Source organism: Tardiphaga robiniae (assembly GCF_013359755.1).
Lineage (GTDB): Bacteria > Pseudomonadota > Alphaproteobacteria > Rhizobiales > Xanthobacteraceae > Tardiphaga > Tardiphaga robiniae.
The window spans coordinates 285,652-342,038 of record NZ_JABMCJ010000094.1 but is presented as its reverse complement, the minus strand read 5'-3'; the positions used below and the strand labels follow the sequence as shown (position 1 = coordinate 342,038).

The 56,387-nt window shown below is 62.3% G+C and carries 57 protein-coding genes and 2 tRNA genes (2 of these 59 only partly in view); 24 read left to right on the top strand and 35 right to left on the bottom strand.

From position 1 onward, the window contains the following. From HP556_RS27900 to tesB, 6 genes are all read right to left on the bottom strand, one after another. Positions 1-385, bottom strand: the 5' portion of a protein-coding gene (locus HP556_RS27900) for a DNA translocase FtsK (protein ID WP_175369333.1). It extends 2,102 nt beyond the left edge of the window; 385 of the gene's 2,487 nt are visible here — the first part of the coding sequence; it begins with the start codon at positions 383-385; its stop codon lies off the left edge, out of view. A 38-nt stretch (positions 386-423) separates the two neighbouring features. Then, positions 424-1,653, bottom strand: coding sequence for an aminotransferase class I/II-fold pyridoxal phosphate-dependent enzyme (locus HP556_RS27895; protein ID WP_175369332.1), 1,230 nt, complete (start codon positions 1,651-1,653; stop codon positions 424-426). Between the two features lie 295 nt (positions 1,654-1,948). Next, the gene (locus HP556_RS27890; RefSeq protein WP_089263149.1) at positions 1,949-3,388 is read right to left on the bottom strand and encodes an ammonium transporter; all 1,440 of its coding nucleotides are present in this window, start codon (positions 3,386-3,388) and stop codon (positions 1,949-1,951) included. A gap of 54 nt (positions 3,389-3,442) precedes the next feature. Then, positions 3,443-3,781, bottom strand: coding sequence for a P-II family nitrogen regulator (locus tag HP556_RS27885; RefSeq protein WP_068730208.1), 339 nt, complete (start codon positions 3,779-3,781; stop codon positions 3,443-3,445). A gap of 468 nt (positions 3,782-4,249) precedes the next feature. Beyond that, the gene (locus HP556_RS27880) at positions 4,250-4,588 is read right to left on the bottom strand and encodes a P-II family nitrogen regulator (RefSeq protein WP_089263151.1); all 339 of its coding nucleotides are present in this window, start codon (positions 4,586-4,588) and stop codon (positions 4,250-4,252) included. Between the two features lie 170 nt (positions 4,589-4,758). Further along, complete coding sequence (gene tesB / locus HP556_RS27875) at positions 4,759-5,634, bottom strand: acyl-CoA thioesterase II (protein ID WP_089263153.1); 876 nt, start codon at positions 5,632-5,634, stop codon at positions 4,759-4,761. Between the two features lie 142 nt (positions 5,635-5,776). On the opposite strand from tesB, the gene HP556_RS27870 reads away from it, so the two are divergent. Further along, the gene (locus HP556_RS27870; protein ID WP_175369331.1) at positions 5,777-6,997 is read left to right on the top strand and encodes a ubiquinone biosynthesis hydroxylase; all 1,221 of its coding nucleotides are present in this window, start codon (positions 5,777-5,779) and stop codon (positions 6,995-6,997) included. Between the two features lie 138 nt (positions 6,998-7,135). Here the strand turns inward: HP556_RS27870 and HP556_RS27865 are convergent, their stop codons facing one another. Genes HP556_RS27865 through trxA form a run of 3 tightly spaced genes read right to left on the bottom strand, consistent with a single transcriptional unit; the run spans position 7,136 to position 9,027 of the window. Beyond that, positions 7,136-7,336 carry a Trm112 family protein gene (locus tag HP556_RS27865; RefSeq protein WP_068730204.1) on the bottom strand — a complete coding sequence of 67 codons (201 nt, stop codon included), beginning with the start codon at positions 7,334-7,336 and terminating at the stop codon, positions 7,136-7,138. A 47-nt stretch (positions 7,337-7,383) separates the two neighbouring features. Further along, positions 7,384-8,058, bottom strand: coding sequence for an LON peptidase substrate-binding domain-containing protein (locus HP556_RS27860; RefSeq protein WP_068730203.1), 675 nt, complete (start codon positions 8,056-8,058; stop codon positions 7,384-7,386). A 30-nt stretch (positions 8,059-8,088) separates the two neighbouring features. Then, on the bottom strand, positions 8,089-9,027 hold the full coding sequence (gene trxA, locus HP556_RS27855; protein ID WP_414716828.1) for a thioredoxin: 939 nt from the start codon (positions 9,025-9,027) through the stop codon (positions 8,089-8,091). A 298-nt stretch (positions 9,028-9,325) separates the two neighbouring features. Here trxA and HP556_RS27850 point away from each other — a divergent pair. The 4 genes from HP556_RS27850 to HP556_RS27835 all read left to right on the top strand — a co-directional run bounded on the left by HP556_RS27850 (position 9,326) and on the right by HP556_RS27835 (position 12,206). Then, a tRNA-Gly gene (locus HP556_RS27850) sits at positions 9,326-9,400 on the top strand. A 160-nt stretch (positions 9,401-9,560) separates the two neighbouring features. Beyond that, positions 9,561-10,010 (top strand): hypothetical protein, encoded by a 450-nt coding sequence (locus HP556_RS27845; protein WP_175369330.1) that lies wholly within the window; start codon positions 9,561-9,563, stop codon positions 10,008-10,010. Between the two features lie 260 nt (positions 10,011-10,270). Beyond that, positions 10,271-11,539 (top strand): PQQ-dependent sugar dehydrogenase, encoded by a 1,269-nt coding sequence (locus tag HP556_RS27840; protein WP_175369329.1) that lies wholly within the window; start codon positions 10,271-10,273, stop codon positions 11,537-11,539. A 76-nt stretch (positions 11,540-11,615) separates the two neighbouring features. Next, positions 11,616-12,206 carry a c-type cytochrome gene (locus HP556_RS27835; protein ID WP_175369328.1) on the top strand — a complete coding sequence of 197 codons (591 nt, stop codon included), beginning with the start codon at positions 11,616-11,618 and terminating at the stop codon, positions 12,204-12,206. Positions 12,207-12,261: 55 nt separating this feature from the next. On the opposite strand, the gene panE is transcribed toward HP556_RS27835, so the two are convergent. The 5 genes from panE to HP556_RS27810 form a co-directional block, all read right to left on the bottom strand. Then, on the bottom strand, positions 12,262-13,185 hold the full coding sequence (gene panE / locus HP556_RS27830; protein WP_175369327.1) for a 2-dehydropantoate 2-reductase: 924 nt from the start codon (positions 13,183-13,185) through the stop codon (positions 12,262-12,264). A gap of 151 nt (positions 13,186-13,336) precedes the next feature. Then, positions 13,337-14,074 carry an SDR family oxidoreductase gene (locus tag HP556_RS27825; protein ID WP_120287656.1) on the bottom strand — a complete coding sequence of 246 codons (738 nt, stop codon included), beginning with the start codon at positions 14,072-14,074 and terminating at the stop codon, positions 13,337-13,339. A 13-nt stretch (positions 14,075-14,087) separates the two neighbouring features. Beyond that, the gene (locus HP556_RS27820; RefSeq protein WP_175369326.1) at positions 14,088-14,702 is read right to left on the bottom strand and encodes a 2-hydroxychromene-2-carboxylate isomerase; all 615 of its coding nucleotides are present in this window, start codon (positions 14,700-14,702) and stop codon (positions 14,088-14,090) included. Positions 14,703-14,803: 101 nt separating this feature from the next. Next, a complete protein-coding gene (locus tag HP556_RS27815; protein ID WP_175369325.1) occupies positions 14,804-16,159 on the bottom strand; it encodes an MATE family efflux transporter in 1,356 nt (451 codons plus the stop codon). A 26-nt stretch (positions 16,160-16,185) separates the two neighbouring features. After that, entirely contained in the window at positions 16,186-16,791 is a 606-nt protein-coding gene (locus HP556_RS27810) for a DUF2239 family protein (protein ID WP_420878719.1), read from the bottom strand. A 108-nt stretch (positions 16,792-16,899) separates the two neighbouring features. Here HP556_RS27810 and HP556_RS27805 point away from each other — a divergent pair, with 108 nt between their 5' ends. Then, a complete protein-coding gene (locus HP556_RS27805) occupies positions 16,900-17,565 on the top strand; it encodes a glutathione S-transferase family protein (protein ID WP_175369324.1) in 666 nt (221 codons plus the stop codon). Here HP556_RS27805 and HP556_RS27800 read toward each other — a convergent pair. From HP556_RS27800 to ggt, 3 genes are all read right to left on the bottom strand, one after another. Further along, positions 17,562-18,461, bottom strand: a complete 900-nt coding sequence (locus HP556_RS27800) for an amidohydrolase family protein (protein ID WP_175369323.1) — start codon at positions 18,459-18,461, stop codon at positions 17,562-17,564. The genes HP556_RS27805 and HP556_RS27800 overlap by 4 nt on opposite strands. Continuing rightward, entirely contained in the window at positions 18,448-19,752 is a 1,305-nt protein-coding gene (locus HP556_RS27795; RefSeq protein ID WP_175369322.1) for an MFS transporter, read from the bottom strand. The genes HP556_RS27800 and HP556_RS27795 overlap by 14 nt, the downstream gene beginning before the upstream one ends. Before the next feature lie 79 nt (positions 19,753-19,831). Next, complete coding sequence (gene ggt / locus HP556_RS27790; RefSeq protein ID WP_175369321.1) at positions 19,832-21,577, bottom strand: gamma-glutamyltransferase; 1,746 nt, start codon at positions 21,575-21,577, stop codon at positions 19,832-19,834. A 106-nt stretch (positions 21,578-21,683) separates the two neighbouring features. Between ggt and HP556_RS27785 the strand changes: the two genes are divergently transcribed. After that, positions 21,684-23,075 carry an MFS transporter gene (locus tag HP556_RS27785; RefSeq protein ID WP_175369320.1) on the top strand — a complete coding sequence of 464 codons (1,392 nt, stop codon included), beginning with the start codon at positions 21,684-21,686 and terminating at the stop codon, positions 23,073-23,075. Here the strand turns inward: HP556_RS27785 and HP556_RS27780 are convergent. Continuing rightward, the gene (locus tag HP556_RS27780; protein ID WP_175369319.1) at positions 23,072-23,992 is read right to left on the bottom strand and encodes a LysR family transcriptional regulator; all 921 of its coding nucleotides are present in this window, start codon (positions 23,990-23,992) and stop codon (positions 23,072-23,074) included. The genes HP556_RS27785 and HP556_RS27780 overlap by 4 nt on opposite strands. A gap of 116 nt (positions 23,993-24,108) precedes the next feature. On the opposite strand from HP556_RS27780, the gene HP556_RS27775 reads away from it, so the two are divergent. The 3 genes from HP556_RS27775 to HP556_RS27765 all read left to right on the top strand — a co-directional run bounded on the left by HP556_RS27775 (position 24,109) and on the right by HP556_RS27765 (position 26,119). Continuing rightward, positions 24,109-24,753, top strand: coding sequence for a DsbA family protein (locus tag HP556_RS27775; RefSeq protein ID WP_175369318.1), 645 nt, complete (start codon positions 24,109-24,111; stop codon positions 24,751-24,753). A 72-nt stretch (positions 24,754-24,825) separates the two neighbouring features. Further along, positions 24,826-25,722 (top strand): MBL fold metallo-hydrolase, encoded by an 897-nt coding sequence (locus HP556_RS27770; protein WP_175369317.1) that lies wholly within the window; start codon positions 24,826-24,828, stop codon positions 25,720-25,722. Position 25,723: 1 nt separating this feature from the next. Beyond that, entirely contained in the window at positions 25,724-26,119 is a 396-nt protein-coding gene (locus tag HP556_RS27765; RefSeq protein WP_175369316.1) for a nuclear transport factor 2 family protein, read from the top strand. A 103-nt stretch (positions 26,120-26,222) separates the two neighbouring features. Here HP556_RS27765 and purH read toward each other — a convergent pair whose 3' ends face one another. From purH to HP556_RS27750, 3 genes are all read right to left on the bottom strand, one after another. Beyond that, on the bottom strand, positions 26,223-27,815 hold the full coding sequence (gene purH / locus HP556_RS27760; protein ID WP_175369315.1) for a bifunctional phosphoribosylaminoimidazolecarboxamide formyltransferase/IMP cyclohydrolase: 1,593 nt from the start codon (positions 27,813-27,815) through the stop codon (positions 26,223-26,225). Positions 27,816-27,915: 100 nt separating this feature from the next. Beyond that, a complete protein-coding gene (locus tag HP556_RS27755; RefSeq protein ID WP_175369314.1) occupies positions 27,916-29,607 on the bottom strand; it encodes a heparinase II/III family protein in 1,692 nt (563 codons plus the stop codon). Positions 29,608-29,790: 183 nt separating this feature from the next. Then, positions 29,791-31,131, bottom strand: coding sequence for an RsmB/NOP family class I SAM-dependent RNA methyltransferase (locus HP556_RS27750; protein ID WP_175369313.1), 1,341 nt, complete (start codon positions 31,129-31,131; stop codon positions 29,791-29,793). A 195-nt stretch (positions 31,132-31,326) separates the two neighbouring features. On the opposite strand from HP556_RS27750, the gene HP556_RS27745 reads away from it, so the two are divergent. Both HP556_RS27745 and HP556_RS27740 read left to right on the top strand, forming a co-directional pair. After that, positions 31,327-31,557: a DUF1674 domain-containing protein gene (locus HP556_RS27745; RefSeq protein WP_115033144.1), complete on the top strand. Its 231-nt coding sequence runs from the start codon at positions 31,327-31,329 to the stop codon at positions 31,555-31,557. Between the two features lie 111 nt (positions 31,558-31,668). Continuing rightward, positions 31,669-32,184: a thermonuclease family protein gene (locus HP556_RS27740; RefSeq protein WP_246297925.1), complete on the top strand. Its 516-nt coding sequence runs from the start codon at positions 31,669-31,671 to the stop codon at positions 32,182-32,184. Positions 32,185-32,247: 63 nt separating this feature from the next. On the opposite strand, the gene HP556_RS27735 is transcribed toward HP556_RS27740, so the two are convergent. The 3 genes from HP556_RS27735 to acs all read right to left on the bottom strand — a co-directional run bounded on the left by HP556_RS27735 (position 32,248) and on the right by acs (position 36,146). Then, positions 32,248-32,763 carry a L,D-transpeptidase gene (locus HP556_RS27735; RefSeq protein ID WP_175369311.1) on the bottom strand — a complete coding sequence of 172 codons (516 nt, stop codon included), beginning with the start codon at positions 32,761-32,763 and terminating at the stop codon, positions 32,248-32,250. 273 nt (positions 32,764-33,036) lie between these two features. Continuing rightward, positions 33,037-34,158, bottom strand: coding sequence for a Kelch repeat-containing protein (locus HP556_RS27730; protein ID WP_175369310.1), 1,122 nt, complete (start codon positions 34,156-34,158; stop codon positions 33,037-33,039). A gap of 38 nt (positions 34,159-34,196) precedes the next feature. Continuing rightward, complete coding sequence (acs, locus tag HP556_RS27725) at positions 34,197-36,146, bottom strand: acetate--CoA ligase (RefSeq protein WP_175369309.1); 1,950 nt, start codon at positions 36,144-36,146, stop codon at positions 34,197-34,199. 351 nt (positions 36,147-36,497) lie between these two features. Between acs and HP556_RS27720 the strand changes: the two genes are divergently transcribed. Continuing rightward, entirely contained in the window at positions 36,498-37,604 is a 1,107-nt protein-coding gene (locus HP556_RS27720) for a DNA topoisomerase IB (protein WP_175369308.1), read from the top strand. On the opposite strand, the gene HP556_RS27715 is transcribed toward HP556_RS27720, so the two are convergent. The 5 genes from HP556_RS27715 to tsaD form a co-directional block, all read right to left on the bottom strand. After that, on the bottom strand, positions 37,605-38,312 hold the full coding sequence (locus HP556_RS27715; RefSeq protein WP_175369307.1) for a class I SAM-dependent methyltransferase: 708 nt from the start codon (positions 38,310-38,312) through the stop codon (positions 37,605-37,607). Continuing rightward, positions 38,279-38,695 (bottom strand): EVE domain-containing protein, encoded by a 417-nt coding sequence (locus HP556_RS27710; protein WP_115033147.1) that lies wholly within the window; start codon positions 38,693-38,695, stop codon positions 38,279-38,281. Before HP556_RS27710 ends, HP556_RS27715 begins: the two co-directional genes overlap by 34 nt. A gap of 90 nt (positions 38,696-38,785) precedes the next feature. Beyond that, a complete protein-coding gene (locus HP556_RS27705) occupies positions 38,786-39,259 on the bottom strand; it encodes a L,D-transpeptidase family protein (RefSeq protein WP_309941653.1) in 474 nt (157 codons plus the stop codon). Then, positions 39,256-40,236, bottom strand: coding sequence for an NAD(P)H-dependent glycerol-3-phosphate dehydrogenase (locus HP556_RS27700; protein WP_175369306.1), 981 nt, complete (start codon positions 40,234-40,236; stop codon positions 39,256-39,258). The genes HP556_RS27705 and HP556_RS27700 overlap by 4 nt, the downstream gene beginning before the upstream one ends. A 10-nt stretch (positions 40,237-40,246) precedes the next feature. Continuing rightward, a complete protein-coding gene (gene tsaD, locus HP556_RS27695; RefSeq protein WP_175369615.1) occupies positions 40,247-41,320 on the bottom strand; it encodes a tRNA (adenosine(37)-N6)-threonylcarbamoyltransferase complex transferase subunit TsaD in 1,074 nt (357 codons plus the stop codon). 145 nt (positions 41,321-41,465) lie between these two features. Between tsaD and HP556_RS27690 the strand changes: the two genes are divergently transcribed. The 4 genes from HP556_RS27690 (at position 41,466) to HP556_RS27675 (ending at position 45,385) form a co-directional block, all read left to right on the top strand. After that, complete coding sequence (locus tag HP556_RS27690; RefSeq protein WP_175369305.1) at positions 41,466-42,212, top strand: uroporphyrinogen-III synthase; 747 nt, start codon at positions 41,466-41,468, stop codon at positions 42,210-42,212. Between the two features lie 56 nt (positions 42,213-42,268). Continuing rightward, positions 42,269-43,432: a COG4223 family protein gene (locus HP556_RS27685; protein ID WP_175369304.1), complete on the top strand. Its 1,164-nt coding sequence runs from the start codon at positions 42,269-42,271 to the stop codon at positions 43,430-43,432. A gap of 7 nt (positions 43,433-43,439) precedes the next feature. Further along, positions 43,440-45,155, top strand: a complete 1,716-nt coding sequence (locus HP556_RS27680) for a heme biosynthesis protein HemY (RefSeq protein WP_175369303.1) — start codon at positions 43,440-43,442, stop codon at positions 45,153-45,155. Positions 45,156-45,309: 154 nt separating this feature from the next. Then, a tRNA-Thr gene (locus tag HP556_RS27675) sits at positions 45,310-45,385 on the top strand. A 56-nt stretch (positions 45,386-45,441) separates the two neighbouring features. Here HP556_RS27675 and HP556_RS27670 read toward each other — a convergent pair. From HP556_RS27670 to HP556_RS27645, 6 genes are read right to left on the bottom strand one after another with little or no spacing between them, the layout of a single operon-like run. Further along, the gene (locus HP556_RS27670; protein ID WP_246297923.1) at positions 45,442-46,260 is read right to left on the bottom strand and encodes an ABC transporter ATP-binding protein; all 819 of its coding nucleotides are present in this window, start codon (positions 46,258-46,260) and stop codon (positions 45,442-45,444) included. Beyond that, positions 46,257-47,057, bottom strand: coding sequence for a pyrimidine utilization protein D (gene rutD, locus HP556_RS27665; RefSeq protein WP_276509765.1), 801 nt, complete (start codon positions 47,055-47,057; stop codon positions 46,257-46,259). The genes HP556_RS27670 and rutD overlap by 4 nt, the downstream gene beginning before the upstream one ends. A 31-nt stretch (positions 47,058-47,088) precedes the next feature. After that, on the bottom strand, positions 47,089-47,880 hold the full coding sequence (locus HP556_RS27660) for an ABC transporter permease (RefSeq protein WP_338117625.1): 792 nt from the start codon (positions 47,878-47,880) through the stop codon (positions 47,089-47,091). Between the two features lies 1 nt (position 47,881). Then, a complete protein-coding gene (gene rutC / locus HP556_RS27655) occupies positions 47,882-48,268 on the bottom strand; it encodes a pyrimidine utilization protein C (RefSeq protein ID WP_175369301.1) in 387 nt (128 codons plus the stop codon). 7 nt (positions 48,269-48,275) lie between these two features. Beyond that, the gene (gene rutB / locus HP556_RS27650) at positions 48,276-49,004 is read right to left on the bottom strand and encodes a pyrimidine utilization protein B (protein WP_089263220.1); all 729 of its coding nucleotides are present in this window, start codon (positions 49,002-49,004) and stop codon (positions 48,276-48,278) included. Then, a complete protein-coding gene (locus tag HP556_RS27645; protein ID WP_120287636.1) occupies positions 49,004-50,017 on the bottom strand; it encodes an ABC transporter substrate-binding protein in 1,014 nt (337 codons plus the stop codon). Before HP556_RS27645 ends, rutB begins: the two co-directional genes overlap by 1 nt. Positions 50,018-50,099: 82 nt before the next feature. Between HP556_RS27645 and HP556_RS27640 the strand changes: the two genes are divergently transcribed. From HP556_RS27640 to HP556_RS27610, 7 genes are all read left to right on the top strand, one after another. Beyond that, complete coding sequence (locus tag HP556_RS27640; RefSeq protein ID WP_175369300.1) at positions 50,100-51,074, top strand: LysR family transcriptional regulator; 975 nt, start codon at positions 50,100-50,102, stop codon at positions 51,072-51,074. A gap of 77 nt (positions 51,075-51,151) precedes the next feature. Further along, complete coding sequence (locus HP556_RS27635; RefSeq protein ID WP_175369299.1) at positions 51,152-52,444, top strand: glutamate-5-semialdehyde dehydrogenase; 1,293 nt, start codon at positions 51,152-51,154, stop codon at positions 52,442-52,444. Between the two features lie 30 nt (positions 52,445-52,474). After that, positions 52,475-53,104: a nicotinate-nucleotide adenylyltransferase gene (locus HP556_RS27630; protein WP_256461223.1), complete on the top strand. Its 630-nt coding sequence runs from the start codon at positions 52,475-52,477 to the stop codon at positions 53,102-53,104. A 360-nt stretch (positions 53,105-53,464) separates the two neighbouring features. Continuing rightward, the gene (gene rsfS / locus HP556_RS30360) at positions 53,465-53,830 is read left to right on the top strand and encodes a ribosome silencing factor (RefSeq protein WP_338117637.1); all 366 of its coding nucleotides are present in this window, start codon (positions 53,465-53,467) and stop codon (positions 53,828-53,830) included. Between the two features lie 24 nt (positions 53,831-53,854). Continuing rightward, a complete protein-coding gene (gene rlmH, locus HP556_RS27620) occupies positions 53,855-54,337 on the top strand; it encodes a 23S rRNA (pseudouridine(1915)-N(3))-methyltransferase RlmH (RefSeq protein ID WP_089263230.1) in 483 nt (160 codons plus the stop codon). 126 nt (positions 54,338-54,463) lie between these two features. Beyond that, positions 54,464-55,768 carry a murein hydrolase activator EnvC family protein gene (locus tag HP556_RS27615; protein WP_420878718.1) on the top strand — a complete coding sequence of 435 codons (1,305 nt, stop codon included), beginning with the start codon at positions 54,464-54,466 and terminating at the stop codon, positions 55,766-55,768. Then, on the top strand, positions 55,765-56,387 hold the start of the coding sequence (locus HP556_RS27610) for a S41 family peptidase (RefSeq protein ID WP_120287632.1). 754 nt of this gene lie beyond the right edge of the window; only the first 623 of its 1,377 coding nucleotides appear in the window; it begins with the start codon at positions 55,765-55,767; the stop codon falls past the right edge of the window. Before HP556_RS27615 ends, HP556_RS27610 begins: the two co-directional genes overlap by 4 nt.

Here is a 56,387-nt window from a genome sequence, read left to right as displayed (position 1 = left end):
TGGCAAAGCCTGATGCGATGATGGTGCAAAGGACCCAGCAACCGATGCGCAGTGCTTCGCGATCGAAATGCCGATGCGTCATCATCCGCCAGCCCCAGACGGCGATGGTGAGAATCATCATGATCGCGCCGAGGCCGAGAATCTGCATCAACAGATCGGCACCGATCGCGCCGGGATAACCGGCGACATTGCGGATCGCACGCGAGGTGGCATGGCTCAGGCTCGGGTCCTGCACGGACCACGTCATCATCGCTGCCGCCGCGACTCCTGCGGCGCAGACCAGGCCAAAGCCCGCCAGTTCACGCAGCCGTCGTCCCAGCATCTCGCGAATCGACGCGGGCAGATGGCCGACGAGAGGAATGACGCGTTCGATCGTGGTGCTCATACCGGAGTGCTCATGCGCCCTGCATCAATCCAGGATCTTCAATTCAAAATCTTCACCAGCCGATGCAAAGCCTCGGCTGTCGTTTCACTGTCCTGCACCATGGCCAAACGAATATAGCCGGCGCCGGGATTGCTGCCGTCGGCCTGCGGGCGCGCCAGATAACTTCCGGGCACCACGCGCACGCCGCCATCGCGATACAGTCTCACGGCTGCCTCTTCGTCGCCGCCATATGCGGAGACATCGAGCCACAGACAGAAGCCGCCAGCCGGGCGCTTGTAGCCGTAGCGATTGCCGAGGATCTGATCCGCAAGATCGAACTTCAGGCGGTAGAGCCTGCGATTCTCTTCCACATGTGCTTCGTCGCTATAGGCGGCAACCGCGACCTGCTGCAGCGGCACCGGGACCTGCGGTGCGGCCACATTGCGCAGTTCGTGAAATGCGCCGAGGAATTTCTTGTCGCCGGCGACGAAGCCGACGCGCATGCCGGGCAGGTTCGAGCGCTTAGACAGCGACTGGAACGCAACGACATTGGCATAGTCGGGTCCGGCTGACGCCAGCATGCTGCCGGGCGCGGCGTGTGTGTAGATTTCCGAATAGCATTCGTCTGATAGCACGATGAAACCGTAGCGCAGCGCGAGGTCGTGCAGCTTCTTGAAGTAAGCGGGCGTCGCGACGGCGCCTTGCGGGTTGGCCGGCGATGCGACGTACATGGCCACCGTGCGCGCCAGCGTGGCCTCATCGAGTGCGTCGAGATCGGGAAGGAAGCCGTTGGCCACTGTGGTCGGCATGAAGATCGGTTCGCAACCCGCGGCACGCGCACCGGCGCCGTAGGCTGGATAGAACGGATTTGGCAGCAGGATCGCCGGCGTGCCTTTACGCGGGCCGACAAAGCGCGCGGCCGTGATCGCGGCGAAGAACAGGCCTTCACGGCTGCCGTTCAGCACCAGCACTTCGGTTTCCGGATCGAGGTCGCGCGGGAGATTGAAGCGCGTACCCATCCACGTCGCGGCGGCGCGGCGGAACGGCTCAATGCCCTTGGCGATCGGATAGCGGCCGAAATCGGCGGTGTGTTTGGCGAGGACCGGTCCGACGAAATCCGGCACGGGGTGCTGCGGTTCGCCCAATGACAGTGTGATCAGCGGTTGGCCCGGCTGATATGGCGCCAGCAATTCCGTCAGTCGCGCAAACGGCGAACGCTCGCCATCGGGCCCAGCCGAGGTCCGGCTGCCAGCGCCTTGCGCCGCGGAAAGAGGAGCGGTGAGTGCCATCAGGAAAACGCCAGTACTTTCAAGGCAGCCGATCGCCCCATGAGATCGGCCGAAACGAGATCAAACCACCATAGATACGGCGAGGTTAAGACGCGATTAACCATCGAGGGGCCGGCCTTGCTATCACGCGTTCAGCGGCCGTCCAGGCCTATGCGGGGATTAGAATGGCACCTCAAAAAGTGAAAGGCCCCAGCTTGCGCTGGAGCCCTTCGACGGTTGGGACATTGCCGGGTAGTGCCCCAACCGATCCCTTTGTGAGCATCCCGGACCGATGATCCGGGATGGCTCGTGACGCTTACATGTTGTAGGCGCGTTCGGTGTGCTCGGTGACGTCGAGGCCTTCGCGCTCAACTTCAACATTGACGCGGAGACCGACGATCACGTCGACGACCTTGAACAGGATCGCCGAACCGACGCCCGACCACACCAGCGTGGTCGCGACAGCCTTACACTGCGCGATCATCTGGGTGACCATGTCGTAGTCGCCGATCTTGCCGGCGACGTAGTCCATGACGCCCGTGCCGCCGAGGGCCGGGTTGACCAGGATGCCGGTGCCAAGCGCGCCGATGATGCCGCCGACGCAATGGACGCCGAACACATCGAGCGAGTCGTCATAGCCGAGCGAGTTCTTCACGACGGTGCAGAAGAACAGGCAGACGACGCCTGCGACCAGACCGAGAACCATCGCGCCCATCGGGCCCGAGAAGCCGCAAGCCGGGGTGACGGCGACGAGGCCGGCAACCGCGCCCGATGCTGCGCCGAGCAGCGACGGGTGACCCTTGGTCATCCACTCCGCGAACATCCAGGCCATCGCCGCAACCGCAGTTGCGAGGAAGGTGTTGGTCATTGCGAGAGCGGCAGTGCCCGAGGCTTCGAGGTTCGAACCGACGTTGAAGCCGAACCAGCCAACCCACAGCAGGGACGCGCCGATCATGGTCATGGTCAGCGAGTGCGGAGCCATCAGCTCCTTGCCGTAGCCGGTGCGCTTGCCGATGATCAGGCAGCCCACGAGGCCAGCAATGCCGGCGTTGATGTGAACGACGGTGCCACCAGCGAAGTCGAGAGCGCCCCACAGGAACACCTGGCCAGCATCGGCCATGACTTCATCAAGCTTGGCCTGAGCCGCAGCCTTCGCATCGGGAGCCGCAGCCGCAACAGCCTTGGCGGCTGCAACGATGGCGTCCGGACCAGCCCAGTACCAGACCATGTGCGCGATCGGGAAGTAGATCAACGTCACCCAGAGCGGGATGAACAGTGCAATCGCGGCGAACTTGGTGCGTTCTGCGAAGGCGCCGACGATCAGACCGGGGGTAATGGCGGCAAAGGTCATCTGGAAGCAGAAGTAGACGAGTTCCGAGATGTTGGCGTCTGCGGTGAACGAAGCAGCCATCGAGTCAGGCGTCACGCCGGCGAGGAACGCCTTCGAGAAACCACCGATATAGGCCGAACCGCCAGTGAACGTGATGCTGTAGCCGTAGAGAGCCCAGATCACCATCACGATGCAAGCGGTGTAGAGGACCTGCATCAACACAGAGAGCATGTTCTTGGAACGAACGAGGCCGCCGTAGAACAGGGCGAGGCCCGGGACGGTCATCAACAGAACCAGCACCGTCGAGGTCATCATCCAGGCGTTATCGCCCTTGTTGACCGTCGGATCGGCGTAAGCCGCAGTTGCGGCGAACAGGCCAACGGCGAGTGCCGCCAATCCCGCGCCAGAGGGACGCTTAAACGTCATTGTGTTTGACTCCTGATTGAAGAATGGGTGAGCGCGAAATCCGAGGAATTCGACTTAGAGGGCTGCAGCATCGGCCTCGCCGGTGCGGATGCGAACCGCGTGGTCGAGGTTGATGACGAAGATCTTGCCGTCGCCAATCTGGCCGGTCTTGGCGGCGGTGGTGATGGCTTCGATGGTCTTGTCGACCTGATCGGAAGCGACAGCCACCTCGATCTTGATCTTGGGCAGGAAGCTCACCGCATATTCAGCGCCGCGATAAATTTCCGTATGGCCCTTCTGCCGGCCATATCCTTTGACTTCCGTCACCGTCAAACCATGAACGCCAATGGCGGTCAGGGCATCACGGACTTCCTCAAGCTTGAATGGCTTGATGATCGCCATAACAATTTTCATGGGTCCTATCCCCGCTTGGGCCCGACCGAAAACCGACCGGGCGATCTCGACTGAGGTTCACCACGCGGAGAAGTTCACTACGCGGGCACAGCCAGACCAGATAGAATCAAATGCCGTGCCAGATCGGCGGAATTCTCTAACGGTTTATGAATCCCCAGCTTTTCGCGTTTCTCACGTGATGAGACAGAGTGCGCTATTCGGTCGCGCCCAAACTCTAGCCAATCCTGCCCAAAATGGAAGCATGACAGGCTCTCGACATATTCCTGCTTAGGCGGCGGGCAGCCCAGAGGTGCCCAAATACGTCAATCCGAGGCAAAAAACTCGAAATTGTCTAATCTGCAGGCCTTCCAACTGGCGCGCGTGGAATTGACAGGGCTCAACCCGGGCAAGGCCGTAGAGCCCTTCGGGCGTATTCGAGCGGACTGAGAGCAGCTCTGGCTGAAAGCCCGTGGGGCGCTGGTGTATTGCCTAAAGCGCGTCGCTGTCGGTCTCGCCGGTGCGGATACGCAGGGCGTGGTCGATCGGGGTCACGAAAATCTTGCCGTCGCCGATCTGGCCGGTCCGGGCTCCGGTGGAGATGACCTCGACCGCCTTGGCCGCGAGGTCGGACGCCACAGCGATTTCGAGGCGCAGTTTGGGCAGGAAGTTCACAATATACTCGGCGCCGCGATACATCTCGGTATGGCCCTTCTGCCGGCCATAGCCCTTCACTTCGGTCACCGTCATGCCGTGGACGCCGATGGCCGTCAGAGCCTGACGCACTTCATCGAGCTTGAAGGGTTTGATGATCGCGACCACGAGCTTCATGCAGGATTCCTCTTCGGGGGGCGGTGTACGACCCTGCTTACGCAATCAGACAGCTTTATGCCATCCCCGTTGGCATGGCGCGTGGAAATTGGGCGGCGACGCTGCCTTCGGGGCGGGCCGTTTGCACGCCAAGATGGCGAAGCGGGATTCATGGCTGGAAGCGGAGCAACTTACGTCGCCGGCTTCTCGCGGCGCTCGCGCACTGAGCCTTCCTGCGCCACGGTCGCCACCAGCGTGCCGTCGGGCTTGAAGATCAGTCCGCGCGCGAGGCCGCGACCGTTCTGGGCGCTCGGCGAATCCTGGCTGTAGAGCAGCCATTCGTCGGCGCGGAACGGGCGGTGAAACCACATGGCGTGATCGAGACTGGCCGCCATCGCCTGACCGTCGAACAAAGTGCGGCCATAGCGGGCCATGATGGAATCGAGCAGCGAAAAGTCCGACGCATAGGCCAGCGCGCACATATGGAGCGCCGGATCGTCGGGCAGCTTCGCGGCGGTACGAATCCAGAAATTAATCCGCCCCTCCGGAATCTTCTCGCCAGCATAACGCTGGAATTCCACCGGACGCAGCTCGATCGGCCGATCGGACTCGTAATAGCGGCGGATGAAATCGGGCATCTTCTCGATGATCGGATGTTTCGAGAGCTCTTCCGCAGTGAGCTTGTCCGGCGGCGGCACGTCCGGCATCGGATCCTGGTGGTTGAACGAGTCCTCCTCCTCGGCGTGGAACGACACCATCATCGAGAAGATCGCATGGCCGTGCTGGATCGCGGTGACACGCCGGGTCGAATAGCTCTTGCCGTCGCGCAGGCGCTCGACCTCGTAGACGATCGGAATCTGCGGGTCGCCGGGCAGAATGAAATAACAATGCAGCGAATGCGGCATGCGGCCTTCGACGGTGCGGCACGAAGCCACCATGGCCTGGCCGATCACCTGGCCGCCGAACACCCGCTGCCAGCGCGTTTTCGGGCTGCGGCCGCGGAACATGTTCACCTCGATGGTCTCGAGATCGAGGATATCGATCAGATCGATCAGGCTCTTGGACATGTCGGCATCTTTCGCTCAGCGGCAATATTAAGGGAGGTTTACCAAGACCTTGGCCGTGCAGGCCCCGGTCCCATTGCCACCCTTGTTTCGCGATCCTGTTTCGCCCAGCTATAAGCGCGTGGCAACAGCGAGAACGGATATCATGGCGGCACAACGAGGCATTGTCATCGGCGGCGGAGCCTTCGCCGGACTGGCGCTGGCTTTGGCGTTGCGCCAGGGGCTTGGCCCCGATCTGCCGATTATTGTAGCCGATCCCGCGCTGGCGAACCGGCCAAGCCGCGATCCGCGTGCCACGGCCATCGTTGCTGCCTGTCGGCGGCTGTTCGATGCTCTCGGTGTCTGGGATGCCGTGGCTGCCGAAAGCCAGCCGATCCTCGACATGGTCGTTACTGATTCCAAGCTGGAAGACGCCACCCGTCCGACCTTCCTGACCTTCGGCGGTCATGTGGAGCCGGGCGAGCCGTTCGCACATATGGTTGAGAATCGCCGGTTGATCGACGAACTCGTGATCCGCGCCGAAGCGGCGGGCGTTGATCTGCGTGCGACCGCGGTGACGACATTCGATTCACGGGCCGACGGTGTCAGCGTCGCGCTCGGAGATGGCAGTGTGATCGAGGCAGCACTTCTTGTCGCTGCCGATGGCGCGCGCTCGAAGCTGCGCGAGCGTGCGGGCATCGCAACCCATGGCTGGGACTATGACCAGTCCGGTATCGTCGTCACCGTCGGCCATGAACGCGATCATGACGGACGTGCCGAAGAGCACTTCCTGCCCGCCGGGCCGTTCGCAATTCTGCCTTTGACTGGCAAGCGTTCGTCGCTGGTGTGGACCGAGAAGCGCGCGGAAGCCGCGCGCATCGTCGCTTTGCCGGATGATGAATTCCATGCCGAGCTCGAGCAGCGGTTCGGCCTGCACCTCGGCGAGGTCAAAGCGCTCGACAAGCCGCGGGCCTTTCCGCTCGGCTACTTCGTCGCGCGCTCCTTCATCGGCGAACGGCTGGCGCTGATCGGCGACGCTGCGCATGTGATCCATCCGATCGCGGGGCAGGGACTCAATATGGGTCTGAAGGATGTCGCGGCATTGGCAGAAACCATCGTTGATGCTGCACGTCTTGGGATGGATTTCGGCCAGATCGATGTGCTGGAGCGCTACCAGCGCTGGCGCCGCTTCGACACCATGACAATGGGTGTCGCCACCAATGTGCTCAACGTCCTGTTCTCGAACGATCTGCCATTCGTGCGCAGCATCCGCGACATCGGTCTCGGCATCGTCGATCGACTGCCGCCGCTGAAGGGTGCTTTCATCAAGCAGGCTGCGGGATTGTCGGGGGAAGTGCCGCGGCTTTTGAAGGGCGAGGCACTGTAGGACTATTCGTCATTCCGAGGCGCGCGCGGCGTCAGCAGCGAGCCAACCCAGAATCTCATTATGATAAACAGATCGAGATTCCGGGCCTGCGCCATTCGGCTTCGCCGTCTGTCGCATCCCGGACCGACGACACATGTCCTAATCGATCTTCCGCGCTTCTTCCGGCAGCATGATCGGAATGCCATCACGGATCGGATAAGCAAGCTTGGCCTGGCGCGAGATCAGCTCCTGGCGGGCGGCATCGAATTCGAGTTGGCCCTTGGTCAGCGGGCACACCAGAATCTCGAGCAGCTTGGCGTCGACGGTGCTTTCGGCGCGCTCGATTGGCGGTGTGGTCATGGGTGCGCTCCGGTGATGCGGTCGTTGATCATGGTTATTTATCAGAATTACTGCAGCGGTGGGTCGCCGCTGGTGCGCTTCTTGGCCAGATCCATTTCAGTGACAGCGATCAGGATCTCAGCGCGGGTCTTGAGATCGGGCGCTTCGAGCATCGCCTGTTTCTCGGGCGGACCATAGGGCGACATCATCGCCAGCGCGTTCACCAGGGCCTCGTTGGGCGCCTTGTCGATACCTTCCCAATCCACTTTCAGGTTGTTGGCCTTGAGGAAGTCGGTGAGCACCGCGAGCAGCGCGGCCCGGTCGACATCATCTTCGCCCTTGCGTGCGGTGAAATCGTCGATGAAGGGGAAGTAGTCGACCTTGCACTGCCGGTACGCCGTCAGCACCGAGAGTTCCTGCACCACTTCGAAACGGGAAACGCCGGTCAGTTCGAGGATGTAGCGGCCGTCGCCGGATTCGGCGAGCTGGGTGATGCGCCCGACACAGCCGACTTTGAACAGTGCCGGCTTGGCCTCATCCGGCGAATGCGCCGCATCGGGCTGGATCATGCCAATCAGCCGGTGCCCGTCGCGAAGCGAATCGTCGATCATCGCGAGGTAGCGCTGCTCGAAAATGTTCAGTGGCATCTGGCCGCGCGGCAGCAGCAGTGCGCCCGGCAGCGGAAAGACCGGGATCACCTCGGGAAGTTCGGCAGGCCCGCGATAGTCGGCATTGATGGGCATGTCCGGTTCCGATTCGTCACACGAGAAGAATTACGAGAACAGGATAGTCGATAACCGCCTGCGGCCGTCAACGGTGGCCTCATCCGTCGGTCCCCAGGCGTCGAAGAACTGGATCAATTGCTTGCGGGCGCCGTCGTCATCCCATTTGCGATCACGCTTGACGATTTCAAGCAGGTGACCCGTGGCTTCACTGCGCTGGTTGGCGCCATTGAGTGCGATCGCAAGGTCGAAGCGGGCCTGATGGTCGAGCGGATTCGCGGCGACCTTCTGTTCCAGCTCGGTGACCGGACCGAGCGCGCTGGCCTGTTCGACCAGATCGATCTTCGCCTGCACGGCCTTAACCGCAGCGTCCTCACGCTTCGCGACTGGGACAAGTTCGAGGGTTTGCTTGGCCTGTTCGATGGCGCCGGTCTCGACGTAACAGCGGGCAAGGCCAGCAATGGCGGCGATATTGCCGGCATCGGCGGCAATCACCTCGCCATAGATCGAAGCGGCGGTGGCCGGATCGCCCTCAGCCAGAATCGCTTCGGCTTCCTGAAGCAATTCGGCAGCCGTCGGCTCGGCGCCGGGCATGCCGGCTGTCAGCTTGTCGATGAACGCATTGACCTGGCTCTCCGGAACCGCACCCATGAAGCCATCGGCCGGCTGGCCGTTGACGAAGGCGATCACGGCGGGGATCGACTGGATGCCCATCTGGCCGGGAATCTCCGGATTCTCGTCGATGTTCATCTTGACCAGCTTCACCTTGCCCTTGGCGGCGGTCACGGCTTTCTCGATGACAGGAGTCAGCTGGCGGCACGGACCACACCAAGGCGCCCAGAAGTCGATCAGGACCGGCTGGCGTTTGGATTCCTCGATGACGTCCTGCACGAAGGTGCGGGTGGTCGTGTCCTTGATGAGAGCGGTTGCTGCCTGCGGCGTCGAACCTGCCTGCGGCGCCTGTGCGCCGCCCTGATCCATGATGGTCACGTGAACCTCGCTCGATGTCTGAAAAATTTGGCTGCTTCTAGCATGGCCTGAGCGATTAAATGGCGTCCGTGACAGTAATTTGCAATCCGGTGAAATAGGTCCGGCAGGGACCGATTCGACCCGAGAGGCGACATTTCGCTGTTTTGACCCATTTTCTGGGCAAAATCGGGCTCAAAGGGCCATAAACCGCGATTAACTCGCCGCGATCCGAGATGCAGTCTAACTGTTGCATTCGCCACCGGCATTTGGCATAGGTCTGCGCGTCGGCGGCGAGCAATCGCCGCCTGTCTTCTCGGATGCGGGTGTAGCTCAGTGGTAGAGCACGACCTTGCCAAGGTCGGGGTCGAGGGTTCGAATCCCTTCGCCCGCTCCAGAATTTTCCTGGTTTTTTGGCATCAGTTTTATCGATCACAGGCCGCCGTTCGGCGGCCTTGTCGTTTGTGATCCGCAGGCACGCAGATCCGCCCCGCATCGCTTGAAATCATCGGGCGTTGGGCAGACAATCCACGGGCGAAGCGGGTACGAGACTGACGATGCCGTCGACCACTGATTCCAACCTGGAAATTGCCAAGCGTGCCAATGACGAGGCGCGGGCGGATTTTGCGACCTGGGTGATGATGGCGAAGCTGAAAAGCCTCGACGCGCTGCCGCAGGAAGCCCAGACATTCTATGCGGGCTATCTCGCGCTGCTGGCGCGTGGCAAACAATCCGAGCCAGCCGCGGCCGAAGCCACCATCCAGACTGTCTACCGCAGCTATTATTCCCGCATGGGCGGCACCGGCATCGCGCCCATCATCAAGACGGCTTCGAGATCAAGACCAATGCCCGACGACAACAGTAACAACGTCACGCCCTTTCGCCGGATCAAGCCCAACACGCCACCGCCCCCGCGCGAAAAGAAGAAGCTGCCGGTCGCGTTGATCTTCATCGGGTTGATCTTGCTGGCTGTGGCCTGGCGCTATCTCACCAAGGGCAGCCTTTAAAAAAAAACGTAGCAGTGATCGCGCGATGATGCGGTGCGATGCACCAATTGCATCAGGCTACTGGAACTAACTTTCAAAATTTTTTTCAAGATGTCGTCGTGATGGCGACGTCTTTCATTTGCGCGAGCGTTAGTTGCGCTTTTCACCTGCGACATTTGTGCTAGCATCTCACTGTCTGAGAAAATCACAGACCAATAAAGTTCGTCTCGAACGTTCAATAAGACATAGCAGCCGCAACAAGCTGCACAGGGAGTGACGCGATGAAATCGATGACTGGTCGATCCGTTGTTGCGTGCGCCGCCATCCTCGCTACGGCGATCGGCATGGCCTCGCTCAATCAAGCGAGCGCACAGCAAAAGCTCAAGAGCTACAAATCCGATACCAAGGAATTCTGGACCAATCCGCCGGACGACTGGTTCCTCGGTGACGAGACCGAGGCACAGAAGGGGCTGGCGCCGCCGTCGGGCCCGCCGACCGGTGCGTCCGATGCCGAACTCGCAGCCATGATGAAGAAGATCAAGCTGCCGCCGGGATTCAAGATCGAGGTCTATGCATCCGGCGTGCTGGCGGCGCGGCAGATGGCCTGGGGCGATAAAGGCACGCTCTTTGTCGGCTCGTTCGGCCTCGGCAACGTCTATGCGATCACCGACAAGGGCGGCAAGAAAGAGGTCAAGACCGTCATCAAGGGCATGAAGATGCCGACGGGCATCGCCTTCCAGGACGGCGCGCTCTATGTGATCGATATCAACAAGCTGATCAAATACGAGAATGCCGAGGCGAACCTCGACAAGCTCGGTGATGGCAAGGTGGTCTATGACGACATGCCGTCATTCGCGGCACATGGCTGGAAGTATCTCGCGCCGGACAAGGACGGCTGGTTCTACGTTCCGTTTGGACCTCCCTTCAACATCGGCATTCCGCCGACCAGCCTCTCGCAGATCCGCCGTGTCGATCCCAAGACCGGCAATGCCGAAATCGTCGCGCTCGGCGTGCGTAACTCGGTGGGCGGTGACGTCGATCCGCGCACTGGCAAATACTGGTTCACCGAAAATGCGCGCGACTGGATCAGCGACGATATGCCGAGCGACAAGCTCAACATGATCTCGAAGCTTGGTGAGCATTTCGGCTATCCGCATTGCCATCAAGGCAACATGCCGGATCCGAAATTCGCCATGGGTCACAAGTGCTCGGAGTTCACGCCGCCGGTGTTGAATCTCGGCGCCCATGTCGCTCCGTTGGGGATGAAGTTCTATACCGGCAACATGTTTCCTGCCGAGTACAAGAACAACATCTTCATTGCCGAACACGGCTCGTGGAACCGGCACAAGTATCAGGGCGCACGTATCAAGCGTGTGATCGCCGGGCCGGATGGGAAGAACGCCAAGCAGGAGATCTTCGCCTCCGGCTGGATCGAGGGTGACCAGGGTTATCTCGGCCGCCCTGCCGATATCGTTCTGGCCAAGGATGGATCGCTGCTGATTGCCGACGATTGGGCAGGCGCAATCTATCGCATCAGCTACGCGAAGTAAGTCGCGAATTGCGTGAGGCTGGAGTTGCGTCATCCGCAGCTCCAGCCTCATGTATTCTGGAATGGGAATGTGGCTCATGCATCGTTCTGCAATCGCGGCTGTTCTTGTCTTTCTAGTTCTTGGTTCTGGGTCCAGTCCGGCTGATGCCGCCGATATCGCCGCGGGCAAGGAGAAAGCCGAGCTCTGCAGCGGCTGTCACGGCGAAAACGGCATCTCGCAAATGGAGAACATCCCTTCGCTCGCTGCACAGCCGGATCTGTTTATCCAGTGGCAGCTGGTGTTCTTCCGTTCAGGCACGCGCAAGAACGAACAGATGCAGCCGATCTTGGAGCAGATCGACAATAACGACATCCGCAATCTCGGCGCCTATTTCGCCTCGCTGAAGCCGCCGGAGGGCAAAAAGCCCGATGACAATCCGGATCTGTCGGCCAAGGGCGCGCAAGCGGCGGTCGGCCGCCGGTGTGCATCGTGTCACACGGAAAGTTATGGCGGCACGAAGGCGGTGTCGCGTATCGCCGGACAGCGCGAGGACTATCTCGTCAAGGCGCTGCGCGATTACAAATCCGGCGTCCGCGCCGGTGGCGGCATGGCAGCGATGGCCGAGGTTGCCTATTCACTCAGTGAAGAAGAGATCACTGCGCTGGCGCATTATCTGGCGCATCTATGAGGGGAAATCCGTAGCCCGGATTGCGATTGGCCTGATCCGGGTTACGTTGCGATGCTTACGCTACCCGCTGATGCTCATACGCCTTGAGATGCGTATAGATCATCCGCAGTCGCGGCACGGCGACCTTGGCGGCATCGGCGCGGGCGATGACATCGCCGACGATCTGGTCGGCCTCGATCTGCGCCTTGTTGAGAATGTCGCGATACATCGAGGCGGTCATCTTCGAACCCTCTGCCGTCAGCATGCCCTCGGTGCGTTCGAGGAAGGCTGCCCGCGGTGCGAAGCCGTTGGCCTTGGCGACGCCACTCATCTCATCCCGCACGCCGAGGATGAAGTCCCGGCCGCCAGGTGCCGCGACGATGTCGCCGACAGCGCCGCGCATGGCACTGGTGGAGCCGGCGATCGTCGCCAGGAACACCCACTTCTCCCACATATCCTGCATGATATTCTCGGAGGCCGCGCCTCCAAAGTTGCCGGTCGCCATGATCGCAGCGATCGCCTTCACGCGATCTGAACTGCCGCCCTTGCGTTCGCCGAAGCTGAGCACCTGCATCGGCGCCATCTGGACGACCTCGCGCGCCTCGTTGAGCGTCGCTGCAATCTGGCATTGGCCGCCCATGACATTCTCGGCGCCGAACCTCTTCTCCAGTACGTCGAGATGCTTCATGCCGTTGAGCAGCGGAATAATCGCCGTGTTCGGCCCAACCGCGGGTGCAAAGGACGCGATGGCGTCGTCGAGGTCGAAGGCCTTGCAGCTCAGCAGCACGACACCGAATTTCTCCTTGATCGCATCTGCCTGCACCGTCGGCGGATTCTTCAGGGTCACGTCGCCGTGCGGGCTCTTGATGACAAGGCCGGCGCTTGCCAGCTCACCGGCGCGCTTCGGGCGAACCAGGAAAGTGATGTCATTGCCGGCCTGCAACAGCCTGCCGCCGAAATAGCCGCCGATGGCACCGGCGCCGACCACGAGAATACGCATTGGGATGAGTCCATGTTGGATTGGAACGTGAAGCTGTCAAACAGTAGCCCGTCATTGCGAGCGAGGCGAAGCAATCCAGTTCCTTGTCGATGCAGGGCTGGATTGCTTCGTCGCAAGGGCTCCTCGCAATGACGGCTGTGGTGTGAGCGGACTACCACTTCTCTCCGAACGGGCGGATCTCCAGCTCGAAAGTCCAGGCGCTACGCGGCTGCTGATAGAGCTGCCAGTATGACTGGGCGACCGACGCAGGCGGCATCAACAAATCGGGATTGTTGAGCGCCTCCTTGCCCCACATCTGCTCGCGGCGTTCGCGCACCCAGGCGGTGTCGACGCCGCTGTCGATAATCAGATGGGCAACATGGATGTTTTTCGGGCCGAGCTCGCGGGCCATCGCCTGAGCCACTGCACGCAACCCGAATTTGGCCGATGCAAAAGCGGCAAAGCCACTGCCGCCACGCAAGCTCGCGGTGGCGCCTGTGAAGAAGATGTTGCCCTGGCCACGCGGCATCATCAGCCGTGCAGCTTCGCGCCCGGCCAGGAAACCGGAATAGCAGGCCATCTCCCAGACCTTGCGAAACACCCGCTCGGTCGTCTCCAGAATTGGGAAATTGACGTTGGCGCCGACATTGAAGATGCAGACCTCCAATGGCGCATGCGCATCGGCGTCATTGAGGAAGGCGGCGATCTCGTCTTCCTTGCGGGCATCGAGCGAGCGCGCCACGATCGTGCCGCCCATAGCCTCGATCTCTGCCACCAAAGGCGCCAGCTTGTCGCCGTTACGGCGCCCAGCGAACACCGTGAAACCTTCGGCGGCGAATTTCTTGGCGATCTCCGAGCCGATAAAATCACCGGCGCCGATGACCGCGACAGTCGCGTTGCGCTTCTGCATGATGTGCTCTCCGCTATTTGCCGGCGCCGGTAATCAATTCCTCGACCTCGCGCAGCTGTTCCTTGCCGAAGAACATCTCGTTACCCACGAAGAAGGTCGGCGAGCCGAAGGCGCCGCGCTCCACGGCGGTCTGTGTGTTCGCCACCAGTACTGCCTTCACCTCGGGCTCCTGTCCGCGTGCGAACAGTCTTGCGCCATCGAGACCCGACTCGGTCAGCGCTTTGATGGCCACGTCGGGGTCATCCATCTTCTTTGGCTCACCCCACATATGATGGAATGCGGCATCGACGTATTTCTCGAACACGCCGTCAAGCTGTGCCGCGATGGCGACGCGCATCAGGTTCAGCGTGTTGACCGGGAAGAACGGATTCATCGTGTAGGGCTTGACGCTGAAGCGCTCCACGAACCGCTCGGTCTCGAGCTCATGAAATTCACGTTTGTTCTTGACGCCGGCATAGGTCTCCGCCGGCGAGCGATTATTGGTCGCCTTGAAGATGCCCCCCAGCAGGACCGGGACGTATTCGAATGTCACGCCGGTGCGCGCTTCGATCGCCGGGATCGCCAGATGGCTGAGATAGGCGTTGGGGCTGCCGAAATCGAACAGGAATTGTGGCGACGTCTTGGTCAAGGCGGTCTCCCGAATTTTTATTGGGTGCAGTGTGGCGCAGCACGTGCGATGCGTCCACATCTTTTATGATGACCGTAATGCTATGGCTTGACGGCGCACAGTCAGATCAGACGCTGTACGGTCCGTTTGCGCCACACCAGCATGTAATAGCTCATCTGCAGAACAAACATGGCGCAAAAGGTGATGGGGTAGGCGGCCCAGACGCCATCAAGACCGATGGCGCGGCTGAGGAAGATCGCCGAAGGCACCTCGATGGCGACGATGGCGAACACCAGAAGCGCCAATGGTGCAAATACCGTTCCGCTGGCGCGCATCATGCCGGAGAAAGTGGTGGCCATGCCGAACAGCACCGAGCTCCACAACACGATGTGAAGCGATCGCTGCGCAAGTTCGAGCACCGCGGGATCGACGATGAACAGATTCATGAGGTTGCGGGAGAACAGATAGGCGATCGCCACCAGGCCGCCGGTCAGGACGAGGTTCATCAGCAACCCCGTGCGCACGATGGCGCCGAGCCGGTCGGCATGGCCGCGGCCGATGGCCTGTGCGCCGAAGATCGAGACCGTGATGGATATGGAGATGGCGGGAAACTGCACATAGCTCAAAATCTGGTTGACCGCGCCATAGGCGGCGGTCGCGTTGGAGCCGAAGCCGTTGACGAGGCCGAGCAACACCAGCTCTGCCATCGACATCACGGCCATACCGATCGCGGAAGGAATGCCGATCCGCAACACCTTGCGCAGCAGCGCGCCGTCCAGCCGGATGCTGCGCAGGAATTCCGCGTCGGGCGCCAGCGCGTGTTTTTTGCGGCGCAGATACATAGCAAGCCAGAGCAGGGTAAATACGCCCGACACCGCCGAGGCACAGGCGGCGCTGGCGACGCCAAGGCGCGGCAGGCCGAACCAGCCCTGGATCAGGGCCGGTGTGACGGTGAGTCCGATGATGGTGGACAGTGCCAGCGCCCATAGCGGCGTCACGGTGTCGCCGACGCCGCGCATCATCGATGTCATCAGAATGAAAATGAAAGTCGCCGGCATCGCCAGCATCATGATGCGGGCGTAAGCGGTGGCCGCATCGAGAATATCCGGCGGCGTCGTCAATGCGATCATCAACTGCCGGCTGAACAATCCGCCGAACACGGCGATGATCACGGCGAGCAAGATCGCAATGGCGAGCGTGGTGCCGGCCACGGCCTTCACCTTGTGGCGCTCGCCTGCGCCCCAGGCCTGGCCGATGAGCACCGACGCGCCAGATCCAAGTCCGACAACGAACGAGACAAAGAGGAACATCATCGGAAAGAACACCGATGCCGCGGCGAGCGCATCGACGCCGATCATCTGGCCGACATAGATGCTGTTGATGGTGCCGAACAGCGATTGCAGAATATTGCTCAGCATCATCGGTGCAAGGAAGACGAGAAAGGTCTTCCAGAGGGGCGGAACGTTCGACACGGGCATTTCCTTGGGATGGACGTGACGGCCGATCAGGCCGAGGTCGATTCGGCGCGATCACTGAAGGCAAGCTTGATGATGTGGTCGCGAATATCTTCGGGCCATGGGGCGATCAGGCCGGCAAAGCGTCGCCGGTCGTCAGCGAACAAGGCCCGCGACGCTTCCTCGAAACCGGGCCGGTCGCCCGCCATGGTCGACATGAAGTGATAAGCGGCGTCACGCGCCGCACGAAGCCGATCCCGGTCACCATGGACGCGGCGCGCCTCCTCGACCAGTTTTCGTAATGCGACGGAAGCGCCGCCGGGTTGAGTGCCAAGCCACTCCCAATGGCGCGGCAACAGCGTTACCTCGCGGGCGACAACGCCGAGCTTCGGCCGGCCACGGCCACGGGGCTCGGTCGACGCCTCGACGTGGGGCTCGACCGCGGATAGCTGGGGCAGGCGGGCGACGACCTCGCGATGGCTGCCGCGCAAATCGATATCGAGTGACTTGCCGGTGGCGTTGTCGAAAATGACGATCGGATCGGCGATTGCGCCGGTCGCGATCTTGATTGCGATCGCGACCTCGGCCAATGGCCCAGAAGCCAGCAGCTTCGGACCGGCAAAGGCGCTAAACGGAGGAACACTCATTTCAGTCATGGGATAAGCCCGTCTCATCATCAAGATCGATGCTAATTATACCCGGATAATATATCTGTCAATATTACCCGGGCGATAATTAAGTGCGCCAGCTCGCAAAGGATCGCCATGCTCACTGTCCATCACCTGAATAACTCGCGCTCCCAGCGCGTCCTGTGGCTGCTCGAAGAGCTCGGCGTTCCCTATGAGATCATCAGATATAACCGGCAGCCCAACATGCTGGCGCCGCCGGAGCTGCGGGCGATCCATCCGCTCGGCAAGTCGCCTGTCATCACCGATAGCGGCAACACGATCGCCGAGTCCGGCGCGATCGTCGAATATCTCGTCAAAACCTACGGCAACGGCCGGCTGATTCCGCCTGACAACACACCGGAGCGCCTGCGCTTCACCTATTGGCTGCACTACGCCGAGGGGTCGGCGATGCCGCCGCTCCTGTTGAAGCTGATCTTCCTGATGCTGCCGAAGCGCGCGCCGTTGCTGATGCGCCCGGTGGTCAATGCCATCGCGGCGAAAGCGCTGGACACGCTGGTCGATCCGCAACTCAAACAGCACATGGCGTTCTGGGAAGGCGAACTGTCGAAGAGCGAATGGTTCGCGGGCAGCGAGTTCACTGCAGCCGATATCCAGATGAGCTTCCCGCTCGAAGCCGCGTCCGCGCGCGCCGGGCTGGAGCAAGGACACCCCAAGGCGATGGCGTGGCTCGCGAAGATCCACGCGCGGCCCGCCTATCAGCGTGCGCTGGAGAAGGGCGGGCCGTATTCGGTGGGGCGCTAGACCGCGGGGAAGCCGAACAGCTTCTGCGGATTGTTCGTGAGGATACGATTGCGCGTCGTCTCATCCGGCACCCACTCTGCAAGCAGGTCGAGCAGATCACTTACGCCCATCATCACATCCCAGTTCGCCACATGCGGCCAGTCGGAGCCCCAGATGCAACCATCCGGATTGGCGGCGACCAGCTTCAGGGCGAAGGGAGTCGTATCGCTATAGGGCGGGCTACCCTGGATGCTGGTGCGATAGGCGCCGGACAGCCGCACCCATGCGCCGTCACGAACGAGTCCGACCAGAGCGTCGAAGCCCGGATCGTTGATGCCGCGTGAGGTCGGGAAGTGTCCCATGTGGTCAACGAGGAATGGCACCGGCAGTTTCGCAAAGCGTGAGGCGAGAGCCGGAATATCCTTGGCATCGATCAGGAATTGCAGATGCCAGCCCATCTCGCGGCAGAGCGACGCGTAGTCCTCAAGCTGCGCGAAACCCATCCCGCCGCCATAAAGCACGTTGAGCCGGAGGCCGACGACGCCGGCTTCTTTCAGCGCGGCCTTCTCCTTCTCGGGGCAATCCAGCCCGATCACGGCGATGCCGCGCAGCCGCTGGCGATTGGCGGTGAGCGCGTCCACCAGCAGGCGGTTGTCGGTGCCATGCACGCTGACTTGCGTTAGCACGCCGTAAGTCATGCCGGTCGCATCGAGCATCGATAGATAAGATGCCGCCGTGGCCTCCGGCGGCGTGTAGCTCCGCCCGGCGACGAACGGATAGTCCGGCGGCAGACCAATCACATGGGCATGCGTATCAACGGCACCACGCGGCACGGTGAACCGTGTCGCGCTGCGCTGGCTCGGTTGCGGCCCCGGGCAAGCCCGGGGTTCGCTGGGGGATGAATCAGGCGTCTGCATAGAGAATACGTCCGCGGGTTTCGGGCAACGCATAGGCTGCGAGGAAGAACAGGCCGTAAGCCAGCACTGCGAAGATCGCGATGGCATTGCCGAGGCTGGTGGTGTTGGACAGAGCGCCGACCAGGAACGGGAACAGAGCGCCGATACCACGGCCGAAATTGTAGCAGAAGCCCTGACCAGATCCGCGCAGACGTGTTGGATAGAGCTCCGTGAGGAACGCGCCCATGCCGGAGAAGTAGCCCGACGCAAAGAAGCCGAGCGGAAAGCCGAGGATCCACAGCACTTCGTTGGTGAGCGTCACCTGTGTGTAGATCAGGATGACTGCGATGGCGCCGAGCGAGAAGGTCAGGAACAGGTTGCGCCGACCGATGCGGTCGGCGAGCCATGCACCGACGAGATAACCGATGAAGGAGCCGACGATCAGCGCCGAGAGATAGCCGGTCGATGAGACGATCGACAGCTTGCGCTCGGTGGTGAGGAAGCGCGGCACCCAGAAGGTGATGGCGTAATAGCCACCCTGGCAACCGGTTGCAGCAAGCGACGCAAGGATCGTGGTCTTCAGCATCGGGCCGGCAAAGATTTCGCTGAGCTTGGGCCGATCGCCGCTGGCGTTCTGCTTGGCCCGGGTCTCCGCGGCGATGACCGGCTCTTCGACGTAGCGGCGCAGATACAGCACCAGCAAAGCCGGCAGTGCACCGATGGCGAACATCCAGCGCCACGCCGTCTCTGGTGGAAGCCATGAGAACAAGACCGCTTGTGACAGCACGGCGAGACCCCAGCCGATCGCCCAGCCGGACTGTACAGAACCGACTGCGCGGCCGCGATATTGCGGGCGGATGGCCTCGCCCATCAGCACGGCGCCTGCGGCCCATTCACCGCCAAAGCCGATGCCGAGCAGTGCACGCGCCACCAGCAGCTGATCGAAATTCTGCACGAAGGCACAGATCAGCGAGAAGAACGAGAACCACAGGATCGTGAGCTGCAGCGTGCGGACGCGGCCGATACGGTCGGCAAGATAACCGCCGAGCCAGCCGCCGATGGCGGATGCGAGCAGTGTCACCGTGCCGGCGAGGCCGGCGGTGCCGGGATCGACCTTCCACATCACGATGATGGTGCCGATCACGAGCGGATAGATCATGAAATCCATGCCATCGAGCGCCCAGCCTGTGGCGCAGGCCCAGAATGTGCGGCGCTCCGGCGGATTCATGTCGCGATAGAAGGCCAGAAGGCTGGTGTCTTCGATTTCCGCGCGCTCAATAGCGCCGGGATCGATTGGTCGGTTGCCGCTCATGATTGTTTCCCCCGTTTGTCATCTGGTTCGGGGGCGCTCACCCGCGCGCCCCTGGGGGCACCGGATATGTCATTGGACGTCAGTACCCAGATGCCTCAGCGCCACGCGTACGCGGATCAGGGGCGCCAAGCAAGCCGTCTGGCGTCACGAGAATAGAATTGGCCGAAGTCTGGCCCATCGGTTCGACTACCTTGTGGCCCATGGCACGCAGTGCATTGAGGGTCTCTTCGCTAAAGCCGCGTTCGATGCGCACTTCATCAGGCAGCCACTGGTGATGCAGGCGAGAGGTCGCGACGGCCGACATCACATCCATTCTGTAGTCGATCACATTGACGATCACCTGCAGCACCGTCGAGATGATGCGGCTGCCACCGGGCGAGCCTGTGACGAGAACAGGCTTGCCGTCCTTCAAGACAATAGTCGGCGACATCGATGACAGCGGCCGCTTGCCCGGGCCGGGCAGGTTGGCTTCGAAGCCGACCAGGCCGAAGGCATTCGAGGCGCCGGGTGCTGCGGTGAAATCGTCGAGCTCGTTATTCATCAACACGCCCGTGCCATCGGCGACGAGGCCGACACCGTAGGGAAAGTTGAGCGTATAGGTATTGCTCACAACATTGCCGGCAGCATCGACCACGGAATAGTGGGTCGTGTTCTGCCCTTCACGCGGAGGCACCGCAGACAGCGCGTCGGTCCATGGCGTCGCCTTGTCGAGATCGATCGAGGCGCGCTGTTTGGCGGCGTAGTCTTTCGAGGTCAGTATCGCAATCGGTGCATTGACGAATGCGGGATCGCCAAGATAGCGCGCACGATCGGCATAAGCGCGTTTCATAGCCTCGATCAGTAGATGCAGCGACGGCGCCGAGCCTTGCCGCAAGGTTGCCACTGGAAAGCCTTCGAGGATGTTGAGTGTTTCCAGCAGCACTGTGCCGCCGGATGATGGCAGTGGCATCGAGACGATATCGTAGCCCCGATAGCTGCCGCGCACCGGCTGGCGGATCACCGGCTGATAGGCCTTGAGGTCTTCGATCGCAAAAATGCCGCCGGCCTTGTTGATGCCATCGACCAGCTTCTGCGCCACCGGGCCTTCGTAGAATCCGCGTGGCCCTTGCGCGGCGATTGCCGTCAGCGTCGCAGCAAGGTCGCTCTGGGTCAGCGTATCGCCCGGTTGCAGCGCTGTGCCATCGGAGCGCGAGAAGATCTTCACCGATGATGGCCAGCGCGCGGTGCGTCGTTGCAGATCGGGCAGCGTGGCGGCGATATCGTCCGCCACGACGAAGCCGTCGCGCGCCAGCACAATCGCGGGCTGTAACAGATCCGACAATGTGAACTTGCCCGAGCCGTATTTCTCCAGCGCCAGCGCAAGTCCCGCCACCGTGCCGGGGATGCCGATGCCCAAAGCTGAATCGCGGGATTTCGCGGTGTCCGGTTTGCCGTCGCTGCCGAGAAACATGGTGCGGGTGGCAGCGGCCGGTGCGGTCTCGCGATAGTCGATGGTGATGTCTTCGCCGGAGGCTGTGTGGATCACCATGAAACCGCCGCCGCCGATATTACCGGCGCGCGGATAGGTGACAGCCATGGCGAAACCGCTCGCAACAGCCGCATCGATCGCATTGCCACCGCGCGCCATGACATCCGCACCCACCTTAGCGGAGATCTTCTCCTGGGCGACGACCATGCCATGCGTGGCAGCGATGGGTTTGAGCGTGCCTGACGGTGCGGGGGTATAGACGTCACGCGCCTGCTGCGCGTTTGTCGATGCCGGGACGACGAGTATAAAAGCGAGTGCTGCGACGCACGTACAACGCAGGAAAGCAAACAGTGCCATCGATCACTCCGGCTGACAGCGGACATGATCGCATCGCCGTCTCGAATGCTATATGGCTTGTGAAACGTACGAGACAACACTCTGTGATTCGCGGGGGATACCACGCATGGCGGTCGCCGCCGCTTCATCAGCCTCTGTGACAGCGGCGCCAAAGACCTATCCACCGCGCTCTGCGGTGATCAGCTGGATGTTTTTCGACTGGGCGGCCCAGCCTTACTTCAGTCTCATCACAACCTTTGTTTTCGCGCCCTATTTCGCCACGCGCGTGGCATCCGACGCCGCCACCGGGCAATCCCTGTGGGGCTTCGCCACCGCTGCGGCCGGGTTGGTCATCGCGCTGGCATCGCCGATGCTTGGCGCGATTGCCGACGCGAGCGGCCGCCGCAAGCCGTGGATCGCAAGCTTCGGTGCGATCTTCGTGATCGGCGCCTGCATCATGTGGATCGGCAAGCCCGGCGATCCCGCTATCATCCTGCCGCTGCTGATTGCCTATGGCTTGGCGACCATCGGCGTGGAGTTTGCCACCGTGTTCAACAATGCGATGATGCCGACGTTGGTGCCGCCGGATAAAATCGGCCGCCTGTCCGGTTCGGGCTGGGCGCTCGGCTATGTCGGCGGCATTCTCAGCCTAATCATCGTGCTCGGCTTCATGGCTGCGAACCCGACCACGGGGCGCACATTGTTCGGTCTGGTCCCGATCCTCGGTCTCGACCCCGCGACGTTCCAGGGCGATCGCATTTCGGCGCCGCTGTCGGGCCTGTGGTTCGTCGTCTTCGTGCTGCCGATGTTTCTGCTGACGCCGGATTTTCCTGCAAAGGTTTCGCCCGGTCACGCCGTGCGTGCAGGTCTGACCGATCTCAGGCACACGCTAAGTGATCTGCCGAAGCATCGCTCGATGATGGCATTCCTGATTGCCAACATGATCTACACGGACGGGCTGGTATCGCTGTTTGCTTTCGGTGGCATCTATGCGGCCGGCACGTTCGGTTGGAATACGATTCAGATCGGCACATTCGGTATCATCCTGGCCATTGCCGGAACGTTCGGCGCCTTCGTCGGCGGCAAGCTCGACGATGCGTTCGGACCAAAGCGTGTGATCACTGGCAGCATCCTGCTGCTGCTGATCTCGATCATCGCGATCCTGCTGATTGATCGCGAAACCATCTTCTTCATCAAGGTCGCGCCGCCGGTGCCCGGTGGCGGCCTGTTCGCGGCGCCTGCGGAGAAGGCCTATCTCGCGCTGGGTTGCCTGATCGGCATGGCGGGCGGTCCGCTGCAGGCGGCATCGCGCACGCTGTTGATCCGGTTGGCACCGCAAGATCGCATCGCGCAGTTCTTCGGTCTGTTCGCGCTGACCGGAAAGGTGACGTCCTTTATGGGGCCGTTGCTGATCGGCCTCGTCACCGCGGTCACCGCCAGCCAGAAGGCTGGCATGGCGGTGCTGGTGCTGTTCTTTGTCGGTGGCCTCGGTCTGCTCGCACGAGTGCGGGAAGACTAGGGTGCGCGTCCCGGGATATCTCCGATCGAATCCTTATTTCGCTCAGCAGCGATGAGCATTTCGACAAAGGCGGTCACCTTGCGCGGCCGGAATTGTGCTGCAGGGTAAACCGTGTAGATGCCGCCGGACGGCAGCTGCCATTCCGGGAGGGCATGGCTCAGCCGCCCCGAGGCTAGATCTTCGGCCACCAGGAAATCCGGCAAAACCGAAAGGCCGCCACCGGCTCTGACTGCCGCGAGTACCCCTGGCGTCGTGTCGATGCCCATGCTCGCCTGCATGCGCACGGTCCGTCGTTCGAGGTCGCTGCGCGAGAACTGACACAGTAGCGGTTCGCGCAGTGCCATGTTGGCAATGAACGGCAGCGCAGCGAGATCCTTTGGATCGTAGGTGGCCGCGATTCGATCCGCGAATGCAGGGGCACCGACCAGCAATTGTCGGAAGGATCCGATCTTGCGCGCCTGCAGGCTGGAATCTGCAAGCCAGCCGACCCGGATCGCCATGTCTATCTTGCCGGAGGTGAGATCCATCGTCTGGTCGCTTAGCGTCTGCTCCACGCGGCAGCCAGGATAGCGCTTTGTGAAGGCCGTGACCACCGGAACGACCACTGCGATACCGTAGTCGTTGGGCGCGGTGATGCGCAGGGTGCCGGTCGGCTCGGCGGCCGCTTGGGTGAGTTCGTTGAACGCATCCTCCGCTTCCCGCAAGATCATGACGCAACGTGCATGAAACATGCGGCCGGCCTCGGTCGGATGGACGCGCCGCGTGGTCCGGACGAGAAGGCTCGTCCGCAACTCCTGTTCGAGCTGCGTCACCTGCTGGCTCACCACGGCCTTGGTGATGCCGAGCCGCTCTGCCGCGCGCGTGAAGGAGCCTGTGTCAACGACAGCAGCGAAATAAGCCAGCCGGTTCAGGTTCATCGCTATGACCGTGAGGAACGGGATAGATTGTCAGTTAATAGCATACATTCTGTCTGGTTTGTCGGTCTTATTCGAGCATTTGCCGTGTGCCATAAATCGCGTCCAAGGAGACCGATATGGCCGCTACCACGCACATCGCCTATCTCTTCGATCCGCTCTGCGGCTGGTGCTACGGCGCTTCTGCAATTCTCGAAAAGCTTGCCGCTCTGCCGGACTTTTCCTTCGCGTTAGCTCCGACCGGGCATTTTGCCGGGTCTGGTGCCAGACCGATGGACAACGGTTTCGCTGCATTCGCCTGGGCCAATGACCAGCGCATTTCCCGCCTGAGCGGTCAGCCCTTCAGCGAAGCCTATCGCCGCAATGTCCTCGGGGATCACACGCGCCCCTTCGACTCTGGCCCGGCGACGCTGGCGATCACCGCGGTCGCACTCACTGCCCCGGACCGGGAGTTCGATGCTCTCAAGGCCATTCAGAATGCACGCTATGTCGAGGGCCGCGACAACACGGACATCTCGGTTCTCTCGCATGTGCTGCGCGTGTTGCAGTTGCCGGAGATCGCCGATCGCCTGGTCGCTCCTGATGACGCGTTGATCGCTGCTAACCGTACGCGCCTCGATACAGCACGCGTCGAGATGCGCCGATTTGGCGCCAATGGCGTCCCATCCCTCATTGTGGGCAACGGGGAGAGCCGACGTCTTGTCAGCGCGAGTAGTCTGTTCGGCAGCATGGAGACGCTCGTCGAGGGACTGAAGGCAGCCTGAGTTTTACTGATCAACAGCGACAGGCGAGCCACGCCTGAATTTTACGCTACCCACTCTCACGAGGAGACGCCCATGTTCACCAGGAGAACCATCATGAAAACAACTCTTGCCGCCGGTGCAGTCGCTGTGTTCGCTCCAGAGGGAACGGGCTACGCGGCTGATGGGCTTTCGTGGAAGCACTTCCCCGCCGGCCCAAAGGGTTTCTTTCGCGCCCCCGTGCTCATTACTGGCGCGTCCGAGGCTGTTCTGATCGATGGCGGCTTCACTTACTCCGACGGTCGGGCTGTAGCCGACGCAATCAAGGCGACGGGCAAGAAGCTCACCACCATCTATGTCAGCCAAGCCGACCCGGATTACTACTTCAGCCTCAAGCCAATTAAGGAAGCTTTCCCCGAAGCTCGGGTGATTGCAGCATCCGATACGGTGGCCGCCATCAACGGCAATGTGGAAAAGAAACTCGCAGTCTGGGGGCCGCAGCTTAAGGAAAACGGCCCGCAGACGCTTGCCGATGTAGTCATTCCCAAGGCTTTCGACGACAAGAAGCTCATCGTCGATGGGGAGACCATTGAGATCGTCGATGCAGAAGGGCTGGCCAGTCGGCGCTATCTCTTCGTGCCGTCGTTGAACGCGGTGTTTGGCGGGGTAATGATCTTTGCGGGTGTGTATGTCTGGACAGCCGATTCACCGACCAAGGAACAGCGCGCTGCATGGATCGCCAATCTCGATAAGATTACCGCCCGCAAGCCGGTAATCGTTGTGCCCGGTCACATGACGCCGGACGCTCCCACTGACCTCTCGGGTGTTGCGCACACCAAGGCTTACCTTGTTGCCTTCGAGGAAGAGCTGGCCAAGGCCAAGGACTCAATAACGCTCAAGAGAGCCATGGAAGCCCGCTTCCCCGGTCTCGGCATGGGGGTTGCCCTCGACATCGGCTCCAAGGTCGCCACCGGCGAGATGAAGTGGGGCTGAGATGGGCGCCAATCTCGATCTGATCCGGGCTACCTATGAGGGATCATCATCGGAAGAGAACGGCCATAACCTGCTGGCCGCTCTCGCTCCTGATGCCGCGTGGACCGAAGCTGATGGTTTCCCTTACGCAGGAACTTACGTGGGGCCGGAAGCGATTGCGGCGGGTGTGTTTCGGCGCCTCGCCACCGAGTGGGTGGGTTACCGCGCCGATGTTCACACCTATCTCGAAGATGGCGACCGCGTCGCCGCCTTCGGCGTTTACTCTGGGACCTACAAGACGACGGGCAAGTCGATGCAGGCCGCCTTCGCACACCTCTACCTAGTGAGGGGCGGCAAGATCGCGCGCATGACGCAATATGTCGATACGCTCATGGTCCAACAGGCCTTGGCTTTGTAGCCCGATCACGCCGCTCGATGCGCCGACTGAGAAGATCGATCATCTTGGTCTATCGGTTGGCCGTGGGCCGCTGGCTAGCAGCCGGGGCTCCTTATGGCCGCAACTAGTGCTTGAAGTGGCGGACGCCGGTGAACACCATGGCGATGCCGGCATCATCGGCAGCCTTGATCACTTCGTCGTCGCGGATCGAACCGCCTGGCTGAATCACGGCCGTGGCTCCGGCCTCGATCGCCACCAATAGTCCGTCGGCGAAGGGGAAAAACGCATCTGATGCGACGACCGATCCTTTAGTCATAGGCTCGGCGAGTTTCAGTTCGGCAGCAGCATCCTGCGCCTTACGTGCGGCAATCCGAGCGGAATCGACCCGGCTCATCTGGCCTGCACCGATACCAACGGTGGCAAGGTCTTTCGCGTAAATGATCGTGTTCGATTTGACATGCTTGGCCACACGGAATGCAAATTTGAGATCGCGCAATTCAGCTTCCGTCGGCTGCCGTTTGGTAACCGGCTTCAGGATCATGTCATCGACCACCGCGTTGTCACGGCTCTGCACCAGCAGGCCGCCGGCCACCGTCTTGTAGGTCAGGCCCGGCGCGCGCGGATCAGGCAGACTGCCTGCCAGCAGCAGGCGGATATTCCGTCGTTTGGCGATGATGGCGATTGCTTCTTCGGTGGCGTTCGGCGCGATGATCACCTCGGTCAGGATCTCGGTGATGGTCTGCGCGGTCTCCGCGTCCAGCGTGCGATTCATGGCAATGATGCCGCCGAAGGCCGAAGTAGAATCGCAGGCCAGTGCCTTGCGATAGGCGTCGATCAGATTGCTGCCTTCGGCCACGCCGCAGGGGTTGGCGTGCTTGACGATGACGCAGGCTGCGGTGCGCTTTGGATCGAACTCGGCGATGCATTCATAGGCCGCATCGGTGTCGTTGATATTGTTGTAGGACAGTTGCTTGCCCTGCAACTGCCGCGCCGAGGATACGCCGGGGCGCAGTTCGGGCGTGCTATAGAACGCGGCGGTCTGATGCGGGTTCTCGCCGTAACGCAACGCTTCGACGAGCTTGCCGCCAACAGCCCGGAAATCCGGCGCATCGATTTTCAACTGATCGGCAAACCAGTTCGAGATCGCGGCGTCATAGGCCGCAGTGCGGGCATAAGCCTTGGCTGCCAGACGGCGGCGCAGCGTCAGCGTGGTCGCGCCCTTGTTGGTGGCGAGTTCGTCGAGCACCGACTGATAATCGGAGGGCTCAACCACGACGGTGACGTCGTCATGATTCTTGGAGGCTGCGCGGATCATTGCCGGACCGCCGATATCGATATTCTCGATACAATCCTCATAGGACGCGTTCTTCGCGACGGTCTCCTCGAACGGGTAGAGGTTCACGACGAGCAGATCGATCTGCGAAATTCCGTGATCCTTCATTGCCTTGGCGTGTTCGGCATTGTCGCGGATCGCGAGCAGGCCGCCATGAACCTTGGGATGCAGCGTCTTGACCCGGCCATCCATCATTTCCGGGAAGCCGGTGAGATCGGATACATCGGAGACCTTCAGGCCCGCCGCAGCGATCGCCTTGGCGGTACCGCCGGTGGAGACGAGGTCGATGCCGTGAGCAGACAGCGCGCGAGCAAATTCGATCAGCCCGGACTTGTCGGAAACGGACAATAGAGCGCGAGTAACCTTGCGCGGATGGTCGGTCATGATGCGTATCCCGTGGGAGAAGGACGCCGCGTAGCATGGTTTCGCGGTGCAAGAAACTGCAAGGGCTTGCATGCCAGCAATTTCGTCGTGAAGGCCTGATTTACAACGGCAATTCCGGCTCGCGGCGGGCGTTGCGGCGGGCCGTAGTCTGCGACGGCGAGGAGGCCGAGCGGGCAAAACTCCAGCGGATGCTGGAGGTCTGCTGGGCGTTCTGGTGGATCACGATCTGGGCGGTTCGGCGCGGTCCGTCATTGCCGGCCAGGAACACGCTGTCCTCCAGCTCGACCTTGTCGTCCAGCGCCTCGAAGGTCCAGACGTCGCGGTTCGGCAATACCAGCATGACACCGCGGGCGTCGCTGAGCCGGCTGGCCTTTACCGACGGGTGCAGATGGAAGCGCAAGGCGTAGTCGGTATTACTGCCTTTCAGCCGCGCGCCGGGCGCCGCCGCGACAATGTCCTCGCCCTCGAGTTTCGAACCGTCCTCGGAGATCATCAGCACGCGCCGATGGGTGACGCCAAAACGCGGGTGGTAGCCGTCATGCGCGGTGGTCAGGATGGTGCCGTTCGAGGTGATCTCGCGATAGCTCTCCACTACATGCGGGCCGTTGACGATCGGCGCGCCCTGCAGAAACTTCTTCATCGCGCTGCGTTCGATGAACTGGCACGACGAGGTGTTGTGATAGGTCATCGTCGAATGCGCGGGCGTGCCGCGCGCGAAAGCGCGCCAATTGTCGCGACCCGTCGAGGGCATGCCGCAATTGATGACGATGCGGCTCGGGCCGGACGACAGTTCGAACGACAACGTACCGGCATGCGCATCATGACTAACGCTCGGTGGCGGCGGCGGGCCGGTGTCGATGATCACGATCATCTGACCGGCTTCGAGACGCTGGAAGCCGGTATGCGGCATATGCGCCATCGGCACGCCGTGCGTGTCGTCATAGGCCAGCAGCGTCGCCAGCAGATGCGATGGCGCATTGCTCATACCGTTGAACAGTGCGAACGAGCCGTCGCCATGACGGAAGAATCGCAGCATCGGCATCATGCGATCGATCGCATTCAGTAGCGCCGGCGGTGGCGCGATGTTGCGGGCGGCAAAGGTCTGCCGCAGCGGCAGCAGATCGATCAGCAATTCGATCAGCGCGCCGGGATTGCGCGAGATATGTCCGCCATCGGGCAGGATCTGGCGCTGCAATTCGTCGGAGAGTTTGCGTGTGGCGGTACGGATGTGGCGCGCCTGATTGGCGAGACATAGCGAGGCGTAGCACAGAGCAATGAGCACCTGCAGCTTCGGCACGCCGTCGGGAGCGTGAGACAGCGCGTAGCGTAGCGAGCGAATCTCGCGGCTGAGCGAGCGCAGATAGCGGCGATAGAATTTGCCGTCGGTATCGCCGAGTACCAGTGGTGCCTGCGATAGCAGCGAGATCACACGGCGGGCGATGACGTCGGCGCGGCGTCCGACCGGGCGCTTGCGCGACGTATTCGACATCCAGTCGTCGATCAGCGAGCGCGCATTGGCGCGGGTGATGGCGGTGTCGGCGGCGCGCAGATGGCGGAGCCAGCCGAAGCCGAGCAGTGAAACTTCCCAGTCTTCCGATGGCGGCTCCAGGTCGAAGATCGAACGGCCGTGGCAGGTAACGATCTTGCCGGCGAAGACGAAGCGCCCGGCATAGATTTCGGCGGCGCGGGTGGCGTCGGTGGTGCGCAGATCATGCGGCGCGATGATCAGGCGATCTGTGCGTCCGGGCCAGAGCCGGGCCAGCGCTGCCGATCCGCCAGATGCGCGCGACATCGCGCTCCGCGCGAAGCGGCCGAGGATCAGCCCCGAGATACGTCTGCGATGTGCGACCACGCGCGCCTTGAACTGGAAGAGAAAGGGTTGTTGCGAATCCTTTTAGCCGGAAACGCGATCCGCACACAGTACAAGGAAGCCCCCTGTGGAAGCCTCGCGAATCGGGAGATTACTCTGTGAATATCAGGATTTAATGAGTCGCGCCGCATAGAAGCCGTCGAGCCCGCCGAGCCGAGGATCGGCATGGGGCAGATGGCTCGGCAAAGTGCGCAGATCGCCCTCGGGGGTGACGATCTCGGCCAGGCCGGCAACTTCACTGGCGTCGGCGGGGGCGCGGCGCATGCTGGAATCCTTGGCCAGCAGGTCGGCGATGGCTTGTTCGCCTTCTTCTGGCTCCAGCGAACAGGTGCAATAGACCAGGGTTCCGCCGGGCTTCAGGATGGAAGCCGCCTTCTGCAGCAGGCGCCGCTGCAGCGCCGTCAGCATGACGATATCGGAGTCCTGTTTCAGCCAGGCGACGTCGGGATGCCGCCGGATAGTGCCGGTCGATGAGCAGGGCGCGTCCAGCAACACGCCGTCAAAACCCTCGCCGGGATATTCGGTGCCGTCGACGACGACGGTTTCGGCCTCGAGCGACAGCCGCGCCAGATTTTCGCGCAGCCGCGCCACACGGTTCGGCGAGCGGTCGATAGCAGTGACCTGTGCGCCGCCCTGGACCAATTGCGCAGTCTTGCCGCCCGGCGCGGCGCAGAGATCGACGATGCGTTTGCCCTTGAGGTCGCCGAACAGTCGTGCCGGCAGTGCCGCCGCGGCATCCTGCACCCACCACTGGCCGTCATCGAAACCGGGCAACATGGTCACCGAGCCCTGCAGCAAGGTTCGGACGGAACCGGTTGGAAGCACTTCGCCGTGCAGGCGCGTGGCCCAGGCATCGGCTTCGGATTTGACGGTGAGATCGAGCGACGGCTCATGGCTCAGCGCCACGGCCATTTCCTTGGCTGCCGTCCCGCCGTAATGGGCCGTCCAGCGCGCCATCAGCCAGGGCGGGATGTCGAGAGTCTGGGCGGCAACTTCGTCGATCAGCGGCTGGCCTTCACGGGCGCAGCGTCGCAACACGGCATTGACCAGTCCGGCATATTTCGCGGCGCGGCGGTCGGATTGCACCATGCGGACCGAGAGGTCGACGGCGGCGTGATCCGGCACATCCATCCAGAGGATCTGGGCAGCACCAATCAGGAGCGCGCTCTGCGCACGCGGGGCATCGGTGGGGACACCGCGGTCGAGCAGGCGGGAGAGAATATGCCCGAGCGTACCGAGCCGGCGTAGGATCGTCGCAACCAGACGTCGCATCAGCGCGCGGTCGCGGTCGGACAGCGTTTTCAGGCCGGGATGGGCCGCGGCGCCTTCGAGCTGGTCGTCGAGGGTCCGATGCTTGTGCAAGACGCCGTCGAGAATATCCGCCGCAATCCGTCGCGCGGCGAGGCCGGGGACCTCGGTTGGCGGTGCGTATCTTACTTGCGACATGCGAAAACATCACGACGGAGGGCGGGCAATGGCGCGGGCAGGCTCAGCATGCGGCCATTGGATGGGAGCGATTCTGTCGCATGCGAATATGCCAAATGTAAGAATCGCCCTTATATGCTCACAGTCGAACGGCAACTGTTCGACATTGATTTATGTAACGCGTGCCGCCCTTGCCGGTTCAGCAGGAAACCTGAGATGAACGACATTCCTTCCGAGTCCGCAACGTCTTTGCCGGAGCCTGAGCCGGCACCGAAGAAAGTTTTGACGCCCGCCGCGCAGCGTGCGCTGGCCGAGGCAGAAGAACGTCGGGCTGCAGCTGCAGCAGCGCATACTGCGGCGAAAGCGAAAGAGTTCCAGGGACCTGAAGGCCCGGAGCCCACGCGCTTTGGCGACTGGGAACGTAAGGGCATTGCGTCCGACTTCTAACTCTTCGGATCACTGGGCCAGATTCTTCTGGCTGGTTGTTTCGACTCACATTATCGCAGGACGATGACCCCTGCATCGCGCATTCACCGTGCGTCGCCGTGGCGATCCCGCATGTCCGCGGCGATGCCGTGGGTATTCGTGCTCGGCCTGGCCGCCGGCACCATGCTGCCGGTGAAGCGCTGGCTGCCGTTCCTGCCCGGCGCGGATCAGACCGAGGCCGCCCGCGATTCCGAGGCGATCGTCAGGCGCGCCGGCAATGCTGAGGCGCGCTACCCGATCGAGATGCGCTATGCCATCGACGGCGATACTTTTGGCGCGCGCGTGCATCTTGGGTCGGGTGAAGATGTCAGCGTGCGCATTCGTTTGCGTGGCATCGATGCGCCAGAGCTGAAGGGGCAATGCGCGCGCGAGATTCAGAAAGCAGAAACCGCGACGGCTGCACTGACCAAGTTGCTCCGCGAGGGAAGTCTCACGATCTACAATATCGGGCCTGACAAATATCCCGGCCGCGTGGTCGCCGATGTCGCGACCAGGCAAACGCCCAACGTGTCTGCAGCTATGCTCAACGCAGGGCACGCGCGCGCGTATGGCGGCGGCCATCGCAACGGCTGGTGCGATAACCGCTGAGATCAGCAAAACAAAAAGCCGCGCATCATGCGCGGCTTTTCAGAATAGCGAAGCTGCCAGCGATCAGCGCTGAGTGACGATCACCGGCGTGCCGACCGAGACGCGCGAATAGAGGTCGGTGATGTCTTCGTTGTACATGCGGACGCAACCGTAAGAGACATAGCCGCCGATCGAATTGGGGCGGTTGGTGCCGTGGATGGCATATTCGCCGCCGGCGAGGGTCATTGCAGCAACGCCCATCGGATTAGCTGGCGAACCGCCCGCAATCACATCGGGGATATTCGGATTGTCACGCTTGACGTCGGCGGGCGGAGCCCAGGCCGGCTGGCGGTACTTGCCGTCGATCTTGGTGGCGCCGGCCCACTGTTTGCCGGGCTTGCCGACACCGACGGGATAGCGCACGGCCTGACCCTGTTCGAGCACGAGATACAGCTTACGCTCATTGGTCTTCACGACGATGGTGCCGGGGGCATAGTCGCCGTGGAAGCCGACCACATTGGGTGCTGCCTGCGCGGTGGGGGACATCAGGGCGCCAACGACAACGGTGGCTGCCAGCGCACTAGCAATCTTCAAGGACATCGATCTCTCCAGTTCGGCCCGGCCGGTAGCGGCCGACGAGGTCGTGCCGCCTCTCAAGGCGACGAAAACAATTGCACACGGGAAATTCTCAACCAGTCGCGTAAACAACCGGTCTCTGCCAGCGCGGGGGAGTGCGCCAACGAGCGCCTAAAGAGGAAATCCGCTGAACAAAGTAAATGCCCGGAAAACAACACTCGCTCTAAATTGGCCGGGGGTGGCCATCCGGCCCTGACAATCGCGTGAGGCCAGCCAGATGCGATGCGCTGGAGGTCACTAGGCCAGCGTAAAGGCCTCATGGACGGCGGATTGTACCGCGCCGCCGAGGACAGCGCCGCCACCGGCCACATAGATCCAGTCGCCAATAACTGTGGCGCCGACCGCATGGCGCGGGGTCAGCATCGGCGCGTGGCTCTGCCAGGTGTCGGAGGCCGGGTCGTAGCTTTCCATCTGTCCGTACACCTTGCCCTGGGTGAGCTGGCCGTTCTGCACCACGCCGGATTCTCCGCCCATGGCAAACAGCCGGTCGCGATACACGACAAGGCCATGGCCCGAACGGGTCGTCGGCAGTGCGGCGCGCAGCTCCCATGTGTCGCGCTCGGGCAGATACACATGGTGCAGATCGGTATTGTACTCGAACGTATTGAAACGCCCGCCGATCACATGGATCACGCCGCGCGTGGCGACGCAGCCGACATGGTCGCGCGCACCGGGCAGTGCCTTGCGGGTCTCCCATTTGTCGGTCTTGGGATCATAGACTTCGTGCCAACTGACACTGGCGCGCTCAGCCGCCGGTTCCGACGCGCCGCCGATCAGATGGATTTTGCCGTTCAGCGCAACGGCAGCGCCGGCACCGCGTGGTCGCGGCAAGGGCGCGATCGCATCCCAGCGATTGGCAGCGACATCATAGGCATAGGCGTTCTGGTCCGAGCCGCGGTTCTGCTGCATGAAACCGCCGAGCGCATAGACGCGTCCGGCATCGGCAGTGACCGAGACATGGTTGGCGCCGCGCGGCAGGGGCGCTGCGTCGAGCCACTGATCTGAAGCGGGATCGTAGACATGGTGATAGGGGCGGTCGACACGGCCTTCGCCGTAGCCGCCGACGATATGCATACGATCGGCCCATGATGTCGCCCAGGCCATCTCGCTGCGCGGCAACGGCAGTGCCGCACGCGATATCCACTTTCCTTGCGGCCCTTTCGGCGCCGGACTCTCTGTGACGCGCTGCGCCTCCTGCTCGGGCGTCATGTGATGCGGTACGCCACCTTGCAATTTGGCGTAGGGCTCTTTCGACGATGGTGCCGCAGGCAACGCGGGATGACCGGCATGTTGCGCACGGGCGGAAGCTCCGCCCGCAACAACTGCAGCACTTCCCAACACGAATGACCGACGATCCACCACATCACTCCGTGTTTGCCGACAGATTGGGCGAGCGGTTACGCCCCCGGCTTCTTGTTCTGCCGATGCTCGACGAGGTCGGTGACCACGGCGGGATCGGCCAGTGTCGATGTATCACCCAGAGATGACGGTTCGTCTTCGGCGATCTTGCGCAGGATGCGACGCATGATCTTGCCGGAGCGGGTCTTTGGTAGACCCGGTGCGAACTGGATCAGGTCTGGCGAGGCGATCGGGCCGATGTCCTTGCGAACCCAGGCCACGAGCTCCTTGCGCAGCTCTTCAGTCGGCTCGACGCCGTTCATCAGCGTGACATAAGCATAGATGCCCTGGCCCTTGATGTCGTGCGGATAGCCGACCACGGCGGCTTCCGACACTTTCTCATGCGCAACCAGCGACGATTCCACTTCGGCGGTGCCCATGCGGTGGCCGGAGACGTTGATGACGTCATCGACGCGGCCGGTGATCCAGTAATAGCCGTCGGCATCGCGGCGGCAGCCGTCGCCGGTGAAGTACTTGTTCTTGTAGGTCGAGAAATAGGTCTGTTCGAAACGGGCGTGATCGCCATAGACCGTCCGCATCTGGCCCGGCCATGACTTGGCGATGCAGAGATTGCCCGAGGTCTCGCCCTCCAGCACCTTGCCATCGGCATCGACGATCTCGGGGACGACACCAAAGAACGGCCGCGTCGCCGAACCCGGCTTCAGTTTCGTGGCGCCGGGCAGAGGCGTGATGAGAATGCCGCCGGTCTCGGTCTGCCACCAGGTGTCGACGATCGGCGCACGCGCCTCGCCGACCACGTGATAGTACCACTCCCAGGCTTCCGGATTGATCGGCTCGCCGACCGATCCCAGCAATCGCAGGCTCTTGCGCGAGGTTTTCTTCACCGGCTCGTCGCCGGCCTGCATCAGCGCGCGGATCGCGGTTGGCGCGGTGTAGAAGATGTTGACCTGATGCTTGTCGATGACTTCCCAGAAGCGCGACATCGACGGATAGTTCGGCACGCCTTCGAACATCAGCGTGGTAGCGCCGTTGGCCAGCGGCCCATAGAGAATGTAGCTGTGACCGGTCACCCAGCCGACGTCGGCGGTGCACCAGTAGATGTCACCCTCGTGATAGTCGAACACATATTGATGCGTCATCGACGCAAACAGCAGATAGCCGCCGGTGGTGTGCAGCACGCCCTTGGGCTGGCCGGTGGAGCCCGACGTATAAAGGATGAACAGCGGATCTTCCGCATTCATCGGCTCGCAGGGGCATTCGGTGGTGACGACTTCGGCGGCTTCGCGGTACCAGAAGTCACGGGCCGGATCCATGTTCACCGGTGTGCCGGTGTGCTTGACCACGACGACCCAGTCGACGCCGCCGGCCTTGGCGACCGCGGCATCGACATTGTTCTTCAGCGGCACCTTCTTGCCGCCGCGCAGGCCTTCATCGGCGGTGATGATGATCTTGGACTGGCAGTCAGTGATGCGCTGCGCCAGCGAGTCCGGCGAGAAGCCGGCGAAGACCACTGAATGGACCGCGCCGATGCGCGCGCAGGCCAGCATCGCGTAAGCGGCTTCCGGAATCATCGGCAGATAAATCGTGACGCGGTCGCCTTTGCCGACATTGCGGTTGCGCAACACGTTGGCCATCTTGCAAACTTCGTCGTGCAGTTCCTGATAGCTGATGTGCTTCGACTGCGAGGGGTCGTCGCCTTCCCAGATGATCGCGGTCTGGTTGGCGCGCTTCGGTAGATGGCGGTCGATGCAATTATAGGCGGCGTTCAATACGCCATCCTCGAACCACTTGATCGAGATATTGCCCGGGGCAAAGGACGTGTTTTCGATCTTGGTGGGGGCGTGGGTCCAGTTGAGGCGCTTGGCCTGCTCGGCCCAGAAGCCGTTGGAATCGCTGATCGAGCGTGCATACATCTCGTTGTATTTTGCGTCATCGACGAAGGCGCGCGTCGTCCACTCAGCCGGTACGTCGTAAATCTTGTCGGACATCGTCCCCTCCACCACCATGCGACCGCTGCGCGAATTCGCCGCCAGCCGGTTCTCGTTGCGCGCAATATGCGCCGGGGCGAGATAGCCGGACAAGCGGGGACGGACTAGGCCTTTGGTCGGTCCGCAAGGTCGCAGCCCCGATCACGTTCGCGTTTTGACGGCTCGGAAATTTCATCATAAAGCCAATTCGGGCGCTAAACGGTAACCAGTAACCGAAATTGCGTACCTGTGGACTCGCAATAGTTGCGGGAAGCCCCTAAATCGCCCTCGCAGGGACGGCCAAGCGGCCCGGAACCAAAAATCAATAAACGGCATTAGTAGAGACACAGGGCCGACGAGGCAGATAACACTATGATGGAACAGCAGAATTTCGCGCCTTCCCGGGCCGTTTCCGCCCGTTCCGTCGCGCGGCCAGCCCGTATGGCCAAGCCAAGCCCCGCGAGTGTGGAGGTTTTGGCCCGTGAAATGGGCCTGAAGCTCGGAGATCAGTCTGAGCTGACGATCCGCCGGCTCAAGCGCGGAAAATCTTATTCCTTCGTCAGGGCCAACGGCACCCCGATCAAGCATATCGGGACGATCAAGCGGCTGAACTCCATGGCAGTGCCCCCGGCCTATGCCGAGGTCCGCTATGCCGCTGATCCTACGTCGCATTTGCAGGCCGTAGGCCGCGACGCGGCCGGCCGCCTGCAATACCGCTATCACTCGGATTGGGAGAAGGTCCGCGAGCAGCGCAAGGCGCATCGGCTGGCGAAGCTGGTTGCGGCACTGCCGAAGATCCGCCGCAACGTCTCGGCGCTTCTGGCTGGCGACGAGCCCACGCGTGAGTTCGCGCTCGCCGCTGTCATCGAACTCGTCACGCGCACCGCGATCCGTGCCGGCAATGAGAGCTACATGAAGCTGTCGGGCACCCGCGGCGCTACAACGCTGATGAAGTCGAACGTGCAGCTCGAAGACGATTGCATCGTGCTCACCTTCAAGGCCAAGGGCGGCAAGGCAGTGCGCAAGGAGTCCAATGCGTCGAAGCTTGTCCGCGCGATTGGTATCCTGCACGATGTGCCGGGCAAACGCCTGTTCCAGTATCGCGACAATGCTGGCCGCATTCACAAGGTCAACACGGCAGCAGTGAACGCCTTCCTGCGCGATATCGCCGGCATCAAGATTTCACTGAAGGATTTCCGCACTCTGATGGCGTCGGCGACGGTGGTCGAAACGCTGTCGCGGATCGAGCCGGCAGCGAGCGTTAGCGGTCGCAAGAAGCAGGTGCTCGACGCCGTGCGTTCGGCGGCAGACGAGTTGCAGAACACGGCAGCGATCTGCCGCAAGAGCTATGTGCACGACACCATCGTCACGGCCTTCGAGGACGGCGTTCTCGCCCGCATCGCCGCGACGCAGACGGGCTATCGCTCGCAATCGAAGCGCGAGCAGCTTTTGGCGCAGGTAGTGGCAGAGGCGGGGTAGTCAGGCCAGCGTCCACACGGCCGTGTTCTTGATCTCCGCATCTTCGAGATCGCGCGTCACCGGCACCTTGTATTCCGCGAGCTTGCGCAACTTGTCTTTCGGCAGATAGCTGCGGCCGGGGTCGCCGATCAGGACCGTTGCACCGCGCGCCGCTTGCTCTGAAAGAAATGCAAAGGCGCGCTCTGCGGTGTCGCGTTCATAGAAAATATCGCCTGCCAGAATCGTTTGTGCGGGCGGGACAGATGAGCCGCCGAGCAGATCGTCACCGCGAGCATTGATCGTAACGCCATTTTCAGCCGCGTTCAGCGCGATGGCCGTGCGCGCAAAGGCGTCGATGTCATAGGCGAAGACGCTGCTTGCCCCTGCTTTCATCGCGGCGATAGCCACCAGCCCCGATCCTGTTGCGAAATCGATGATGGTCTTTTCAGCAACATGCCCGGGATGATCGATAACAAAGCGCGCCAGTGCCTGTCCGCCGGCCCAGGCGAAAGCCCAGAACGGTGGCGGCAATCCGGCCTCGCCAAGTTCCTCTTCTGTCTTGCTCCACAGCGGTACGGCCTCGTCGGCTGTGTGCAGCACAATGTTCGGCACCAGTGGTACCGGTCGCAGGCGCGTATTAGCGCGGATGAAAGCTACGGGATCAGTGATTGCAAGATTGGCCGCGCCGTCGGCGCTCACAATCCGCCCATTTTGCAGAGCAGCTTCCATTCCTCGGCAGTGATCGGCGGCACCGACAGGCGGGACTGCTTCAGGATCGCGACGTCAGCAAGCTTCGGCTCAGCCTTGATTGCCGCTAGCGACACCGGCTTTGGCAGGTCTTGCACGGCCTTGACGTCGACGCAGACCCAGGGCGTTCCCGGCTCGGCGGTGGGATCGGGATGATGCTCCCTGATGATCTCGGCGATACCCACGATCTCCTTGCCGATATTCGAATGATAGAAGAAGGCGCGGTCGCCCTTCTTCATCTTCATCATGTTCAGCTTGGCGGTGTGGTTACGGATGCCGGTCCATTCGGTGCCCTTGGCACCGGCCTTTTTCTGCTCGTCCCACGACCAGGCGTCGGGCTCCGATTTGATCAGCCAATAGGCCATGCCTGCTATCCTTTATAGTCTGATATCTATGGGCGTCCCCGGTGCGACCCGTGCCCAGATGTCCTCAATTTCGCGATTTGTCACGGCGACTCAACCATCCGTCCAGTCGCGGAGTAGATGGAGCTTGCCGAGCCAGCTCATGCCGTTGCGCAGGCCGTGGATCATAATGTCGCCGCCCGGCGCCACGCCTTGCTGTCGCGCGCTCTCGCTGTCTTCAGTATTCGGATAGGAGATATGGAGCGGGAGGTGAAAGCGGCTGCGGCCATTCTTGGAATCGATGACGTAGCGTCCTTGGGGCGTGCGCCCGTCCCCTTCACGCGTCTTGTGGCCGGCCGGCGTGGAGCCCAGCGACACCGGATAGGTCGCGAGCGCGGTGCCGCCGCGCGATAGCGTCAGCGTACGGGCACTCTTGTCGACGGTGATGAGATCGGCTCGCTCTTCTGCCGCGACCAGTTCGGGAAGTCGGCGATTGAGCTGCAGGAAGTCCCAACCGACGAAAAATGCACCCGCTGACAGCAGGAGCATCGCAGCGGCCAGCACATAGTTCCGAACCGACAGACTCATCCTTCTGCCTTGAACGGCCGCGTCAGCAGGCCATCGATTGCCTGATCGATGGTTGCCTGGCCGGCCAGAATTGCCGCCACGGCCTTTGCCACCGGCATATCGACGCCCTTCGATGTCGCAAGCTCGATCAGCACCGGCGCCGTGAACTCACCTTCGGCAAGTTTGCCAGGCGCCGGCTGCTCACCGCGGCCCAGTGCCACGCCGAGCGAAAAATTACGCGATTGCGCGCTCGAACAGCTCAGGATCAGGTCGCCCAATCCCGACAGACCCGACAATGTCTCGGTGCGCGCGCCGCATGCGATGCCGAGCCGCAGCAATTCGCTGAAGCCGCGTGTTGTGAGTGCCGCAAGGGCCGACGCGCCGAGCTGCTTGCCGGCGACGATGCCTGCGGCGATCGCCAGTACGTTCTTCGCCGCGCCGCCGATCTCGACGCCGCGCACATCGGTGGAGTGATAGGGACGGAACGTCGCCGAGCCCAAGGCCTGCACGAGTGCGACAGCGACATCCTCGTCGGCGCAAGCCAGCGTCACGGCCGTGGGCAAGCCAGCCGCGACATCGTCAGCGAAATTCGGTCCCGACAGAATGGCAGGGATCGCCTGCGGTGCGACGTCGGCGATGACTTCCGTCATGAATTTGTGACTGCCGCGCTCGATGCCCTTGGCGCAGGCGACCACCGGAACGCCTGCCGGCAATAGCGGCGCGAGCGCCGTCAATGCCTCGCGCAACTGCTGCGACGGGACGCCGAGCAGAATGATATCGGCGCGCGCTGACAGCGAAAGATCGGCGGTGACGAAGACAGAGTCATCGATGGCAGCGCCGGGCAGTCGCGGATTGGCGCGCGACGACTGCATCAGTTCGGCGGCTACAGTCGAGCGTGCATAAAGCACGGTTTCGCGACCGGCACGTGCAGCGACATCGGCCAATGCGGTGCCATAGGCCCCGGCGCCAATCACCGCCACTGAATTGAAGTCGGCCATAGTGATCTCTTCAGTAAGCCGCGCGGGATTTGGAATGACCCGCCGGCGCCTTCGCGTCGGCATCGAGCAGCCAGCGCGCGCGGGGCGGTGCTTCCATCGTGTCGGTGAGTCCCAGCGCAAGACGCTCTGCGCCGGCCCAGGCGATCATCGCGCCGTTGTCGGTGCACAGTGCCGGCGGCGGGATGATCAGCGTGGTCTGCGCTTTTGCGGCGACGGCCTGCAGCGCACCGCGGATCGCCTGGTTGGAGGCGACACCGCCGGCTGCGACCAGCGCATGCGGCGGGCCGAATTGTGCTTCGAACAGTCTGAGGCCGACGCTCAATCGATCCGCGGTCGATTCCAGCGCCGCCGCCTGGAAGCTGGCGCAGAGATCCGCGATGTCCTGCTCTTCCAGCGGAATGAGCCGGCTGGCTTCGTTGCGTACCGCAGTTTTGAGACCGGAGAGCGAAAAATTCGCATCGGGCCGGCCAAGCATTGGCCGCGGAAAGGCAAAGCGCTTGGGATCGCCGCCCGATGCGGCGCGTTCCACTTGCGGACCGCCGGGATACGGCAGTCCGAGCATCTTGGCGACCTTGTCGAAGGCTTCGCCCATGGCGTCATCGACGGTGGTGCCGAGCCGGACATAGTGGCCGACGCCGAGCACCGCGACGATCTGGGTATGACCGCCGGAAACGAGAAACAGGCAATACGGAAACGCCAAGGAAGTGGTCAGCCGCGGCGTCAGCGCATGGGCTTCGAGATGATTCACGGCCACCAGCGGGGTGTCATGCACCATGGCTATGGCTTTTGCGGTGGTGAGACCAACAATGACGCCGCCAATCAGGCCGGGTCCGGCGGCTGCGGCCACGCCGCTTAGCTGCGCAAAATTGACGTCGGCGTCCTTCATGGCGCGGCCGATGATGCCGTCGAGCAGGTCGATATGGGCGCGCGCGGCGATCTCGGGCACCACGCCGCCATAGGGCGCATGGTCGCTGATCTGCGAATGGACGATATTGGACAGGATCTTGCCGCTGCCGTCGGGCTGGCGTTCGATGACGGCGGCCGCGGTCTCATCGCAGGTCGTCTCGATTCCCAGCACCAGCATCGGTTGGTCGGTGGTCACTATCGGTCCTTGCTAAATCAGCCAAATCCGGGCTTTTCCTGTCCCCGGCGTAGCATTGCGGGGTCGCAAGGTGCAATCACTCGATGCCCTGCGTGGCATGCGAGACCCCCGAAACCGGACCTCAGATATGGCTATTCTCGTCACTCGCCCGCAGCCGGACACTACCCGCACCGCCGCCGTCTTGCGCGCGCGGGGCTTCGAGGTGCTGGCGGCGCCGATGCTGCGCTTCGAAAAGGTGATGCTGTTCATCGATTCGGATGCGGATTTCGGCGCGGTGATCGTGACGTCGTCCAATGCGCTACGCGCACTCGCCGATCAGCCGGTGCAAGCAACCCTGCTTCGCCTGCCGCTGTTCGCGGTCGGTGACCGGACCGCAGAGGCCGCGCGCGATCTCGGCTTTGCCAAGGTCGTGTCCGCCGAAGGTGATGCTGCGGCGCTGCGGGACCTATTGACGGAGAGCAGCAAGAGCAAGCTGCTGAACAAGACCCGTCCGCTCCTTTATCTGGCCGGCGCCGATCTTGCGCGGGATCTCGCTGGCGAACTCGGTGCGCGTGGTTTCACGGTGGTGACACAAACCACCTACCGGATGATGCCGGTGGCCGATCTGCCGGATGATGTTGCTGCGGCCTTCGTGGCCGGCAGAATCGAGGCTGTGCTGCATTATTCGCGGCGGAGCGCGCGGGCATTCTTCCAGGCGGTGGGCTTATCGGGCGTCGAGATCGCTGCCCTCGCAGTTCCACACTATTGCCTTTCAGCTGCGGTCGGTACGATTGCGCATGATGCCGGAGCCAGCCAGGTCGTGGTGGCGCAGACCCCGGACGAAAATGCCCTGCTCGCGGCGCTGGACCGTGCCATCGCGCCATTATCGCGTTAAGACTGCTGTGACCAAATCCCGGTAGGGATCGGGCATGTCACGAGGGAACCGACGCCATGGCCGACGATAATGAGACGGGATCGTCTCCGGATGCCGGTCGGCCCAAGCGGCCGCCGCCAACCATCGAATTGACGGCTGCCGAGGTCACCGAGCGTCCGGCTGCAGCGGAGCCTGCGGTACCGGAAACAGCATCGGAGTCCGTCGATACCGCACCGTCGGACATGCCGCCGTCCGAGCCCGCCGCGGAGGCTGCGGTTGAAAAGCAGACGCCCGTCTCGCCTGCGCGTGCACCTGTCCTGGTTCCCGTCGCCGTTGGCGCGGTTGCCGGTGCGCTTGTCGCCGGAATTGCATGGTTCGGCCTGAGCGGAATTGCATCGAGCGATAAGGCAGATGTCGATGCGCTGACCTCTCGCATTGCGCAGATCGAAGCGCGCCCGGTCGCTGCGCCGGATACGGGGCTGGCAACGCGGATCGATACGCTCGAGAAATCCATCGCGGGATTGCGCGGCGATCTCACTGCTGCGAAGACACAATCGGATCGTGTCGTCGCCGACATCAATCAACTCAAATCCGCGCCGCGCACCGCGACCGGTGTGGTCGATCTCGGGCCGATCAATGAGCGGCTCGGGCAGATCGAACGTGCAGCCGGCGAGTTGAAGTCTTCGGCCGCCCAACAGAATACCAAACCTTTCGATGACACGGTCTTGCGCCGTGTCGTTGCGGCATCACTGCTCGATACGTCGGTGCGTCAAGGTGAACCCTTTGCGGCGGCGCTTGCGGCGGTCAAACCGCTTGCCGGCAATGCCAATCAGCTGAAGCCGCTCGATGCGTTTGCAACGACGGGCGTACCAAACACAGTCGCGCTCAGCCGTGAACTGCTTGCAGTGTTACCGAAGCTCACACCCGCTCCGGCGGACACGCCTGCGGTAGGCGCAGGTTTCATGGATCGTCTGCAGGCCGGCGCGGCCAAGCTGGTGCGCATCGAGCGCACCGATGCTGTCGGCGCAGGTAGCAACAGCGGCGCCGTGTCACGCGCGTCCGCGGCTGCGCGCAGCAACGATATCGCCACGGCCAAGCGTGAATTGCTGACGCTGTCGCCAGCGGATCGTGCCGTGGTTCAGCCCTGGCTCGATAGAGTCGATATGCGCGATGCAGCGCTGGCGGCTTCACGTCAATTCGCAGCCGACGCGATGGCGGCGCTTTCCAAACCAGCGCCATAGGAATCCGATGTTCCGCATTATTCTGTTTCTTGTGTTGATAGCACTTGCGGCCGCTGGCGCCGCCTGGGTCGCCGATCAGCCCGGCGATGTCGTGATATCCTGGGGCGTCTGGCGCGCTTCGCCGTCGGTGCCGGTGTTTGTGCTGGTGCTCGGCCTGACAATCGTCGCGGTGGTGTTCGCCTGGTCGCTCCTGCGTGGTTTGTGGGGCGCGCCGAAGCGAATGCGCCGTCGTCGCCATGAAAAGCGTCAGGCGCGCGGACGTCAGGCCATCACGCATGGTCTGCTGGCGATCGGGCAGGGCGATGGCCACGCCGCGCGGCGTCATGCCGATATCGCCAAGCGTTTGACGGCTGACGATCCGCTCGCTCTGTTGCTGCATGCCCAGTCCGCCCAGCTCGATGGCGATCGTGCCGGTGCGCATCGTGCGTTTCAGGCGATGGCCGAGCGGGGCGATACGCGGCTGCTGGGTCTGCGCGGTCTGTTCATCGAGGCGCAGCGCAGCGACGATCCCGTTGCCGCCGTAACGATTGCCGAAGAAGCGCTTAAATTATCGCCGGCATCGACATGGGCGTCGCAAGCCGTTCTTGGCTTCCGCTGCGCGCAGAGCGATTGGACCGGCGCGCTGAAAATCCTCGACAACAATTTTGCCTCTGGCCTGATCGATCGCGCGGCGTTTCGTCGGCAGCGCGGCGTGCTGCTCACCGCGCGTGCGCTGGAGCTTGAGACACAGGATCGCGATCTGTCCCGCGACAGCGTGACCGAGGCGATCAAGCTTGCGCCAACTTTGGTGCCAGCCGCCGTTCTCGCTAGCCGATTCCAGAGCGAGGCGCATCAGACTCGTCGGGCAATGAAGATCATCGAGACAGCGTGGCTGGCGCAGCCGCATCCGGATCTCGCCGACGCTTATGCCCATGTGAAGCTCGGCGATTCCGCGCGGCAGCGGCTGGTGCGTGTCGAGACGCTGGCATCGAAAGCGCCAGGCCATATCGAAGGCGCGCTGGCGATCGCCCGCGCGGCCATCGATGCCGCCGAATTCACGCGCGCCCGCGAAACACTGGCGCCGTTCACGACCGACTCCACCCAGCGCGTTGCGATGCTGATGGCGGAAATCGAACGTACCGAACATGGCGACAGCGGCCGCGCCCGCGCCTGGACATTGCGTGCTGTGCGCGCGTTGCATGATCCGGTCTGGACCGCGGATGGCTATGTGTCCGATCGCTGGCGGCCGGTATCGCCGGTCACCGGACGGATCGATGCGTTCCAGTGGCAGACGCCGCTGGCCGCGCTGCCGTCGGACAGGGCCTCGACGATCGAGACCGAGATTTTGCGCGAGACCGTGCTGGCTCCGCCGCCCGCGATGCCGAAACCCGTGAGGCCCGTGCCAGCCGAGGTCACACCCTCCGCGCCGGTTCAGGAACTCGCGGCGGAACCTGAAGTACCAGCACAGCCCGAACCGGTGGCGGATGCTACGCCCGAGCCCGCCGAGGCGCCGGCGCCGCTCCCGAAACCGGCCCCCGCGCCGCCACCGCTGTTCCGCGACCGCAGCGATATCGCCAGCGCCGCGAAGCCCGCCGTGGCTATTCCGGCCGTCATTCCCATCGTCAGGCCTCCGGACGATCCCGGCGTGGACGAGGCGGACGATTATCGCGATGAATTCGCAGAACTGAATGCCGGCCAGCAACAGGGTGGTTGGCGCGGCTTTCTGCGCCGTTGGGGCGGCTAACGCCCCTGATTCAGGCCGAAATGGTCGGTTTCGGCGGGTGGGTCGCTCAGTTTTTCGGTTGCCGGAGAGGTCTCGGCTTCTTGCAAAGCAACGCCCCGGGCGATATCAGATGCCCCAGCGTTTTCGGCCGAAAAGCCGAATCGCCGCTTGGTTCGCCGCAATAGCTCAGTTGGTAGAGCACGTCATTCGTAATGACGGGGTCACAGGTTCGAGTCCTGTTTGCGGCACCATTTGCGCTCCGGCGCCATCCGTTTCTGTCGCAACTGTCAGTCGCAGCTTTGACGCTTCATGCGGCCGTGGCAGGCATTTCCAGGTCGGCCCAGATCTTGGCGAAATAGGCCTGGAAGGCAGCATCGGTGCGCAGCGCTACGGGATCGCGACCTGCCTTGGGCAAATCGATGACATGAAGCGCCCGCACGGTCGCCGGACGTGCGCTGAGTACCAGAACGCGGTCGGCCATGGCGATGGCTTCGCCGATGTCATGGGTGACCAAAATCGCGCTCTTGCCATTTTCGGCGATGATGCGTGACACGTCGGCCTGCAGCAGCAGGCGGGTCTGGAAATCCAGCGCCGAGAACGGCTCATCCAGCAGGATCACCTGCGGGTCGAAGGCCAGCGTGCGCATGATGGCCACGCGCTGGCGCATGCCGCCTGACAAGGTTGCGGGCTTGGCGTTCTCGAAACCGGCCAAGCCGTAGGCGCGGATCAATTTCATGGCGATGTCGCGCGACGTCTGTCGCGGCGCACCGCGCACTTCCAAGCCGAGCATCACATTGTCGATGACGGAACGCCACGGCAGCAGCAGATCCTTCTGGAGCATATAGCCGACATGTCCTGCGGCGTCGTCGACGCGGATGCCTGCGACCTCGACATGGCCGCGCGTCGGTTTCAGCAAACCGGCAATGACATTGAACAATGTGGACTTGCCACAGCCGGACGGGCCGACAATGGCCAGGGTTTCGCCCTGCCGCAGTTCGAAGCTGACGTCGCGTATGGCCTCGACATATTGCTTGCCGCTTCCAAACGATGCGCCGACCTGTTCCGCCCTGAGCACCGTAGATATAGTTGACGACGACGACGAGGCGATTGGTGTCATGGCGTTCATGCGTCCACCTCGCTGCAGAAGCCGAGCAGCATGTTATTGAAAACATCGGGTATCACAGCGGTGAAGGCATGGGCGCCCCATTCTACCTCGCGAACGCGCGCGCCGGGAATGGCGGCGGCCAGTTGTTGCGAGAGATAAGCAGGTACCAGGCTATCGTCCCGCGACGAGGCCAGCAGTGTCGGCGTTGCAATGGTCGCGAGCGCGTCGCCCGGGTCGAAGGCGAGAAACATGTCGATCCGCGCATTCATCGTCGCCGCTGTCGGGAAGTGCGCGAGGATGCGCTCTTCTTCCGCGTCGAGCTGCGCGGCGTTGTCGGAAATCCATCGTGGCGGATAAAGAAACAGCGGCTGCGCGCGCACATAGGCTTTCGGGCCGGACTGGTTCAGGATCTGTTTGCGCACTTCGAAGCAGCGCCGCAGGAACGGATCGGCCCGGCCCCAGCCGTTCACCACCACCAGGCTGCGCAAGCGCGCGGGGTCGCGCAGGGCAAGTTCAATTCCGACGATGCCGCCGATAGCATGCCCCACCACATGTGCGTTGCTGACACCGGCGTGGTCGAGTACATGCGCGATGTCGTCGGCCATGCCCGCAATCGATCGTGGTGGTGCGCTGTTTGCAGCACTGCGGCCGGTGCCGACGTGGTCGTAGAGGATGACTTGGTGGCGCTGCGCGAGTGCTGTGACCTGCGGCGCCCAGAACGATCCGCTGCCGCCCATGCCGGCCGACATGAGGATCGCCGTTCCGTGTCCATGAGTTTCGTAATAGATGTCGGCGTCAGCGCCGCTTGCATAGGGCATGGGTTGTCTTGCGGGTTCGAGCGATGGAAAGTCAGAAGCGCAGACGGCGTTCGAGAATGTCGATCGCGCCGTACATCAGGAGCGCTACGGCCATGAGCGCGGCGATGCCGACCCAGACGGCGTTCAAATCGTAGAGCACACCGGCATAATAGATCATGTAGCCGAGGCCCTCTTTCGAGGCGATGTATTCGCCGACGACTGCGCCGATCAGCGCGAAGCCGACATTGAGACGGAAGGCGGACACGATCCACGGCATGGCGCCCGGAATGACGACAGTACGCCAGGTCTTCCATCGGCTGGCACCGAGCGAGCGCATCAACTTGATCAGGTCGCTATCGACTTCCTTGGCGCCTTGCTGCGCGGTAATGACGGCGACGATGAAGGTGATGATGGCGGCGATGGCGATCTTCGATGAGATGCCGATGCCGAACCACACGATAATCAAAGGTGCGAGTGCGATCTTCGGCAAGCCGTTGAGCGCGATGAGATAGGGGCGCAGCACCGCCGCGCTGGTGGGAAACAGCCATAGCAGCAGCCCGACGGCGCTGCCGGCAATAGTGCCGATCAGGAATCCGGCGATGGCTTCCCAGGCAGTCAGTGCGGCATCGCGCAGGAGTTCTCCGTTAGCGATCAGAATAGAGGCCTTGGCGAAGATGCCGCTTGGCCGTCCGTAGAGATAGACGGCGATCCATTTGAAGCTGATCGCAATTTCCCAAGCCGCAAGCAGCACGGCCAGCAGTGCCAGCTGCAGTAGCGCGATCCGCAGGACCGGCGGCATCAGCCGCCGGTCGGCATTGACCTGGCTGGCTTCGATGGTCGTCACATCAAACTCGCTTGTGTGCGATCGACGCGATCTCGACGAGGCAATCCGGTTTTACCAGCCCGCACTGGATGCAGTAGCGAGCCGGCTTCTCGCCGGGGAAGTATTCGGCATAGACCTTATTGACGGCGCCGTAATTGGCCCAATCGGTTACGAAGATGGAGTTGAAGGTGACATCGGCCATCGTGGCGCCTGCGGCAGTTAGCACGTTCTTGATCGTCTCAAGGATGTGCCGGGTCTGCGCCGCCGCATCGCCGACATGAACGACGTCGTTGTTCTTGTCGAAGGCCAGCGTGCCGGACACATAGATCACGCCGTCGGCCATCATGCCGGGCGAGTAAGGTGCGAGCGGCGGATGAGTGCCGGGCGGAATAATCGCGCGATCTGTCATGGGATCCTCAGGCTTTGGTGGAGGTTTCAGTCTGCGCGAATGCGCGGCGGAAATCGGCCGTGCTGGAAACCCAGCCGAAGAAGGTTTCGATGTTGAAGACAGCCGCCTTCTGGACGTAGTCGGGGCCGGCCTGATGCGTCGCGTCTTCGAGCATCACGCCGAAATATTCGAGATGGAAGCCGTCGCGCAGAGTCGATTCCACGCAAACATTGGTGGCAACTCCGCAGAAGACGAGATTGCGGATGCCGCGCGCGCGCAGGATGCTGTCGAACTGGCTGTTGAAGAAGCCGCTGTAGCGCGGCTTCGGTACCACGATGTCGCCGGGCTGCGGCTGGAGTTCATCGACGAGCGCATAGTCCCAGCCACCCTTGGCGAGCAGGCTGCCTTGCAATTCCGGGCGCGCGCGCATGGTCTTGAGTGCGTTCGATTTGTGCCAGTTCGGGGATCCCGGACCGCCGGCCTCGACATAGTCGGCGTCCCAGCCGTTCTGGAAATAGATCACAGTGACGCCGGCCTCGCGCGCGACCTCCAGCGTCTCCTTGACGGCCACGATCGCTGCCTTGGCGCCGGTCACGTCGAAGCCCGCGAGATCCAGATAGCCGTTCGGCGACGCGTAGGCGTTCTGCATGTCGACCACGATGACTGCGGTCTCCTCGACCGCGAGCCGCAACGGCTCGGGGCGTGCGGGCAAGGTGACGTAGCGCCGTTCAGGCGGAAAGCTGGTTGAGACCGACATCACGCCAATCCGAATTCTTTGGTCGCTTTCTCGGCGAAGCGATTGTCGACCATTTGTGCATAGGGAAGCGTCGTTGAGACTGCGCCGCCGCCTTGTTCCAGCAACATCGCGCGATCCCATTCCTCGGCGGAGATGGTGGGGTTCTTCGGGATAGCCGTCTTGCTGCCAAAGAAGTTCTTCGTCGCATTTCCGACGACCGACGGCGAGACTTTCGGAAAGTACTTCTCTGCCACCTCGGTGAAGACCGCATTGTTCTCGTGCATCATCTTCTGCGCCTCGGCGATGGCGTTACAGAAGCCTTGCACCGCCTCCGGGTTGGAGGCGATCACGTCTTCGGTGGCCATGGCCGTCGTGAAACACAGCGGACCAAGCAGATCGGCGAATGATAGCGACGGTACGAGGCCAAACTGTTCGGCGCCGATGCTGATGTCCCATTCGAATGCGGTGGCGATGTCGGCACGGCCATCCTTGACGGCTGCGGCCTGGGCGCCCGGTGGCAATTCCAGGAAGGTGACGCCCGCTTCCTTGGGGTCGAACTTGCCGACCGTCTTCATCGCGTAAGTCGGGACCTGGATCGTCGAGGACGGAAATTTCAGCGTCGCGATGGTCTTGCCGCGGAGATCATCGATGGTGGTGATCTTGGTGTCCGGGCGGGTCATTCCCCACATCGACACGCCGCCGACGATCTTGGCGATATTCTTGAGCTTGCCGCCTTCACGCGTGGCGTTGACCGACATGCCAGGGCTGGTGACGCCGATCTGGCCGCGGCCGGACAGCAGGATCGGCACCGGCAGGGCGATGCCGCCCGCGGTCGACAGGTCGGTGTCGAGGCCATGTTTGGCGAACAGGCCCTTATCGGCGGCGACGTAGAGCGAGGCATACATGCCGAGCCGGATGGCTTCGGACACCAGAACCTTTCGGCCGGCGGCAAAGGCCGGGCCTCCTAGGCCAGCAAACGGGGCCGCTGCGGCGCCGATGAGCGAATATTTGAGTAGGTTGCGCCTGTCGATCATGCCTCTGTCCCTCGCCGCCATTGCCGATGTCAGATGGTGCGCTGCATAGTTTTTAGCCGCAGCGGGTTTTCGCATAAAATTCTTGCACCCGTTAATTTCATTAACAAGTCGGGAAAAACAGATATATTTATCTGTAATGCTTATGAATATTGACCTCCGGCAACTCCGTGCCTTCGCCGAGGTGGTTCAGGCTGGGAGCTTCAGCCGGGCCGCGCGGAAACTTGGCGTTTCCCAGTCCGCCCTCAGCCAGGCCGTTCGCCAGCTCGAGGACGAGCTGCAGGTCCGGCTGCTGGACCGGACGACGCGCAGCGTTCAACTCAGCAAGGTCGGTGCCGAATTCCTGCCGGGGATCCAACGCCTGCTGGCGGATCTCGATCACCAAATTCAGGATTTACGCGATCTGCGCGAGCATCGCCGCGGCCATGTTACGGTGGCCTGCGTGCCGTCGGTGGCGTTGCGTCTGATGCCGGTGGTGCTAGCGAATTTCCAGCGCGAATATCCCATGGTGAGCGTGACGCTCAAGGAAGTGTCACGGCATCAGATCATTGCCGGGCTGCGCAGCGGCGACGCCGAGCTCGGCATCGCCAATGTGCCGGGTGAGGATGCGGATCTTGACGCGACGAAGCTGCTGACGGATCGTTTTGCGCTGGTGATGCGGCGGGATCATCAGCTGGCGTCACAAAGCACCGTGAACTGGATGGACGGCGTCGCTGCAGGCATGATCGCAATGGCGACCGGCACCGGGATCCGGCTGGAAATGGAACGCGGTCTGCAGGAACTGGGGCGTAGCAACCCGCTGCATGAGGCCGAACACCCGGCGACCCTGCTCGCCATGGTCGAGGCCGGCGTCGGCGTGGCGCCATTGCCAGGTCTGGCGTTGCCGGCGACGGACCACCCCGTGCTGACCTTCCGCAGGCTGCTTGATCCGGTCATCGAGCGCGATCTGTATCTGATCCGTCGCGTCGGGCGTGACCTGTCGCCGGCCGGTCGCGCGCTTTACCGCGGCATCCAGCTCGTGGCGCAATCGATCCGCGAGCGCACAGCGGCAGGATGGTAGCGAACACGCTTTGACCTTGCTCCCGTGAGTCCCTATTTTGGGGTCGTGAATTCCCATTCCGCCCATTTGAGCCCGCCATGACCGCCTCGCTGAAAGCCATCGACGGATCGGCTGATCTGCCTGTCCTGATGAACGACCTCGCCCGGAGCGCCCGTGCGGCTGCGCGTGCGTTGGCGGTGGCTCCAACGGAGCAAAAGGACCGGGCGCTTGCGGCCATGGAGCGCGCGATACGCGCCGGTGCGCCGGCGATCCTGGCGGCCAATGCCGAGGATGTCGCCGAGGTGCGCGCCAATGGCGCGACATCGGCCTTTATCGATCGGCTGACCCTGACCGAAGCCCGCGTGCATGCGATGGCCGACGGCATTCGTGTGATCCATGACATCGCCGATCCCGTCGGCACCGTCACCGAAAGTTGGCAGCGGCCGAATGGCATGACCATCGAGCGCGTGCGCGTACCGCTCGGCGTCGTTGCGGTGATTTTCGAGAGCCGTCCGAACGTCGCCGCGGATGCAGGCGTGCTGTGCCTGAAGTCCGGCAATGCCGTGATCTTGCGCGGCGGCTCGGACAGTTTCCGGTCTTGTCGTGCGATTCACGAATGTCTGGTGCGGGGCCTGCGCGAAGCCGGTCTGCCGGAAGCCGCGATTACGCTCGTGCCGACGCGCGATCGTGCGGCGGTTGGCTTGCTGCTCACCGGCCTCAATGGCGGCGTCGATGTGATCGTGCCGCGCGGCGGCAAGAGCCTGGTCGCGCGTGTCGAGGCCGAAGCGCGGGTCCCGGTATTCGCACATCTCGAAGGCGTCAATCACACCTATGTCGATCGTACCGCCAAGCTCGATATGGCGAAATCGATCGTGCTGAATGCGAAGATGCGCCGTCCCGGTGTCTGCGGCGCGACGGAAACGCTGCTGATCGACCGCGCGGTGGCGGGCACGCATCTCAAGCCGTTGGTGGAAATGCTGATCGATGCCGGCTGCGAGGTGCGCGGCGATGCCGCCGTGCAGCAGGCCGATGCGCGCGTCAAGCCTGCAACGGACGAGGACTGGGACACCGAATACGAAGACGCGATCATCTCGGCCAGGGTCGTCGATGGTGTCGATGATGCGCTCGCGCATATTCGCGATCACGGTTCGCATCACACCGATGCGATCGTCACCGAGGACGTCGCGGTGGCCACGAAGTTTCTCAACGAAGTGGATTCGGCAATCGTGCTGCATAACGCCTCGACGCAGTTTGCCGATGGCGGTGAATTCGGCTTCGGTGCCGAAATCGGAATCGCCACCGGCAAATTCCATGCGCGCGGCCCGGTCGGCGCCGAGCAGCTCACCAGTTTCAAATATCGCATTCACGGCACCGGACAGACCCGGCCGTGATGATGTGCGTTTCGGCGCGTGGAGACTGAATTGGATTTGCATTCAGTCCCGCCGGCGCAGGGCATACCGCCACATAGTCCCGGCATGCGGATCGGTCTGCTTGGCGGATCGTTCAATCCGCCGCATGCCGCGCATCGGGCCATCAGCCTGTTCGCGATGAAACGGCTGCAGCTGGATCGCGTCTGGTGGCTGGTGTCGCCGGGCAATCCGCTGAAGGATCAACGCAATCTGCACGATCTCGCCGAGCGCGCGGCGGCTGCGAAGGCGATGGCCGATCACCCGCGCATCGATATCACCTGTCTCGAGAGTGTCATCGGTACGCGCTATACCGTCGACACCATCAGCTACCTCCGACGTCGATGTTCGCAAGCACGATTTGTCTGGATCATGGGTGCCGACAATCTCGCCCAGTTTCACCGCTGGGAGAGCTGGCAGGTGATTGCCGGAGAGGTTCCCTTTGCGGTCATCGACCGGCCGCCGCAGAGCTTCCAGGGACTGGCGTCGACCGCCGCCCAAGCCCTCGGCCGTTACCGGATACCGGAGCAGGACGCTGGGTCATTGGCCGACCTGAAGCCCCCCGCATGGGTATTTTTGACCGGTTTGAAGCTGAATCTGTCCTCCACCCGGCTGCGGAACCCGGATGGCAGCTGGAAGACGTAATTCCACAACACTCGCCCGATAAGTGCTATAGGGCGGGCGCTGGAATATTGAATCCGGCATTCCCACATGCATACTTGATCTCACCGGGCGTCGGATTCGGCGTCCCAATACAGTGAAAGGAATGGTCCTCTGGCCACTTCTGTATTGTCCAAGACGGGCGCCAAGAAAGCCCCGTCAAAGGTTGCCCCACCCAAGAAGTCCGCTTCGGTAAAGAAGGCTGCCGCGCCTAAAAAGGCTGCCGCAACCAAAACCGCAAAGCCGAAGGCTGCAGCCAAGACACCCGCTGCTGCAAAAGCTGCACCGAAGGCTGTCATTCCGAAGAAGGTTGCTTCGCCCAAGGCAAAGAAATCTGCTGCGGCAGTGCGCGATAGCGCGACCGAAACGCTCAATCTCGTTCTCGCCCGCCTTGACGACATGAAGGCCGAGGAAACGGTGACCATCGACCTGCGCGGCAAGTCGGCTTTCTCCGATTACATGGTTGTGACCACCGGCCGGTCGAACCGCCATGTCGGCGCGGTGGCCGAAAATGTCGCCAAAGGTCTCAAGGAAGCCGGTCAGAAGAAGCTGCATGTCGAAGGCCTGTCCAATTGCGATTGGGTGCTGATCGATACCGGCGAAGTCGTCCTGCATGTCTTCCGGCCTGAAGTTCGCGAATTCTACAATCTGGAACGTTTGTGGACGCAGAGCCCGTCGGATGAACCGCGGATCGATCTGAAGGCTGTTTGAGCCAGCGCGTGCTAGTCTGCGCCGATGCATCTTCTTGTGATTTCCATCGGCAAGCTCAAGCAGGGTCCGGAACGCGAGCTCGCGGAACGGTACCGTGATCGTTTCGACGATATTGGCCGCAAGCTCGGGTTTCGCGGCCTTGCGATTCATGAAATTTCGGAAAGCCGCGCACGCGATGCGGCGACCCGGATCAATGAGGAAGCAGCGGCGATTTCGGCGCTGATTCCGGAAAAGGCTGTATTAGTAGCGCTCGACGAGCGTGGCAGCAGCGTCGACAGCGCCAGTTTCGCTCGCCATATCGGGAAGTGGCGGGACGAATCGGTGCCACATAATGTTTTTGTCATCGGCGGGGCGGACGGACTTTCGCCCGAATTGCGGCGCAAAGCCAAACTGAGCATTGCATTCGGCTCGGCGACCTGGCCGCATCAAATGGTTCGCGTCATGCTTCTGGAACAGATTTACCGGGCCGCTACAATTTTAGCTGGCCACCCGTATCACCGCGTTTAGCTCGCTATATTGAGCGTATCGCGTTTGAAAGAAGGCGCTGTCGAAACCACGATGCTGTCACCGCGGTCCATTCCATCTGAACACGACGCCGTTCGCCGCGGGATGTCGAACGCATCGTCGTTATCCATGATGCTGGTATCAGCGACTCTTGCAGGTTTGATGACGACCTCGGTCCGGGCGCAAACCGCTACGCCGATCCAGCAGGTCAATGCGCCGTCGCCCGATATCATTCGCCAGCGCGAGCAGGAGCTTGAAGCGGTCCGCGCGCAGCAGAAGAGCGCTGCGGAGCTGCAGGCGAAATTGAAAGCCGATATCGCGGCGATCGGACAGGATCGCGGCAAGCTCAGTCAGCAGCTCATCGATATTGCCGCCCGCGTCCGCAGCGTCGAAACCCGGATCGACGATGCCGAAGTACGATTGCGGCCGTTGGATGCGCGCGAGCAGAAGATCCGCGGCACGCTGGAATCGCGCCGCGGCGAAATCGTCGAAGTGTTGTCCGCCTTGCAGCGCGCCGGCCGCCGTGCGCCGCCGGCTTTGCTGGTGCGTCCCGAAGACGCGCTGAAGTCGCTGCGCACCGCGATGCTGCTCGGCTCCGTTGTGCCCGAGATGCGCGCGCGCGCCGAGCAACTGGTGGCTGACCTCAGCGAACTCGTGAATTTGCGCAAGGCGATCTCGACGGAGCGCGATCAGCTTGCCGGCGATCGCGACAAGCTGAAGGAAGAACAGACACGCCTCGCGTCCTTTACCGAGGAGCGCCAGAAGCAGCAGTCGGCTGCGGAAAAGGACATGGAAGCGGAAGCCGCGCGCGCGCTGACGTTGTCCCGTCAGGTCGACAGTCTGCAGGGCCTGATCGCGAAGATGGAGCAGGACTCCAAGGCGGCGGCGAAGGCAGCGGCCACAGCCAGTCTGCAGGGCACGCCGGCGGCGCTCAGCAACGGCAAGCCAAATATCGGCGCCTTCAAGGATCCCGGCCGGCTCAGTCCGGCGATCGCCTTTGCGTCGGCAAAGGGCATGCTCGCACTTCCGGTCAACGGGGTTAAAATTCGCAATTTCGGCGGTTCCGACGGCGTGGGTGGCGTCGAAAAGGGCATGTCACTGGCCGCACGGGCGGGTGCGCAGGTCACAACACCGTGTGACGGCTGGGTTGTTTATTCCGGTCCGTTCCGTAGCTATGGACAACTCTTGATCCTCAATGCCGGGGGCGGGTATCATGTCTTGATCGCCGGGATGGAGCGTATTTCGGTGAACATTGGTCAGTTCGTCCTTACCGGGGAACCGATCGCTGTCATGGGATCAACATCCCGGGTAGCATCCGTCCTTGCGGCCAATGCCAGCCAGCCTGTGCTTTATATCGAGTTCCGGAAAGACGGGACTCCCATTGATCCAGGCCCATGGTGGGCCGCTAACGAAGGCGAAAAGGTTCGCGGATGATGCGCAAGACTTCCATAATTCTGCTGAGTGCTGCCACTGGCGCCGCCTTGACGCTCTTCGTGACTCAGCCACGCGCCGTGTTCATGGGCACCAGTGCCCGCGCAGCGACCTCGGATACCTACCGCCAGCTCAACCTGTTCGGCGACGTGTTTGAGCGCGTCCGCAGCGACTATGTCGAGAAGCCCGACGACAGCAAGCTGGTCGAGTCGGCGATCTCCGGCATGCTCACCGGTCTCGATCCGCATTCCAGCTACATGGACGCCAAGAGCTTCCGCGACATGCAGGTGCAGACCCGCGGTGAGTTCGGCGGTCTCGGCATCGAAGTCACCATGGAAGACGGCCTGATCAAGGTGGTGTCGCCGATCGACGATACCCCGGCATCGAAGGCCGGTATCATGGCCAACGACATCATCACCAGCCTCGATGAAGAAGCCGTGCAGGGGCTCACCCTGAACCAGGCCGTCGAGAAGATGCGCGGTCCGGTCAATACGAAGATCAAGCTGAAGATCATCCGCAAGGGTCAGGACAATCCGCTCGACGTCACCCTCGTGCGCGACAACATCCGTGTTCGCTCGGTGCGTGCTCGCGTTGAAAGCGACGATATCGCTTACATCCGCAT

Coding starts and splice junctions, on each gene's coding strand:
- HP556_RS27740 (WP_246297925.1), top strand. CDS start 31,669: ATGTCCGCGGCGATGCCGTGGGTATTCGTGCTCGGCCTGGCCGCCGGC.
- HP556_RS27685 (WP_175369304.1), top strand. CDS start 42,269: ATGGCCGACGATAATGAGACGGGATCGTCTCCGGATGCCGGTCGGCCC.
- HP556_RS27635 (WP_175369299.1), top strand. CDS start 51,152: ATGACCGCCTCGCTGAAAGCCATCGACGGATCGGCTGATCTGCCTGTC.
- HP556_RS27835 (WP_175369328.1), top strand. CDS start 11,616: ATGCATCGTTCTGCAATCGCGGCTGTTCTTGTCTTTCTAGTTCTTGGT.
- HP556_RS27870 (WP_175369331.1), top strand. CDS start 5,777: ATGGCGGCACAACGAGGCATTGTCATCGGCGGCGGAGCCTTCGCCGGA.
- HP556_RS27735 (WP_175369311.1), bottom strand. CDS start 32,763: ATGTCCTTGAAGATTGCTAGTGCGCTGGCAGCCACCGTTGTCGTTGGC.
- tesB (WP_089263153.1), bottom strand. CDS start 5,634: ATGTCCAAGAGCCTGATCGATCTGATCGATATCCTCGATCTCGAGACC.
- panE (WP_175369327.1), bottom strand. CDS start 13,185: ATGCGTATTCTCGTGGTCGGCGCCGGTGCCATCGGCGGCTATTTCGGC.
- HP556_RS27765 (WP_175369316.1), top strand. CDS start 25,724: ATGGGCGCCAATCTCGATCTGATCCGGGCTACCTATGAGGGATCATCA.
- HP556_RS27700 (WP_175369306.1), bottom strand. CDS start 40,236: ATGGCCGACTTCAATTCAGTGGCGGTGATTGGCGCCGGGGCCTATGGC.
- HP556_RS27750 (WP_175369313.1), bottom strand. CDS start 31,131: ATGTCGCAAGTAAGATACGCACCGCCAACCGAGGTCCCCGGCCTCGCC.
- HP556_RS27745 (WP_115033144.1), top strand. CDS start 31,327: ATGAACGACATTCCTTCCGAGTCCGCAACGTCTTTGCCGGAGCCTGAG.
- HP556_RS27815 (WP_175369325.1), bottom strand. CDS start 16,159: ATGCCCGTGTCGAACGTTCCGCCCCTCTGGAAGACCTTTCTCGTCTTC.
- HP556_RS27710 (WP_115033147.1), bottom strand. CDS start 38,695: ATGGCCTATTGGCTGATCAAATCGGAGCCCGACGCCTGGTCGTGGGAC.
- HP556_RS27690 (WP_175369305.1), top strand. CDS start 41,466: ATGGCTATTCTCGTCACTCGCCCGCAGCCGGACACTACCCGCACCGCC.
- HP556_RS27775 (WP_175369318.1), top strand. CDS start 24,109: ATGGCCGCTACCACGCACATCGCCTATCTCTTCGATCCGCTCTGCGGC.
- HP556_RS27880 (WP_089263151.1), bottom strand. CDS start 4,588: ATGAAGCTCGTGGTCGCGATCATCAAACCCTTCAAGCTCGATGAAGTG.
- HP556_RS27890 (WP_089263149.1), bottom strand. CDS start 3,388: ATGACGTTTAAGCGTCCCTCTGGCGCGGGATTGGCGGCACTCGCCGTT.
- HP556_RS27865 (WP_068730204.1), bottom strand. CDS start 7,336: ATGACCACACCGCCAATCGAGCGCGCCGAAAGCACCGTCGACGCCAAG.
- HP556_RS27705 (WP_309941653.1), bottom strand. CDS start 39,259: ATGAGTCTGTCGGTTCGGAACTATGTGCTGGCCGCTGCGATGCTCCTG.
- HP556_RS27780 (WP_175369319.1), bottom strand. CDS start 23,992: ATGAACCTGAACCGGCTGGCTTATTTCGCTGCTGTCGTTGACACAGGC.
- HP556_RS27845 (WP_175369330.1), top strand. CDS start 9,561: ATGCCGTCGACCACTGATTCCAACCTGGAAATTGCCAAGCGTGCCAAT.
- HP556_RS27885 (WP_068730208.1), bottom strand. CDS start 3,781: ATGAAAATTGTTATGGCGATCATCAAGCCATTCAAGCTTGAGGAAGTC.
- HP556_RS27645 (WP_120287636.1), bottom strand. CDS start 50,017: ATGATCGACAGGCGCAACCTACTCAAATATTCGCTCATCGGCGCCGCA.
- HP556_RS27895 (WP_175369332.1), bottom strand. CDS start 1,653: ATGGCACTCACCGCTCCTCTTTCCGCGGCGCAAGGCGCTGGCAGCCGG.
- HP556_RS27785 (WP_175369320.1), top strand. CDS start 21,684: ATGGCGGTCGCCGCCGCTTCATCAGCCTCTGTGACAGCGGCGCCAAAG.
- HP556_RS27860 (WP_068730203.1), bottom strand. CDS start 8,058: ATGCCCATCAATGCCGACTATCGCGGGCCTGCCGAACTTCCCGAGGTG.
- HP556_RS27670 (WP_246297923.1), bottom strand. CDS start 46,260: ATGAACGCCATGACACCAATCGCCTCGTCGTCGTCGTCAACTATATCT.
- acs (WP_175369309.1), bottom strand. CDS start 36,146: ATGTCCGACAAGATTTACGACGTACCGGCTGAGTGGACGACGCGCGCC.
- HP556_RS27840 (WP_175369329.1), top strand. CDS start 10,271: ATGAAATCGATGACTGGTCGATCCGTTGTTGCGTGCGCCGCCATCCTC.
- rutB (WP_089263220.1), bottom strand. CDS start 49,004: ATGTCGGTCTCAACCAGCTTTCCGCCTGAACGGCGCTACGTCACCTTG.
- HP556_RS27770 (WP_175369317.1), top strand. CDS start 24,826: ATGTTCACCAGGAGAACCATCATGAAAACAACTCTTGCCGCCGGTGCA.
- ggt (WP_175369321.1), bottom strand. CDS start 21,577: ATGGCACTGTTTGCTTTCCTGCGTTGTACGTGCGTCGCAGCACTCGCT.
- tsaD (WP_175369615.1), bottom strand. CDS start 41,320: ATGCTGGTGCTGGGAATCGAGACGACCTGCGATGAGACCGCGGCCGCC.
- rutD (WP_276509765.1), bottom strand. CDS start 47,057: ATGCCCTATGCAAGCGGCGCTGACGCCGACATCTATTACGAAACTCAT.
- HP556_RS27805 (WP_175369324.1), top strand. CDS start 16,900: ATGCTCACTGTCCATCACCTGAATAACTCGCGCTCCCAGCGCGTCCTG.
- HP556_RS27755 (WP_175369314.1), bottom strand. CDS start 29,607: ATGTCGCGCGCATCTGGCGGATCGGCAGCGCTGGCCCGGCTCTGGCCC.
- HP556_RS27720 (WP_175369308.1), top strand. CDS start 36,498: ATGATGGAACAGCAGAATTTCGCGCCTTCCCGGGCCGTTTCCGCCCGT.
- rutC (WP_175369301.1), bottom strand. CDS start 48,268: ATGACAGATCGCGCGATTATTCCGCCCGGCACTCATCCGCCGCTCGCA.
- HP556_RS27800 (WP_175369323.1), bottom strand. CDS start 18,461: ATGCAGACGCCTGATTCATCCCCCAGCGAACCCCGGGCTTGCCCGGGG.
- HP556_RS27715 (WP_175369307.1), bottom strand. CDS start 38,312: ATGGAAGCTGCTCTGCAAAATGGGCGGATTGTGAGCGCCGACGGCGCG.
- HP556_RS27810 (WP_420878719.1), bottom strand. CDS start 16,791: ATGACTGAAATGAGTGTTCCTCCGTTTAGCGCCTTTGCCGGTCCGAAG.
- HP556_RS27795 (WP_175369322.1), bottom strand. CDS start 19,752: ATGAGCGGCAACCGACCAATCGATCCCGGCGCTATTGAGCGCGCGGAA.
- HP556_RS27615 (WP_420878718.1), top strand. CDS start 54,464: ATGATGCTGGTATCAGCGACTCTTGCAGGTTTGATGACGACCTCGGTC.
- purH (WP_175369315.1), bottom strand. CDS start 27,815: ATGACCGACCATCCGCGCAAGGTTACTCGCGCTCTATTGTCCGTTTCC.
- HP556_RS27680 (WP_175369303.1), top strand. CDS start 43,440: ATGTTCCGCATTATTCTGTTTCTTGTGTTGATAGCACTTGCGGCCGCT.
- HP556_RS27825 (WP_120287656.1), bottom strand. CDS start 14,074: ATGCAGAAGCGCAACGCGACTGTCGCGGTCATCGGCGCCGGTGATTTT.
- rlmH (WP_089263230.1), top strand. CDS start 53,855: ATGCATCTTCTTGTGATTTCCATCGGCAAGCTCAAGCAGGGTCCGGAA.